The sequence below is a fragment of the Methylosinus sp. DMC45 genome, from assembly GCF_056313885.1.
The window spans coordinates 1-48,485 of sequence record NZ_JBQUZK010000008.1 but is presented as its reverse complement, the minus strand read 5'-3'; the positions used below and the strand labels follow the sequence as shown (position 1 = coordinate 48,485).

20 protein-coding genes and 2 pseudogenes are annotated in these 48,485 nt (G+C 65.4%); 6 read left to right on the top strand and 16 right to left on the bottom strand.

The features are described from left to right. Positions 1–137: 137 nt before the first annotated feature. Positions 138–509: a class I SAM-dependent DNA methyltransferase gene (locus tag ACT53T_RS03090; RefSeq protein ID WP_476160003.1), complete on the top strand. Its 372-nt coding sequence runs from the start codon at positions 138–140 to the stop codon at positions 507–509. A 426-nt stretch (positions 510–935) separates the two neighbouring features. Continuing rightward, positions 936–1,247, top strand: coding sequence for a winged helix-turn-helix transcriptional regulator (locus ACT53T_RS03085; RefSeq protein WP_476159999.1), 312 nt, complete (start codon positions 936–938; stop codon positions 1,245–1,247). Positions 1,248–1,381: 134 nt separating this feature from the next. On the opposite strand, the gene ACT53T_RS03080 is transcribed toward ACT53T_RS03085, so the two are convergent. The 12 genes and pseudogenes from ACT53T_RS03080 to ACT53T_RS03025 form a co-directional block, all read right to left on the bottom strand. Beyond that, the gene (locus tag ACT53T_RS03080; RefSeq protein WP_476159998.1) at positions 1,382–2,059 is read right to left on the bottom strand and encodes an FMN-dependent NADH-azoreductase; all 678 of its coding nucleotides are present in this window, start codon (positions 2,057–2,059) and stop codon (positions 1,382–1,384) included. Positions 2,060–2,116: 57 nt separating this feature from the next. Continuing rightward, positions 2,117–2,518 (bottom strand): hypothetical protein, encoded by a 402-nt coding sequence (locus ACT53T_RS03075; RefSeq protein ID WP_476159996.1) that lies wholly within the window; start codon positions 2,516–2,518, stop codon positions 2,117–2,119. 239 nt (positions 2,519–2,757) lie between these two features. Next, positions 2,758–3,189, bottom strand: a complete 432-nt coding sequence (locus tag ACT53T_RS03070; protein ID WP_476160002.1) for a DoxX family protein — start codon at positions 3,187–3,189, stop codon at positions 2,758–2,760. A gap of 398 nt (positions 3,190–3,587) precedes the next feature. Continuing rightward, a complete protein-coding gene (locus ACT53T_RS03065) occupies positions 3,588–3,794 on the bottom strand; it encodes a YgaP family membrane protein (RefSeq protein WP_476159994.1) in 207 nt (68 codons plus the stop codon). Positions 3,795–4,097: 303 nt separating this feature from the next. Further along, positions 4,098–4,241: pseudogene (locus ACT53T_RS03060) on the bottom strand (IS6 family transposase); the annotation flags it as partial. 82 nt (positions 4,242–4,323) lie between these two features. Next, entirely contained in the window at positions 4,324–5,742 is a 1,419-nt protein-coding gene (locus tag ACT53T_RS03055; RefSeq protein WP_476159993.1) for a TolC family outer membrane protein, read from the bottom strand. A gap of 31 nt (positions 5,743–5,773) precedes the next feature. Further along, positions 5,774–6,634, bottom strand: a complete 861-nt coding sequence (locus ACT53T_RS03050) for an efflux RND transporter periplasmic adaptor subunit (protein WP_476159992.1) — start codon at positions 6,632–6,634, stop codon at positions 5,774–5,776. Continuing rightward, on the bottom strand, positions 6,603–8,600 hold the full coding sequence (locus tag ACT53T_RS03045; protein ID WP_476159990.1) for a preprotein translocase subunit SecA: 1,998 nt from the start codon (positions 8,598–8,600) through the stop codon (positions 6,603–6,605). Before ACT53T_RS03045 ends, ACT53T_RS03050 begins: the two co-directional genes overlap by 32 nt. Then, positions 8,593–10,740, bottom strand: a complete 2,148-nt coding sequence (locus ACT53T_RS03040) for a PqqD family peptide modification chaperone (RefSeq protein ID WP_476159989.1) — start codon at positions 10,738–10,740, stop codon at positions 8,593–8,595. The genes ACT53T_RS03045 and ACT53T_RS03040 overlap by 8 nt, the downstream gene beginning before the upstream one ends. Positions 10,741–10,749: 9 nt before the next feature. Continuing rightward, positions 10,750–12,639, bottom strand: coding sequence for an efflux RND transporter periplasmic adaptor subunit (locus ACT53T_RS03035; RefSeq protein ID WP_476159988.1), 1,890 nt, complete (start codon positions 12,637–12,639; stop codon positions 10,750–10,752). Positions 12,640–12,676: 37 nt separating this feature from the next. Further along, positions 12,677–12,997, bottom strand: a complete 321-nt coding sequence (locus ACT53T_RS03030; protein WP_400770750.1) for a DUF3467 domain-containing protein — start codon at positions 12,995–12,997, stop codon at positions 12,677–12,679. Positions 12,998–13,113: 116 nt separating this feature from the next. After that, complete coding sequence (locus ACT53T_RS03025) at positions 13,114–39,672, bottom strand: LamG-like jellyroll fold domain-containing protein (protein ID WP_476159987.1); 26,559 nt, start codon at positions 39,670–39,672, stop codon at positions 13,114–13,116. A gap of 251 nt (positions 39,673–39,923) precedes the next feature. On the opposite strand from ACT53T_RS03025, the pseudogene ACT53T_RS03020 reads away from it, so the two are divergent. Beyond that, a pseudogene (locus ACT53T_RS03020) lies at positions 39,924–40,028 on the top strand (IS6 family transposase); the annotation flags it as partial. A 68-nt stretch (positions 40,029–40,096) separates the two neighbouring features. On the opposite strand, the gene ACT53T_RS03015 reads toward ACT53T_RS03020, so the two are convergent. From ACT53T_RS03015 to ACT53T_RS03005, 3 genes are all read right to left on the bottom strand, one after another. Then, positions 40,097–42,001 carry a bifunctional 2',3'-cyclic-nucleotide 2'-phosphodiesterase/3'-nucleotidase gene (locus ACT53T_RS03015; protein ID WP_476159986.1) on the bottom strand — a complete coding sequence of 635 codons (1,905 nt, stop codon included), beginning with the start codon at positions 41,999–42,001 and terminating at the stop codon, positions 40,097–40,099. A 29-nt stretch (positions 42,002–42,030) separates the two neighbouring features. After that, positions 42,031–42,609, bottom strand: coding sequence for a MotA/TolQ/ExbB proton channel family protein (locus tag ACT53T_RS03010; protein WP_476159984.1), 579 nt, complete (start codon positions 42,607–42,609; stop codon positions 42,031–42,033). Positions 42,610–42,885: 276 nt separating this feature from the next. Next, a complete protein-coding gene (locus ACT53T_RS03005; RefSeq protein WP_476159983.1) occupies positions 42,886–44,997 on the bottom strand; it encodes a phosphocholine-specific phospholipase C in 2,112 nt (703 codons plus the stop codon). 55 nt (positions 44,998–45,052) lie between these two features. Between ACT53T_RS03005 and ACT53T_RS03000 the strand changes: the two genes are divergently transcribed. Beyond that, complete coding sequence (locus tag ACT53T_RS03000; protein WP_476159981.1) at positions 45,053–45,301, top strand: hypothetical protein; 249 nt, start codon at positions 45,053–45,055, stop codon at positions 45,299–45,301. A 982-nt stretch (positions 45,302–46,283) separates the two neighbouring features. On the opposite strand, the gene ACT53T_RS02995 is transcribed toward ACT53T_RS03000, so the two are convergent. Next, positions 46,284–46,637 (bottom strand): arginase family protein, encoded by a 354-nt coding sequence (locus ACT53T_RS02995; RefSeq protein WP_476159980.1) that lies wholly within the window; start codon positions 46,635–46,637, stop codon positions 46,284–46,286. A gap of 599 nt (positions 46,638–47,236) precedes the next feature. Between ACT53T_RS02995 and fic the strand changes: the two genes are divergently transcribed. Together fic and ACT53T_RS02985 are read left to right on the top strand one after the other, a co-directional pair. Next, entirely contained in the window at positions 47,237–48,343 is a 1,107-nt protein-coding gene (fic, locus tag ACT53T_RS02990) for a protein adenylyltransferase Fic (protein ID WP_476159978.1), read from the top strand. Continuing rightward, the coding region (locus ACT53T_RS02985) for a recombinase family protein (protein ID WP_476160001.1) at positions 48,340–48,485 on the top strand (146 nt) is incomplete at its 3' end. The genes fic and ACT53T_RS02985, both read left to right, overlap by 4 nt.

The window sequence follows — 48,485 nt, the reverse complement described above, 5'->3', positions numbered from 1 at the left end:
GCTCACCCCACGCCCGCGGGCGTATCAACCGCCGGGACTCAACTCGCCGCTGGATGAAACTTCGGGGGCACGTCACGTGAAAGCCCGACGGAAAAACGCTTTGGCGGCGGCGACATTTCGCTTCGCGCGTAGAAAAAATCCACCGTTTTCCTGGCCTTGTCAACGACTTCGCCTATATCGCGAAGTGCCATGCGCGGCTCGCCGCGCTGAACGAGTCCTTTCGTTCGGCTCTCGATCTCGGCTGCGGCGCCGGCCTGTTTGGACCGCTTCTCGAGACATTGAGCGATCGAAGGGTCGGCGTGGACCTTTCCCCACGAATGCTCGACAAGGCCAAGGCGCGCGGCTCCTATCACGAGCTGTTCGAATGTGAGGCGATCGACTTCCTCGAGGCGAGCGACCGACAATTCGATTTGATCGTCGCCTTGGACGTGCTCGTCTATGTCGGTCCGGGCTTGCGTTTCCCGAAGATTGGGATCCCGCTGATACAGCCCGCCTTGTCGCTTCACTAATCTGGGGCTTGGCGGTTGAGATTCACTCCGGCGCGAGCACCCATGAAATCCAACGGATGATTTCCCACTTTCTCGGGATGTGGCCGGAAGATTGACCATCTGGGACGGGTTTCGAGCCCCAGCAACCGCTCGCGCCTGCTCATGGATCTTCGAAAATAGATGATCCGTCAGGAGCAGGTCTGCGTCGGAGCAGTGTCACGAGCGCGTTTCACGCTTGACCGAGCTGATACAGGCGTTGCCGCTTGCCTGCGCCCACACCTACTCGATCACCTTACGCGGGACGATCGCGCATGCCCGATTGACACTGATACTAGCCGCTAGTAATATACATGCTTATTGGTAACTATAAAGACGCACAGATAGATGACGCGCCAAAAATTGCCCCTAGCCGATCCGTGGAACTCTGCGTGCCCATCGCGTGAGGTATTGGCCATAATCGGCGACAAATGGGCGCTGCTTCTGTTGCCTGTCCTGGCCGAAGGGGCCAAACGTAACGGTGAGCTGATGCGACGTCTCGACGGTGTTTCGCAAAAGATGCTCACCCAGACGCTCCGCGGTCTCGAACGAAATGGGATCGTTGTGCGTCAGGACTTCCAGGAAGTGCCGCCTCGGGTGGAGTATCGCCTGACTCCACTCGGAGCGTCGCTCGGCCGAGTCGTCGGAGCGCTCGATCAATGGGTGATCGAGAATTTTCGCGCTGTCGAAAAGGCTCGCACGGCCTTCGATCGGGCAGTCTGAAAAAGGAGTAGGCCAAGCACGGCTCCTGGCTCATTCCGTTTCGAATACGGCCGCCCGATCTCGAGGCGTCGATCCCATTCGAGCCTGAGCCATTCGGCTCGTCAGAGTTCGGATCGCGGGCTCGGAAGCGAACATCATCGCGACGTCGTCGACAATGGGCGGACGGCGATGAATTCGGACACCTGACGCACCAGAGGCTGCACTGCAGCCAATGCGTCGGCTAGTGAGCGGGAATGGCGATCGTCGCCAAACTCCTGATACTCGATTCCGATATGAAAGGCTTTCGTCGCACCGAGATAGCGGCCAACGACGCGAAGGTGCGTATCGAGATGATTCATCTCTTCACGTTCACCGCCTGGGCCGAAGCCGAACTCGCCACTCGAGGTCAGAATGACCAACGCCTTGCCCGACAAGATCGGCTCGAGGGGCCAGTCTCCGCGCGCGAGATCGAAAGAAAAGGTGCGATCGACCCTCACCACCTGATCGACCCACGCCTTGAGTATCGCGGGCATGCCGTAGTTGAACATAGGCGTGCCGATCACGAGAATATCGGCGACCTCCAGTTCACTGATCAGTTCGTCTGAGGCCGCGAGCACGGCGTGCATCGCCGGCGTGCGCGCCTCGGGTTTGGTGAAGCAGGCTGCGATCCACGCCGCATCGACGAAGGGTGGCGCGTGTTCGGAAAGGTCCCGACGCAGCACTGAATCGGCGGGATGTTGCTCAGACCATACATCGATGAACGATCGGCTCAATTGACGAGATAGCGAGCGACCGCCTCGGACGCTGGCGTCGAGATGGAGAAGAGTAGCCATTGGAAAGCTCCGAACACTTGGATGCTAGGGCTCCGCCCCGCCAAGGCGCATTCTGGTTCAGGCGCCCTTCGGCGACGCCTCGCCGATCGAGCCCCAGAAGCGTAGCACGCCCTGACCTGTTGCCGGATCGACCGAACCCCATGACCGGAACTGGCCTGTCAGGCCTTCGAACGCGCCCGTCGTCTCGACGACATTGTGGGTGGTGGCGCCGAGCAGACGTGCTTCGCCCTCGACCGCAGTCAAAACGCTTTGGTCTCGGGTCTGGATGGTGGAGCCGTCCTTGCGAATGAAAGTGTGTTCCATGGCGAAATGGGTCTTATTCCCTTCGACGCGCGGTTCGCCGACAACGCGTGCAAACGCGCCGCCGTCGAAGTCGCCCGTCATCGCAACGACATAGCCGCCAATGAGTTCAATGAAGTCGAAGGTTGCGGTGCCACCCATTGTGAATTGTTTGGTCATGCTCACTCTCCCGGTTGCACACCGGAACTGTCCGGCGGCCCCGAAGTTTATGAGCGCCGTCAGAACGATTAGACAAGTACGCACCTTCAGGTAACATAAAAAATACGATGCTATTCGCACGCTGCTCGAGTTTCGGAGCAATGACGAGACTCTGTTGCAGCGCGCCGCCGGCTTCCTTACGCAATGGTTCGTGGACGGTCTGGTGACGAAGATTTCGTTGTCCGCCTGACGCGCCGGTCTCACGGGCGCGCGCAGCGGCGCGGCAGCAGGCGATCGATCGAAACGACGCCGGGTCCGCGCGCGACGATGAGCAGCAGGCAGGTCGCCCAGACGCCGTGCGTCGGCCATGCATCAGAATAGACGAAGATTTCGATCACCAGCGTCATGGCGACCAGCGCCGCTGCGGCGAGCCGGCTCGCGAGACCGAGCACGAGCAAAACCGGAAATACATGCTCCATGATCGTGGCGGCATGCGCCGCGACGACAGGATCGAGCAGCGGCAGCTTATAGTCTTCCTTGAAGAGATAAATGGCGTTTTCCGAGATGCGCCAACCCTCGAGCTTCGTCTGTCCAGATTGCCAGAAGACAGCGGCCGGGAAAATGCGGGCGCCGAGCGCGATGAAGGAATAGGGAATGCGCTCGAGCGCTCCGATCACGCGCTGCGTGAGGATGCAGAGCGAGGCTCCCGTGAACCGGGAAGGATTCGAGCGCGAAGGCCAATTCCATTCGCTGCTCGTCTATCGGACGAGCTGCGAGGCGTTCCGCGATCCTGTCCTCGTCCAATTCCTCGTGGGCGACCATCCGTCGCGACAATCGTCGACATTCGCGACGTACGACCGTGAACAGCCCGCCGGCGAAGGATGCCGCCGTTCTCAGCGTACTCACGCGCTGCACGACAATCAGAAGCGCCTCTTGCACGGCGTCATCGATCTCGCTCGTCATGCAATGGCGCGTGGCGTAGCGGCGCGCGTCGAACCGGCACTCGGCGAGAAGACAGTCCGGCGCTACAGCGTCGCCCCCTTGAGCGCGGACGACGAGATCGTGCGAGCAAGCCGCCATCGACTTCCCCTCAGTGACCGAGCCGACGACCACCCACCATGGCGCAAGCGGGGCAAAAGCCCAGCAGCCCGCTCATCGGCGCCACGAGGCCCATGGCGGCGACGCCCCAGCCGGCCGGCGTCGCGCCGAAATAGGCGACCGAAGCGGTCGCGAGCCCTAGCCCCACCGCCACTCTGGCGACGCGCTCCCAGCTCGGAACATTTTTCACATACAACATCGTTCGTTCTCCCGTCCTGGTCAGAGGATCGATCCTCCTCGCCCGATTAGGAGGGAGGGAAATCCGAAAAAAGATTCGCTGCCACGAAAAAAATGTTACAGCGCGCCGACGCGAAGATCCGGCAACAATGCTGCCCGCATGTACGTGGATCGCTTCTCGAACCAAAGAAGGGAGATGGATTGCGCTTTCGGCTCTCACGGCGATACGCCTTGTCCTGTAATCCAAAGACCCGGAGCAACATGGTCGACACGAGGGAAGCCGATCTGACGCACCCTATCATCTTTTCCAATATTGAACGAGGAACTGACGATCGAGTTCGGGCGCGTATTTGACGACCCAGCGATTGAGCGTGGAATGGTCGACTTCGACGCCGCGCTCTTCCATCATTTCCTCGAGTTGCCGATAGCTGATCGGGTAGGCGACATATCAGCGCACACCCCAAAGGATGACATCTCGTTCAAAAAGGCTGCCGAGAAGTCGCTCGGCGGAGGGCAGGAAACTTTTGCGAAATCGGAGTCGACACGACAGCTTAAGGGGTGTCCAGCCCGATCCAAAGCTCGCGTATCTGCTCCAGATTTTTTGCCGGATCATATCGCTCGACATCGAGATCCAAGCTCTCGGCGGACAAGCCGCCGACGCCCGCGAGAACGGCGCAGGCGGCGACGACGCGATCATGCTGCGCCGAGACCATCTTCACGCGCGCGTCGAACAGCGCCTGCTGCGCATTCAGCACATCGAGAAACGTTCTCTGGCCGAATTCCGCCTCGTTGCGAATTTGCCGGAGAGCCCGCTCCGAGGAGCGCACCACCGTTCCGCCATAATGCAGCGCCGCATTGGCGGTCGCCAGCCGGCTGTAGCTCGCGGCGAGCTTGGCGCGTACGACGCTGCGCTGCGCCGAGACATGCGCCTGCGCCTGACCGAGCTGCTGCTTGGCCTGACGCACCGCGGAATATTCGGCGCCGCCATCATATAATGGCACGTTGAGCGTTCCCGTCACCTGCGCGGAAAACTGCCGCGTGCCGGGATAGCCGAGATAAGAATCATATTGCTGGAAGACTTGGCCGCCCACGGAGAGCGACGGCATCAGCGCGCCCTCGGCGACCTTCACCGCCAATGACGCGACATCCACTTGATGAAGAGACGAGATCACCTGCGGATGCAAGGCGACGGCCTGCTCGAGAGCGCGCTCGGCCGTCGCCGGCAGATCGCGCTCGCAGCCCTTCGCCGGCTCGAGCCGGTCGGGCGCGCGGCCGATCACCTCCCTATATTCGGCGATGCTGGCGCGCAGCGATTCCCGCGCGGCCACATGATCGGATTCGGCTTGCGCCAGCGCCGCTTCCGCCTGCGCGACATCGGCGATCGTCGCCATTCCCATTTCGGCCCGATCGCGCGCCACGCGCAGCTGCTCCATCAGAACGGCCCGATTGTGCTTGCGCAGGCCGAGCGCGGCGGTGTCGCGCAGCACGTCCATATAGACGGTCGCCGCATGCAGCAGCACTTCCTGCTCCGCGGCCAGCAGAGTCGCGCGCGCGGCGAGCACGCCGGACTCCGCCTGACGCGTGGAATTATCGGAGCGCCAGCCATCGAACACGGTCAGCGACAGATTCAGCGCGCCGCTACGCGGATGCCCGAAATTCTCGTCATTCGTGTAGAGGCGATTGCGCAGCTGATCGCGGCCGCCCGGCTGACGCACGCTCGACTTTTGCGGACCGGCGCTGAAAGACGCATTGGCCTTCGGCCGATGTCCCGCCGCCGCCTTGGACACATCCTCGTCGCGAACCCGCACGACGGCTCGCTGCTCCTCGAGATCGGGATTATTGGCGTAGGCCGCGGCCAAGGCGCCCTTCAACGTCTCCGAGCGGCTGTCTTGCGCCGCGAGCGTCAAGACGCATGACACGAAGGCGCAAAGGACCCGCCCGCGGCGACGATCGGCGAGATCGTTCTTCATGGCGTCGCCATCCGATGCGCTCGCGCCGCGGTCATTTCGCATCCCTCTCACGCGCCGCCTCGTCGAAATCGAGCTTGCAGCGTTGGCCGCCCGGCAGGCGATTGTCCGGGTTCGGCAATAGAAGGCGCACGCCGAATGTCGCGCTCGCCGGATCGAAAACGCGATCGATCACCGAGACCGTCGCGGCGTGGCTCCCGCCGATAGGCTCGTCCGGCGCGACCATGATGGTCTCGCCGATCGCGATCTTCGGATACATGGCGACCGGGAGAAACGCCTCGACATGCAGCGGATCGAGATGCACGACGCTCATGATGAAAGTGTCCTGATGGACGAACTCCCCCGGCGACAGCTTGCGCTCGGCGATCACCCCCGCAATGGGGCTGCGAATGGTCCTTTGCTCGAGCACCGCGCGAGAGCGCTCCACCTCGAGCTCGGCGAGCCGCAATTCCACCTTCTCGCGCGCCAGATCTTCTTCCGCGACGCGCATATCCGCTCTCTGCTCGTCGAATTTGTCGCGCGTGACGCTGTTGCGCGCGAGCAGCTCTCGCGCGCGGCCCATGCGCGCCCGGCTGAGCGTCAGCCGCGCGGCCTGAGCCTCGACGCGCGCTGCGCTGGCGGCGCGGGCCTTGTTCAATTCGAGCGTCGCGGCCTCGACGCTCGATTCGAGCCGGGCCACCACTTGGCCGGCAGCAACGACGTCTCCGCGTTCGACGAGCACCTCGGAAACGAGCCCCGCCGTCGGGCTGCCGAGCTTGACGGTCATCGTCGGATCGATGACGCAATCGAACCGACGGCCGTCGGCGCGCGCCGCGCCGCATGCCGTGAGAGCCGCCGCGACGACGACTGCCGCGAGCGAGCGGCTATTCCGCTTTTCCGGTGAAGGCGAGCGCATGATCGAGAGTCTCGTCTCTGTCCAATAATTCGTGACGCATATGAGCATGAAGCCGCTCCGCGCGACGTTGCGCTGTGCGAAGAGCCAAACGCGCGGGCCATGACCAGCCGGCTCGAATCATTACGTACATTAGGTACCGTTCGAAGGGTAAAGCGTTGGTGTCCGTCAGAGCGTCCTCGAGCGACAAGATCGCTTGAAAGCAGCCGTGTTGTCCTTGTCGCGCGCAGCGTCCGGCCAGCTGGCGGTCGATTCTGCGCGCGTCGTGAAGCTCGGACATGATGACGTGCAGTCCGCCCAATTCGATCACATCGTCGTCGAGCTTTATGTCGGTCCCGCGGCCCGCCATGTTCGTCGCGACCGTGATGCGGCCGCGCCGCCCCGCGGCGGCCACGATCTCCGCCTCGGCCGCGTCCTGCGCGGCGTTGAGAACGACATGCGGCAAGCCGGCCGCGGCGAGCGCCTCGCTCGCTCTGCGCGATGTGGCGACCGATCTCGCGCCGAGCAGCACGGGCGCGCCCCGCCGATGATGCTCCGCGACCGTCTCCGCGACCGCGCGCCATTTCTCCGCCTCCGTGGCGAAGATACGATCGGCGAGCAGCTCGCGTCGCGAGGGCCGGTTGGTCGGCACGCGCGCGACGGCGAGGCGATAGACGCTCCACAGCTCGCCCGCGACCTCCGCGGCCGTGCCCGTCATGCCGGCGAGCCGCTGATAGCGTCGAAAGAAGCGCTGATAGGTCATTCGCGCGATCGTCGCCCGGACGCCCGAGATCGCGCCGCCTTCCTTGACCTCGATCATCTGATGGAGCCCGTCGCTCCAGAAGCGATCGGCCATGACGCGGCCGGTATGCTCGTCGACGATCTCCACCTTCCCGCCGCGCACGATGTAATGCTCGTCGCGATGGAAGAGGCGCATCGCCGTGATCGCCTGAACCGCCCATTCCTCGCGTTGCGCCGTCATGCGCCAGCGGCTTCCGAGCGGCTGCGCCAATTCGGCGAGCAGAGCGCGGCCGCTCGCGGTGAGCTCGACCCGACGCTCGTCGAGGCGGATCGCAAAATCGCGTCCTTCGCTCATCCGCTCGGCGAGCGCCAGCGCATGAGCGAATTCCTCGCGCTCGGAGGTCGATTGAAGCTCGCGCGAGAGAATGAGCGGCGTGCGCGCCTCGTCGATGAGTATGCTGTCCGCCTCGTCGACAATGGCGAAGTGAAGGCCGCGCAGCAGAAGATCGCGCTCCGGCGCCGCCGGCGCGGCGAGCCGCGCGAGCTTGTGCCGGAGATCGCCGCTCCGCCGCCCGAGCGCCAAGCGGTCCCGCAAATAATCGAAGGCGAGGGTCTTGTTCGTGCAATAGGCGATGTCGCAGGCGTAGGCCTCCGCTTTTTGCTCGGGCGCCATCTCCTGCGTGACGACGCCGACGCGCAATCCGAGAAATTCATAGAGCGGCCGCATCAGATCGGCGTCGCGACGCGCGAGATAGTCGTTTACCGTGACGACATGGGTCGGGATTCCGGCCAGCGCCGCGGTCGCCGCCGCCAATGTCGCCGTGAGCGTCTTGCCTTCGCCCGTGTCCATCTCGGCGATCATTCCGCAAAGGAGAATATCGCCTCCGATCAGCTGCACGTCGAAGTGACGCATTCCGAGCACGCGATCCGACGCCTCGCGGATCACCGCGAATGCTTCCGCGATCGCCTCGGGGTCGCGCGCGCGACAGCGATACAGCGTTTCACGCAGCGCTCGGCCGCGCAGGCGCAGCTCCACGTCGGAGAGCGCGCGCAGCTCCGCCTCATGCGCGGCGACGCGCTCCACGACGCCGGAGGCGCCGCGCCCGGCGAGCCAGCCGATCGCCGGCGCAAATCGCGCCGCCGCCGCTTCCGCCGCGCGTTCCAGCGCACCCGATCGCGGCCAGCGGCGCTCGGGATAGATCCGCGAACGCGGCAGGGGAACGCGCGCCGGCGCGGACGCCTCAGACACCGAACTGCCTCAGCAGCAATTGGCGCGCGGCGCGCCAGATGCGCCCAGCGACCGGCTCGGCGCCATGATCGAAGCGCACATAGACGCGCTCGCCTATGTTCATCCGCGCCTCTTGCGGCGGGACATGAAGATCGAGGTGAAACTGCGTTTCGAGCGCGCGCGGCGCATCGGTCTTGGTCGGATCGATCGCAATGTCGCCGCCGCCGCGCTTGCTGAGCGCGAGGCTCGGCAATTCGTCCAGAGCCGCCGGCGCCTCGCGCGCGACAATTGCGGGAATCACGCGATCGACGCGATCGACGAAGCGGACCTCCACCTTCATCGTGCGGCTGCGCACGAGATCGATATCCGATTGCGGAACCACGACGCGCACCACCGGGTCGCCTTCTGCGATGACATAGCCGAGCAGATCGCCCTTCTTCAAAAATTTTCCGGGAAGGTCCGCCGCGCGCGGCAGGATGAGGCGGCCGGAATTCTCGGCGACGATCTCGAGATCGGCCATGCGCCGCCGGTTCAGCGCCAAGGCGCCTTCGAGACGACGCAGCTCCTCGCGAAAAATATTGGCCTGCACGAGATCGGAGCTGGCGACAGCCTCGAGCCGCAGGCGATAGGCCTCCGTCTGCGCCTCCAGCACCGCGGTCTCGCCGGCGAGGATCGGGTCCGCCAATGTCGCGACGCGCGTTCCGGCTTCGACAGGGCGATCCTCGGCGACGAGCGCGTCGATCACTTCTCCGTCCGTGCGCACGCGAAGCGTGGACTTCTCCGGCGCGACGACGACGCCCTGCGCCATGGTCGCATAAGGAGCGGGAATCACCGCGGCGAAGATGACGAGCGCCGCTGTCGCGAGGCCGCAGGCGAGCAGCGCCCGTCCACGCACGCTTCGCAGCTGCGGATCGGCGAGGAGCCGGCCGAAGCCTTTCGCGAGCGGCAGCGCAACGCCGGTCACGAGCCCCCAGAGCGCGAGCAGAATGCCGAGAATGAAGAAGCGCGAGCCGATGAACAGAGCTATGCCGAAGGTCACGGTCATTCGGTAGACGAAGGACGCCGCCGCATAGGCGAGAAGCCAGCGCGCCTCGCCGGGCGCCGTCGCCGGCGAGGCGAGATGCGCGAGGCCGAAGATGTGGCGCTGCAGAAGATAGAGCGCATAGGCGTTGGCGCGCGCGCCGAGATTGGGAATCTCGATCAGATCGGCGAGAATATAATAGCCGTCGAAGCGGAGCAGCGGATTGCCGTTGACGAGCAATGTCGAGGCGCTGCCGATCAGCATGACGTCGAAGGCCGCGGCGCGCACGAAGCCTTTCTCGACGAGCGCCCAGACCATCATCGCCACTGCGGCGAGGAACATTTCGACCATGATCCCCGCCGCGCCGACGATGATGCGGCGCCGCTTCTCCTGAAAGGCGGCCGAGGCGGAGGCGTCGACATAAGGGACCGGCATCAGCACGAGCAGCATGACGCCGAGCTCATGGACCTCGCCGCCCCAGCGCGCCGTCGCCATGCCATGGCCGATCTCATGCAGCGCCTTGACCAGCGGATAGACCAGCAGCAGAAGAACAATGTTCTCCGCGGACAGAACGCGATCGGCGACATTATGGGTGAGCGCGGTCCATCGCATGCCGGCGAGCGCGAGCCCGATGGCGATCGTCGCGAGCCAGAAGCCGAAGCCCCACCAGCTGAACAAGAATCTGCCGAGCGGCGCCGTCGCGGCGAGGAAGCGCTCGGGATCGATCAGCGGAATGCGGATCGCCAGCGGATTGCGAATGTTCTGCACGAAGCTTCGACGACTGTGCCGATCGGCCCGATGCGCCAATTCGTCCATATCCGGCGGAACGTCGCCGATCAGAAGATCGGCCGCATGAACCTGGGCGAGAAGACGAATGGTCTCGTCCTGCGTCGGCTGATCGTCGCCATAGCGCTCGCCCATCATCTCCCAAATCTGGTCGATGGTGCGGCGACCGTCCATGAGGCAGACGATATGATGCGCCAAGGGCGAGAGGCGATGAAACTGACCATTCTGCCGATCCTGCAGAACATACCACAGCTGGCCCCGATGCCGCTGGCGATGGATGCGCGCATGCGCGCGCAATCTCGGCTTGAGATCGGCGACGCGATACCAGGAGGAGCTGCGCAGCGGCGCGACCATCGGGCGCTCCTAAGCCAGCCATCGCCAGGACCAGACCTTCAGCCAATCGACCAGCGATCGGGTCCAGATCCAGCCGATGCGTCTGCGGCCCGCATCCACTTTTCCGACGCCTTTCATGCCGGGCCGCAGCTTCGGCGAGCTCGCCCGCAGCGCGGCCTCGATGCGAAAAGTGTTCGCGCCTTCGTCGGCCTTCGCCACAGGCGTAATTTTTTCGACGGTGATCGGGAAGGTCTCGTTCGGGAGCGCGGCGATCAGCAATTCGCCGCCCGCTCCGTTCACGATCTCATTGACCTGCGATTCGTCGACATCCAGAACGACCCGCCAATCGTCGAGCGGCGCGATCTCGAACAGGAGCTGCCCGCGCTGGACGGCGGCGCCGATGGACTGGCTGAGATCGCCGGAGACGACGAGGCCGTCGAAAGGCGCCTGCAATTTCGTACGCGCGAGCTGCTCGTCCGCGAGCTTTATCTGCGCCTCGGACTCCTGCATCTCGGCGCCGAGCACGCGCGCGTCGGCGCGATTGCGCGCGCCGCCGGCGCGCTCGAACTCATATTGCTTCTTCTGTCTCTCCGTGACCCAGCGCAAGCGCTCGAGCGCGAAGTCACGATCGTCGAGAGTCGCCAGCAGGTCTCCGCTGCGCACCTCGTCGCCGGCGCGCACATGCGCGTCCTTGATGAATCCGTTGAATGGCGCGACGATCGCGCGCTGCACCCGGCCCTCGATCACGGCGTTGGCGCTCACGCGATAGACGTCGGTCACGAGAGAGAGCAGCAGGCTCAAGGCAACCAGCGCGAGCGCTGCGAGCTTGCGTCCGACATGGCCCGGCCCGACGAGATCATGCGCCTGCGCGCGAAGCGATTCCCACGCCTTGAGGATCAGCCAGCGATCATCGCGGCGGCGAATGTCGAGCACGGGACCGAGCGCGGAGGCGAGACATTCGAGAAAAGCGATCTCGTCCTGCTCGAACGGCCGGTCCTTGCCGCGCTCGAAGGTCAAGGCCCCGACGAACTGGTCCTTGGCGAACATGGGCGTCGTCAGAATGGCGGCGCAGCCATGCGCCTCGGCCAATTCGCCATGCGCGCGGACGATCGTCGAATCTTCCGGGCGCGACGGATAGAGGACGACGGCGTGCTGATCGACCGCCTCAGTCATCGCGCCATTCAAAAGCCGAACGAGGTTGAGGTCTTTTCCGAAATGCGCGCTATGGGAGATCGCGGCGACGCGCACGCCCGACTCTTGCGCGAAGCCGATGCTCACGCGCTCGCAGGCATGGAGCGACGCGAGCTCGGTGACGCAGGCGCGACAGGCCGGCGCGAAGCCCTCCTCCTCGAGCGCCAAGGCGAGCATGTCGAGAACGCTCGTCACGCGGCGCAGACGCTGCGTCGATTCGGCGGCGGCGTCCATGCGCAGACGCTCGCGGATCCGCGCGACGCCCCATTGCAGCTGCCGCGCCGCGAGCCGCGCTTGCGCCGAGCCATCGCCTTGAATCTCGATGGCCGCGGCGCCGAGAATTTTATCGTCGATGATGATCGGATAGGCGATTTGCGCGACCGGCGATGGCGCGCCGGAGTCGAGGGCGGGCTTGCTCACCACGCCGCGGCGTTGCATGACAGCGAGATCGATCGTCGAATGAAGGCGCGAAACGGCGTCGACGCCTTCCGGCCATGAGGCGATTTTTCGATTGCCGCCTTGGTCCCGCAGAGCGATCGCGCCGCAGATCGCAAAGGAGATCATTCCGCATTGCAGCGCCAGCCATGCGGCGAGGACAGCGTCGAGATCGGCGGCGTCGTCCAGACGCTTCCACAGCGCCTGCTCGAGGACGGAGACGCGCTCCTCGTCGAGCAGCCGCGCTCTTTCAGGGGGCCGCGGACCGCCGGCCCCCTCTGTGCTCGCGAGCATTGTCACGCGTCACCACCGCGCCAAAGGTGCGGCGCGCTCAGCGCCCGTCGATTTTCAGCGCGCCGTGGCGGCTCTCATATTCCTTGAGAACGCCCGCCAGCGCGACGCTGAGGCGCTTGGCCGCATGCGGGCTGAGAATGACGCGATCGGTCAATTCGACATGCACCTGCCGCTCATTGCCGATGTTCCAGGTCTTGTTGGTGCCGAAAAACAGATCCACCTGCTCGAGCGTGCTCTGAATATTCACGACATTGGCGAAATGCGTGACCATGCTGCGATCGTCCCACAGCACCGCCGACTGACGGGCGCCGTCTGCAATGTCGGCGGCGGGCTGCGCATTCGACTCGACCTGATCCATAACCACACTCCGTTTTGAAAACGAGCACGCTCTACTTCATGCTTCTAAAGCGCCGGTCACGATTCGCATCATTGTATGACGGTCATATTACAGCGCTGCGCGGCCCTCCCACGCCGCTACCAATCGAACCGCCAGCCATCGCCCGGCAGCGCATGGCCGCCGTGATCGGCGTGATCGCGCTTGTGCTCGGCTTCGAGCCACAGCCAATCGTCGAGGTCCGAGCAATGCGGAACTTGCGGCGGCGGAACAAACTGGACCGGAACATCCGTGCTCGCCACTCCAAAGGCGCCGGCGACGGCGGCCTGCTGGATTTGATTGGCGGTGAGCGTCTGCCCGAAGAAGGCGACCTCATCGATATGGCCATCGAAGGACTTGGTGATCTTCAGCTTGGAGAGATCGCTCGCCGCGCCGACAGTGGTTTCGTCGGAGCCGCCGATCACGATCGCGGATTGGTTCGCAGTCAGGCCGCCGGCATAGGCGTTGGAGCCGACGAGCGCGCCATCGAGATAGAGCTTCATGCCGCCGGCGCCGAAGGTGAAAGCGAGATTGCGCCACGAGCCGGCGGCCACCGTCGTGGACGAGCGGATCGAGTAGACGCCGGATGGCCCCTCCATCTGCACGACCAGATGATTGCCGTCGAGGCCGATCGTCAATCCGCCGCCGAGGCCGGCGCCGTCCTTGGCGAACAGTGTCTGCTGTCCGAAGGTCGAGCGCGCGTCGAACCAGAGCGTGATCGCGCCATTGGCGACGGCAAAGGCCGGATCATTGGCGACGGCCACATATTCGCGGCTCGAGTCATGGAAATCCGCCGACGTTCCCGCGCCGAAGGGCGCGATCGCCGTCGATGGGCCGGCGTCGTCGCGATCGGGCTGGCCATTGGCGTAGAACACGCCGTTCTGCGCAGCGCCGGCGCTGTCCGCGACAGTGGAGCCGGCGCCATCGAAGGTCCAATAAGCGATCGGCGTCAGCAATTGCTGATCGGCCGTCACCTGCACGCCGGACTGCACCAGCAGCTGCGCGCCATTGCTATGGTAGACGTCGTAGACGACATTGCCGATGGCGCGCTGGCCGATGTCGCCCCAGGCGCCAGAGAGATGCAGCGGCTGGGCGCCGTCGCCGAGCACGACGAGCCGCCCATTGCCGGCGAGCGCCTGAACATCCGCGGCGCTCAGCGTCGAGGGATTGGCGCCGCCGAGCACATAGGCCGATGTTCCGTCGCCAAAGACGAGACGCTCGACGCCTTCGAGCTGGTCCGTGCCGTCGATAGTGGGACCGGTCGCCCCTTCAGCGATCAGCTTTTGCGCGCCCTCCTTCATCAGCCGGCGCACGAAGGCCTGATCGACGGAGCCGCTGAAGATCGCCACCTCGTCGATGAGCCCGCCGAAGGCGTTGGTGACGCGCTGCTTGGAGAGGTCGCCCGAGGCGTCGGCATTGCTCGCATTGGAGCCGCCGATCACGATCGCCTCATGATTGCCGGCGATGCCGCCGGAATAGGAATCCTCGCCGACGAGCACGCCATTGAGATAGAGCTTCATCCCGCCTTGGCCGAAGGTGAAGGCGAGCTGGTTCCACGAGCCGGCCGACACGATATTGAGCGTGTCGACGACATGTCCGTCGAGCGACGCCTCGAGACGCTGCCCGACGAGGCTGATGGTGAGCCCGTCCTCGGCGCGCGCGCCGTCCTTCGAGAACAAGGTCTGCGTTCCCTGCGTCCCGCTCGCGTCGAACCAGAGCTGGATCGCGCCATTGTCGAGCGCGAAATCGTCGGAATTGGCGACGGCGATATAGCCGCGCGGGTCCTTGTGGAACGCCGCCGATGTCCCCGCGCCGAAGGGCGCCACGCTCGCGGAAGGCCCGGCGTTGCCGAGGTCCGAGGCGAGCTTCGTCACAAAAGTGGCGTTCTGGGCGACGCCGGCGCTATCCGCCAGCGTCGTCGCGCCGCGCGCCTCATCGAGCGACCAATAGGCGACGCCTTGCGGCAGCGCCGGACGCGTATCGGCGACTTGAAGCGCGCCGCCGACGAAGGACAGCTGATAATCCGATAGCGCGCCGCCGAGGCCTGCGCCGGCGCTCACCAGACGCGGGCCGGACACCGTGAGACGGCGGATCTGGTCGCCGTTCAGCGCCTGGCCGAACACCGCGACCTCGTCGATCGAGCCGCGGAACGCCTTGCTGATCGTCAGCTTGGAGAGATCGCCGCTCTGATTCTTGTTGGCTTCGTCCGAGGCGCCGATCACGATCGCCTGGCGATTATTGGCGAGGCCGCCGCTGTAGGAATTGGCGTCGACGAGCGCGCCATCGAGATAGAGCTTCATGCCGTCGGCGCCGAAGCTGAAGGCCAGCTGCCGCCAGCCGCAGCCGATATCGTCGCAGCTTGTCACCGTGTAGGACGTCGTTCCCGTCTCGAGCCGAGCATAGACGCGGCCATTGGCGATTCCGATGGTGAGATCGCCCGCATTATTGCCATAGCCGTCCTTCGCGAACAGCACTTGATCGCTTCTGCGTCCATCCTCGCCGGCGTCGAACAGGAAGGCGATCGTCCCATTCGCCGAATGGAGCGCCGCATCGTCAGCGACGGCCACATATCGGCGCGCGTCGCCATTGAAGCTCGCATTGGCGCCGGCTTCATAGGACACATTGTCCGCCGACGCGCCGCCGTCCTCCGATCCGTGCAGGGAGGCGCCATAGAAGGTTCCGTTCTGCGGCGTTCCGACCGCGTCGGCGACGACGCCATCGACCACATTGTCGAAGGACCAATAGGCGCTCGGCTGCACGATCGGCATGGAGACCGTGTCGATTCCGTCGCCGCCGTCGATGAGATCATTGCCGCCGCCGCCGACGATGTAATCGGCGCCGTCGCCACCGAGAATGACGTCGTTGGCGCGTCCGCCGATCAGCGTGTCGTCGCCGAGGCCGCCGAGCAGCACCGACGGCCCCGAGCCCGCCCGAACCGTGTCATTGCCGTCGCCGGCCTTCACCGTCAGCGGCGCGTCGACGCTCGCGTCGACAGTCACAATGTCGTTTCCGCCGCCCGTGGCGATGATGATGGACTTCACATCGGCGGCGTTGAACGTCTTGATGACATTCTGCCCGATGATCGGCAAGAAGCTCGCGTAGACCTCGATCGTCGCGCCATTGGGATCATTGGCGCCGCGCGCGCCCTTCTGCATCACATCCTGAACCTGCTGATCGCTCAGCTGGCGGCCATAGACGGAAACCTCGTCAATATGGCCGGAGAAGGAATCGCTGATCGTCAGCTTGGAGAGATTGCCGGACGTGCTGCGATTGTCGGCGTTGGACGCGCCGATGACGATCGCCTCGTGATTGCCCTGCAATCCGCCCGTATAGGCGTTCTCGCCGACGAGCGCGCCGTCGAGATAGAGCTTCATGCCGGCTTCGCCGAAGGTGAAGGCGACATTATGCCAATCGCCGCAGGAGACATTGTCGCCGCCTTCCACACGGAAGACGGTGAGCCGCCCGGTCGCATCGACGCCCTCGAGCTCGGCGAACAAGGTCCCCTGATCGACGGCGATGGTCAGCTGGCCGGCGCCCGTCCCGCTCTTGTTCTTGGAGAAGAGGACCTGCGTGTCGCACCAGCCGCGACCCGTGTCATTGGCGTCGAACCAGAGCTGCACCGCGCCGCTCGCGAGGTTGAAGACCGGATCGTCGGCGACGACGACATATTCCTTCTTGTCGTCGTGGAACTCGATCGAATTGGCCGCGCCGAAAGGCGCGAAAGCGGCGGACGGCCCCGGATCGGCGCGGTCCGGCGCGCGATTCGTATAGAGCGTTCCATTCTGCGGCGTTCCGGCGCTGTCGGCGACGGCGGTTCCGCTGGTCTCGTTGAAGTTCCAATAAGCGACCGGCTCGAGCGGCTTGCGCACGATCACCGTGTCGTCCTGCGGCGTGCCGGCGATGCGCAGCACGCCGTCGAGCAGAGCGACGCCGGTGAGCCGCGCTTCCGTCGTCGCCGTCGCGACGCCGAGATCGTCATCGGAAAGATGCGCCGAGATCGTCCAGAAGCCCGGATCGCGATAATTATGCGTCAGCTGGAAGTCGCGCGTTCCGGCCGCGTAAGCGATGGTCTCGGCCGCTGTCCCGTCGCCCCAATCGACGATGAGCGTATAGCTGTCCAGCGTTCCCGGATCGGTGAAGGCGGCGGTGAGCACAACCGGCTCGCCCGGCAGCACATTGCCGACCTCGGCCGCATTATTGGTGAAGGTGGCGAAGACCGGCGCGACATTGGCGACAGTGACCGCGGCGCTGATCGTCGCCGAGCCGCCGTCCTTGTCGAGGAGCGTCAGATCGATGCGATAATCATCGGCCGCGGTTCCCGTCGGATTGTCGTCGAGATAGCGATGCGTCGCGGCGAATGTATGGCTCGCCTCGTCTATGGTCAGCGCGGAGGCGCCGCCGTCGCCCCAGACCACGGCGCCCGAATGCGTGTCGAGGACGCCGGCGTCGGCGAAGCGACCCAGCAAGGTCACGGTCCCATTCTCGTCGATGGTGAGGCTGGAAGCGAGCGCGCCGCCGGTCGTCTGCTTCTTGGCGGCGACGCCGTTCAGCGTGAGATCGGCGATGATCGGCGCCGCATTCGTCACGATGACAGCGGCGGTCGAAACATTGCTCTTGGCCCCGGCGTCGTCGGTCACGATCGCGGAGATCGTGTAGTCGGCGCCCGCGGCCGGATTGTCGAGATAGACATGGGTCGCGGTAAAGGCGCGATTGACCGCATCGACGACAATCGTCGCGCCGGCGCCCGCGCTCGCGGAGCTCGAGCCATCGCCCCAATCGATCGCGATCGTATGGAGATCGAGTGGTCCCGCATCCGTGTAGACGCCGGAGACGGTGACGGAGGAGCCCTCTTGCGATGTGCTCGGAACGACGCTCAATGCGCCGGCGACGGGCGCGACATTATCGACCTTCAGGCTGAGAACCGTCGGGGCGCTGGCGCCCTGATCCTTGTCGACGATATTGGTCGTGATCGTGTAGACGCCGTCCTGAACATAGCGATGGGCGACGTCGAAATTGAGCGCGCCGGCGGAAAGATCGACGATCTCGCTCTGCCCATCGCCCCAGGCGACATTCAGCCGGAAGCTATCGAGCCTTCCCGGATCGACGATGCGGCCGCTGAGGCGCGCGAACGCGTTCTCGGCGATCTCGGCCGGTCCCGGTCCCGCGGCCGGCGTGACGGCGACAGTCTGCAGCGCCGGCGCCACATTTTGCACGGTGACGAGCTTGTCGGCGGCGACATAAGAGCCGTCATTGTCGGTCGCGCCGGTCTTGATCGTATAGGCGCCATTGTCCGCATAGGAATGCGTCGCGACGACATTGCCATTGGCGGCGGCGGCATCGATCAGAATGTGATCCTGCGCGCCATCGCCCCAATTCACATCCCACCATTTGATCTTGTCAGCGCCAGGATCGGTCGCGGACAGAGACAGGCTGTATATCGCGCCTTCGTCCGCCGTTGCGGCGCCCGCGACGGTCAGCGTCGGCGCGACCTCATTGATGGTGATCGTCGTGTAGGCGTCGGCGACGCCGCCGTCCTTGTCGACGATCTGGCCATGAACGAGCAGCGCGCCGCTCTGCCGCAAATATTGGCCGGGAACAGTGGCGGAGCCGGCGCCCTGCACGAGATCGAAGGTTCCATTATTGTCGAAATCGTAGCGATAGGTCAGCGACGCGGCGTCCACCGGCGACGGGTCGGTCACGCCGGAGAATGTCACTGTCGCGGAGGCGGCGCCTTCGCTCACCGGGCCGCTATTGACGAAGGAAACGAAGCTCGGCGGCGCATTGTCTACCGTCACGCCGACCGCCTTGGAGATCGTCGTCGGAGTCGCCGAGCCGATCGTCGCATAGCCGACGATCACATGCGGGTTGGAATAGACGCCGCTGTCATTGACGCCGAGCGCCGTCAGCTCGCTCCAGGAGAAGCTCGCCGTCGCGCCGCTCTTGTCGATCGTCCCATCATTGTTGATGTCCCAACCATAGGACAGCGGCGCGCCCGTCGCTTGCGCGGTCAGCGTGAGCGACTGGCCCTCCGCGATGCGATAGGGGCCGCCCGTATCGATATTGTTCGCCGTGAGACCGACCGTCACCGCATAGGCGGCGGAGGTCGCTCCGGTCGGAGTCGTATCCTTGTCCACCGCCGTGGCGCGGATCGCGACATTGCCGGGCGCGGCATAGACATGGCTCGCCTGTGTGGCGTCGGCGCCGAAAGTCTCGACAGCGGAACCATCGCCCCAATCGACGCGCCATTCGAGCACGCGATCGATCGGCGAAGGATCGGTCGCCGTGACGCCTATGGTGAAGGGCGTTCCGACCGTCGCCGAATGCGAGGCGCCGGAGACCACGACCGTCGGCGGCGTGTCGGCGATCTGGATTTTCGACACCGCCGTGGTGGAGAGACCGTCGGAATTGGTCGCGCGCACCGCGATCGTATAGAGGCCATTGTCGGCGAGGCCGAGATCGACGAGGCGATCCCAGGGAAGCGTCACGCGATAGACGCCGCCGCCGAGAGCCGTTCCGATCACTTCGCCGAATTGGCCGTCGCCGTCTATGTCGAAGACGACCGGACCGGACAGCGAATTGGTCGAGCCCAACGCCTGAACATTGGCGGTGAGAGTCACGCTCGAGCCTTCCGAGGTCGAATAGCTCGGCGCGGAGAAGGAGACGATCGGCGAGGACAGAACCGTCAGACCCTCGAAAGTGTCATAGGCGACCGCGCCCTTGCCGGCGAGGCTGATCGAGCCATTGGTCTGCGGGATCGGCAGGCCGGCGACGCCGCCGACGAGTATGGAGGCGTTCGGGTCCTGCGGATCGACGATCAGCGTGTCGCCGGGCGCGACGCCCGGCGCGTCGCCATGCAACGTGGTCACCGCATCGGAGGGCAGGTTGGGAAGCGAGACGCGCACAATATCCGCATCGGCGTCGCCGGAGACAATCGTATGCGCCGCGGCGCCCACCTTCTCGATGGTGATCGCATCGGAGCCGGCGTCGCCGTCGATCGTCGTCGTCGCGCCTGCGCCCGTGTTCTGCACATCGATCGTATCGGCGCCCACTCCGCCATGAATGGCGAGCGTGTCGGCCGCCGTCTTGGCGTTGACGACGCGCAGATCGAGGCTGTCGGCGCCGGCGCCGAGATCGACGCTGGTCGCGCCGCGATAATCGGCGACGACGACATGATCGGAGCCTTCGCCCGTGTTCACCTTGGTCGCCGTCACGATCGCCGGCGGCGCGGAGACGAGCGACATAATGTCGTCGCCGACGCCCGTCGTGACGCCGATCGACTCTATGTCCGTATGCTCCGTCGTGAAGGCGATCGGCGGCGCCTTGGGCGAGAGATCGACATTGAAGGTCGCGAGACCGCCCTGCTGCGTCGCCGAGCCGAGGCTGCCGACATAGGCGGTGAGCGAGGAGCCGTTCTGCGGCCCGAGGATCAGCGAGGTCGGCGTCAGCAGGCCGCGCACGCCGCCCACGGCGTCGCGCACGACTTGGACGAAGCCGAGCCCGCCCGTCTGCTGGTCGTGCCGGAACACGGCGATGTCATTGGCCCCGCGCGCCGTCACCAGCACATATTGGCCATCGGCGGTGACGGCGACATCTGTCGGCGCGTCGAGCCCACGCACGCCATTGGCGCCATTGCGCAGAGTCTCGACGAAGACGAGCGGCTGCGTCGTGGAGCTCGTGACCTCGAAGACGGAGAGCGTATTGCCGCTCTGGCTCGTCACATAGACGAAGCCGCCGTCCGGGCTCGCCGCCACATCGGAGGCGCCGACGAGGCCATTGGCGGCGCCGGAAAGCGTCTGCGCGGCGCCGGTCGTCGCATTCGACGCGGTGAGGCTGCCGGCCGAAGCGTTCACCGAATAGACGAAGCCATTCTGCGCGATCGTCTCCGTAGCGGCGCTGCTCGCGCCGGCCTCGGTCGAGATCAAAGTGAGCGCGCCGGTCGTCGTGTTCAGCGAATAGCTGCGCTGGCCGGCCGCGCCCGTCGTCGTCAGCACCTTTGTCGATGCGTCATAGCGCATCGAGTCGTAATAGGCGCCGCCATCCGATTGCGATTGCGCGAAGGAGAGATCGCCGGTCGCCGAAGCGAGCTTGAAAGTCGCGAGCCTGCCGGTCGTCGCGCTCTCCGTGACGACGAAACCGTCGGTTCCGGCAACGAGCACATTGGAGACGCTCGAAAGGCCGGAGACGCCGTTCTGCGCCTCCTTGAACAATTGACGCTGCGATCCATCGTCGGCATTCACGACGACGAGAGAGCTCGTCGCGGTGGAGACGCCGAAGATGTGGTTCGCGCCCGGATCGGCCGCAATGGCGTCGAAGCCGGTGAGCTGCGCGACGGTCGGCGCCGACGGCCGCGCGATCGAGAGATATTGGACATTGCCGCTGAGCGACAGCGTGTTGCCGGTGAGAGTGGTCGCGCCCGAGGCGTTCACGCCGATCGAGGCGGCAAAGATGTGATTATGCGCGCTGCCCTCGGGCACGAGCATCTCCCACACCTGCCCCGGAGCGAGGCTCGTCAGCGCCTGATCGGCGCCGACGCCATGCGTCTTCAACGCTTGCGCCGCCGCGCCATCGACGCTGAGCGTCGGATTGGCGATGTTGATCGTCGACACATTGGCGACGAGCAGCACGTCGAAGCCGGTGTAATCCTGGTTCAGCGCGCCGACGCCCTTGTCGAGCAGCATGACCGCGAGCAGCGCGTCCGAAGGCGCGTGATCGAGCTGCGGCGTCGTGGTGTCGAAGTCGATCGAGGCCGCATCGAGCTCGGAGACGACGCCATAAATATCCGCGCCGCCGGCGAGGCCGACGATGGTCGGAGTGAGCGGAGCGCCTGCGACATAGCTGTTCGCGAGGCGCGGGCCGCTGAAATGCTCGACGCTCGGATCGGTCGCGGCGAAAGCGGTCTGGCCGCCATTGCCGGAAACGGCGCCGCCGCTCGAGAAGGTGAGCGAGGTGTTGCTGCCCAGAATGAAGCGTCCCTCGCCGCCCTTGGGCGCGGTTCCGCCGCCGACGCCGCCGGAGGTCGTGACGGAGGTCTTCAGCGTCGCGCCGCCATTTGCGAGATCCGTCGCATAGAGCTTGATCGTGCCGCCGGCGCCGCCCGCGCCATCGCCGCCGTCGCCGCCCGGGCCGCCGGCGCCGCCGGCGCCGCCATTGCCGCCGTGATGGGCGTCGGACGCGTCGCCGCCGCCGCCGCCGCTCGAGGTCGGCCCGTAATTCGGATCGGGGTTCTGCCCGCCGCCGCCGGTCGAGCCCGCGCCGCCGACGGCGGTGAAGGCGTCGCTGTTGCCGACGCGAATTTGACCTTGCGCGACCAGCTGGAACGCTCCGGCGCCTGCGCCGCCCAGGCCGCCCGCGGCGCCATTGCCGCCGATTCCGCCGCCGCCGCCGCCATCGCCGCCGCCGCCGCCGATATAATTGTCGGTGAGGCCGAGGAAGCCGCTCGTCCAGTGACGGCCATTGCCGCCGCCGCCGCCGCCGCCGCCGCCGCCCGAGCCGCCGCCGCCGCCGCCACCACCGCCGCCGCCGCCCATGCCGCCGGATATAGCGAGGCCGGTCGCCGAATTGGCGCCGCCGACGCCGTCGCCGCCGGTTCCGCCCGTCCCGCCGGTTCCGCCACCCTGGCCGTCATAGCCGTCGCCGTCGCGCAGACGGTTGCCATTGACGATGTCATAGGCGCCATAAGCGCCCCCGCCGCCATAGCCGCCGTAGCCGGCATAGCCCGCATAGCCGCCCGCGCCCGCCGAACCATTGGATTGATTGCCGACGCCGAGTCCGCCGCCGCCGCCGCCGACGCCCGAGGCTCCGTAATAGCCCCAGCCGCCATCGCCGCCTATGCCGCCGCCGCGGCCGAAATCCTGGTAGGCGCCGCCGCCGCCGCCGCCACCGCCGCCGCCGCCGTAATAGCTCGGGGAGCCATAGCCGCCGCTGCCTCCGTGGTTGTCGCCGGTGCCATAGGGACCGCCGACGCCCTGTCCCGCGGCGGTCGTTCCCTGGAAGGTGAAGTCGGACGGAAGGCTGCCATTGGATCCGCCGCCGCCGCCATAGCCGCCGACCGCGCCCGAACCGGCGCCGCCGGAGCCGCCCGCCGCGCCGCCGCCGGCGCCCGCGGTCTGATTATGCGCGGAGAGATCGAAGGTGACGCTATCGGCGAGTTGGACGTTGTTGGCGACATTGAACGACAGAACATTCGCGCCGGCGGCCGACACTTTGCGATTCGCGGGCAGGCTGAGGTCGCCGGCGAAATTCAGCGACACCATGCCATTGTTGGAGCCTGCCGCGCCCTGATCGGCAGTGATGGAGAAGCCCGACTGGCTGTAGCCGAGATACCACCAGCCGCCATTGGTGAAATCGAGCGTGTCGTCGATCGCCGCTCCGCCATTGTTGTAATTGACGGCGATCTTGCCGGAATTGATCCAGACCCACTGGCCCGAATAGACCGTCGTGTCGATCGAGAAATCGCTCGAGAACGTATAGGTCGGCACGGTCGCCGGCGCGACGGTCGCGGCGGCGTTGGGCAGATCGTCCACCGCGACGATATTGTCGACGAGGATCGAGCCGAAGGGCGTCGAGGCGTCCTTCGCCTTCAAAGTCACTTTGTCGAGGCCATAGAAGCTCGCCAGCGAGGTGTCGAAACGCTGGAAGCCGGCGCCGGCGGCGAGGCTGAGCTCGGCGGTCACTGTCTGTCCGCCGATCGTATGGCCGCTCAACACGACGACCGCCGTTCCGCTCGCCGCCGTATTGGCGAGCTCGAGCGAATAGAGCGTGAAGCCGTCGCCATTCGGCGTTCCATCCGCCTTCGCCGCCGCCAGCGTGAGCACGTCGTCATTCGCGCGCGCCTGCGCCGCCGGGCTGATGGCGTCCGAACGTATGAAGCCGAGCGCATTGGAGGTCGACAGGCGGAAGCCGTTCGACGCATAGGCGATGTCGCCCTGGCTCAGCCCGTCGAAATTCAGCACCTTGTCGTAATTGCGATAGGTATCGAAATCATTCGCCGGATCGGGCTGCGTCACCACGACGAGACCCGATTGCAGCGTGATGCGATTATTGTCGATCGTGACATTCACATTGGCGGTGGTCGTGGACACGACATCGAGCGTGTCCGTTCCCGTCTTGCCGCCGAGAATGCGCGTCAGATCGGCGCCGGCGGTCGAGATCACCGAGACCGGCGAGCCGGAGGGAAGCGTCGCGGCCTGAAGATCCGTGTCGAGCAGCGTCCAGGCGATCGGCGTCGTCGCATTGGCCGAATTGTCGACGATGAGCTGCTCCACCGTCTTGTCGATGGAGGTGAACTGATTGGCGATCGGCTGCGCCGAAACCTCCACCTGCAGCCTGTCCTTGCCGGACTGACCGTCGACGATGGTGCGCGCCGCGCCGACGCTGCGCGCCTGGATGAGATCGTCGCCGCCCCCGCCGAACACGCCGAGCACGGTCGCCGGCAGAGTGGCGGCGTGGACGTCCAGCGTGAATGTGTCATTGCCGTCGCCGAGCTTGGCGTCGACCTCGGCCAGAGAGCGGAAGGTTACGTCGCCCGTGGTGAGGCCGGAGACGATTCCCTCGCCGACGGCGGCGCCGTCATGGATCACGCCCGTCGTCGTCGCAGCCGGCGTTCCCGAGAGATCGACGGTGAGCTTGTCGGCTGCGCCGGCGCCGGTGACGAGCAAGGGCGCGCTCGTTCCATAGACGATCGCCTCATCGAGGCCCGCGCCGAGATTGATCGTGTTCGCCCGGCCCGCGCCGTGAACGAAAATCTTGTCCACCGCGCCATTGGCGTCGACGACGATCGGCGTCGCCGAGCCGTTTATGACGACAGTATTGGTGGTCGCGCCGGAAAGAGCGACGGTGGTCGCATCGACGCCTTCAATGTCGACCGGCTGCGCCATTCCGACCGCGGTGATGCGGCTGCGCGTCGCCGAGACGGCGTCGAGCGTCAGATTGGAGTCGACCGTCGGGCTCACCGAGAAAGCGTCGCCCGCATCGCCGCCGCCGCGCGCGAGAACATGGCCGCGAATATTGGCGAGGTTCGGCCCCAGCGTGATGGCGTCCGCGCCGGCGCCCGCATCGACGATCGTATCCGTCGAGCTGGCCGCGATCGTTATCGCGTCGGCGCCGGAGCCGGCCTTCACCGTCACAGTGGCGAAATCGCCATAGGTGACGCCCTTGTTCGGATCGACCACGGTCTGGTCGGCCCCGCCCATGCCGAAGCCGAAGATCTGATTGCCATTGGCGCCGCCGATGACGCCGGCGTTGGCGACCGTATCGCCGCTATCGTCGACGAGCAGCGTGTCGACGCCGGCGCCGCCGTCGAGAATGAGCGCTCCAGCGACGCTGTTCACCGTCGCATCCGCGCCCGAGACGATGACGGAGTCGGCGCCGTCGCCGAGCAGCAGCGAGGTGATGGTCGCCGCCGCCGTCGAGCGCACGGTCGCCGTATCGGCCCCGGCGCCCAGATGCAGCGCGAGCGAGCGAAGATCGCTGTAGACGACCTTGCCCGTCATGCCGAAGCCGGCGATCTCGCTGTCGGAGACGGTTCCCGTCACGCCCTGCGCAAAGCCGGAATTATCGACATCGAGCGCGGCGAGACCATCGCTCGCGCCCGTCACGGTCAGCGTTCCGACGATCGTGGCGAGATTGCCGTCGACATTGCTCGTTCCCGTCAGCTCGCCGCTCGCATTGGTCGTCGCGCTGGCGCGGCTGCCGACGAGGATCACATCCTCGGCGCCGCCCGTCGCCACTGTCGTCGGCGCATTGGCGGCGACGCCGCGAATGACGATCGTGTCGCGATCCGCGCCGCCGACCACCGATACGGCCGCCGCGGCGATCGCGCCCTCGAGATCGATGAGCGCGCCGACGCCGGAATCGGCGTTGCCGGCGTCGCCCGTCAGCGTCGCGGTCTTGGCCGCGTTCAAGGTCGCCCCGACGGCCATGACGATATTGTCGCCAGCGGCGAGCGAGACCGCGCCCGTCGTCGCGCTCAGGAAAGACGTCGCGCCGAAGATGATGTCCTCGCCGACCGCATTGCTGTCATAGGTCGAGAGAAGGACATCGCCGCTCGTCGAAGCGACCGTCCCGACGCCGACGCCGCCCGCTATATCCGCCGCGACCACATCGCCCTTGGCGGAAGCGGTGAAGGAGCCGGCCGCGCGATCGGCGTCGATGCGCAGCGCATCCGCTTTCGCGCCGATCGAGCCGCCGCCCGCATTGAGAACGAGAGTGGGCGCGCTCACATTGACCGCGACGTTCGAGTCGGCGTCGAGGATCGAGCCGGTCGCAGAAAGGCTCACGGTCCCGCCCGTCGAGCGCGCCGAGCCGAGCTCGAGATCGCCCGTCTCGCTGATGAAGATTCCATCCCGCGCGAGCGCGTCGAGACGCGTCGAGGCCGTGCGGATCGGCGAAGCGGCGGAGCCGATCACGCCCTTCGTCGCCGTGAGCGACAGAGTGGTCGCCTCTATGCGCCCATTCGCATTGGCGATGATGTCGCCATTCGCCGTCGAGATCGACACCGGGCCGAGCGCGTCGAGAATGGCGTCGTTCAGCGTCACCTTCGTGCGCGCCGCGGTCGACGTGTTCGCGATGGTGACGGCGGTGTGATCCGGGTCGGCCGTCGTGACCGGCAGGAAGTCCTTCTTATAGGTTACGTCGACGACGACATTCCGCGCGAAATTCGGCGTCGCCGCCAACGGATTGATGAGGCCGATCTGCACGTCGTAATTCGAGGCGTTCTGAATGAGGACGTGATCGAAAGCGGTGAGGAAGGTGATCTTGGGGGGCCCCTTGATCGAATCCTCGCCCGGCGTCGTGCCATAGCCCGCGGGTGTCGGATCCTGCCCCCAGCTCGGAATGGAGAAGGTCGCCGTGCCGGCCGCCGTGGAGGTGTTGACGATATCGGGCACGATGAAGACGCCGTTCTGCAGCGTGACCGCGCCTATGCCCTGCTTCTTGACGATATTTCCCGCAGCGTCGATGACGAGCTCGGGCGCCGGCGGCCCGGACAGGAACACATCGGCGTTGAAATCGATGGTGCGTCGATAGGCGACGGTCTTCGACGGATGCTCGGCGCCGGTGTCGATGGCGGCGCCATGCGAGCTCGCGTCGACGAAGCCGGACACATTGGGCGAGCCATAGGCTTCGACCGTCAGCGCGCGCGTATGGACGGCGCTCCCGCTCTCCGCCACGACGCGCGTCGTCACATCGAAATCATTTTTCGCATAGCTGTTGGTGGAGGCGCCGAGCCCGTTCGTGGTGGCGTCGGCGCCGGCGAGGCTGGCGACAGATTCGTGGCGCGCCTTCACATTGACGGAACCGCCGCCATTCAGCGAAGCGCCGCTGCGCAGATCGACCAGCGCGTCCGAGGTGGGGCTGGAGGAGCCCGGCGCGGACTCTGGACGGCTCAATGTCGCATGCGCCTCGGAATTGGCGCCGAGCGCGCTCGATTCGGCGACCGCGTCGATTTTGAGATCGAGCGTCGTGACGCGCGCGAGAACGTCGAGCTTGCCGCCGGCGGTCAGCGTCGCCGCGCCGATATCGGTTTTTGTCGCACCGCCATAGGTGAGATTGCCGGTCACGCGCGTATCGGCGCCGAGACCGCCGGCCGAGGCGTGCGGCGCGGATTTGCCCGTGCTGGACGTGCGCGATTCGACCGAGAGATCGCCGCCCGCGGCGAGCTGCGCGTTCCCGCCGATCGTCGTCGTCGTCGCATCCGAGGCGTTGACGGTCGAGGTCGCGCCGATGACGGAGACGATCGCGCCCGCGCCGCCATCGCCGTCCGCCTTCGCATTATTGGTGGAATCGGCGAGCACGGCGAGACTCGTTCCCGCGGCGATATGCGCGCCGGTTCCGACGCTCACGCTATTGACGTTCTTCAAAGTGCTTGTCGCGCCGCCCTCTATGACGGCGACGCCGCCATAATTGCCGGCGTCGCCGGTCGCGAAGGAGGTCGTGCTCGTCACCGATTGCACAGAAGCCGATTGCGTCGCCGCTATATCGGCGCCGTCGTCGATGACGACGGTCGTCGTCGGATCGATCTCGAGCTCTATGTCGAGCCCCTGCCCGCTCGCTATGCCGCCGCCGGCCGCATAGCCGAGCAGCTTGACCGATGTTGTCTGCGTGGCTTTGACATCCGTCGCGCGGCTGCGGATGATTGCCCGCTTGCCGACGCCGACCGCCATGACCGGCGCGAATTTGGCTTGCGCGATCACCGCGCCGACCGCAATGCCGCCGATGGCGCCGCCGTCGATCTCGAGATTGTTCGCGGTGGTCGTGCTGGTTCCGTGAACATCGACCTCGCCGCCGGCGTAGACGGCCGCGTCATCCCCGATCCGCGCGGCGACCGCGCCATTCACGGTGATGAGCGTCGCGCCCGCCGCGGCGCCGACGAGGCCGCCGCCGATGGCGATGCCCATGGGCTGATTGGCGTCGAGCGGATTGACCGTGACCGTGCGCTGCGCGTCGATCTTCACATCGTCGGCGATCTGCGCCGCATTGGAGCCGATCTGCGTGAACTTGCCAACGATCGCCTGCGACGTTCCCGCGATGGTGAGCTTGCTCACCGCGGCGCCGAGGCCGGCGACGCCCGACACCGACCAGGCGCCGTCCGCGAGATAATGATTCACATTGGCGATGGATTTGACGCTGACGTCGTGGAAGCCGGTGACGATCGTCGCATCCACGAGCGAGGAGGCCTCGATCGTCGAAGAATCGTCATGCGAGGCGCCGGGCGTCGCTCCCAGCATGGCGCGCGCCGAGCTGTTGTCGTCGATGAGCGACACGGCGCCGCCCAGCGAGACGAATCCGCTGACCGCGCCGGCGAAGCCCAGCACATGCGCGTTGGAGTCGAGATTGGCGGAGACGGTGAGCTCGCCGGCGGCGGGATCGAGCCCCGTGATCGTCGTCTGCGGCGCGATGAAGGCGGTCGAATCCGCATCTATGCTCACGACGCCGAGACCGACGCCGAGCGCCGCGGCGCCGCCCGCCACGCCGCCCGCGCGCGCCGTGAGATCGAGCGCCTGGCGCGAGATCACGTCGAGATTGCCGGTCGCTATATCCGCATATTGCAATATGCCGGCGGTCGTGCCGCTGGTGACGCCGCTCGTCGCCTTGGTCGCCGAATTCACCCGGCCCGCCGGCGTGCTCGCCGCGGAGGCGCCGCGCGCCATATTGGCGATCTGCGCATTGCCGGCCGCGAGACTATGCGCCGAGCCGCTGGCGCCGGCCGCGTCTATGTCGATCGCGTGGCCCGCCTGCGCATCCTCATAAGAGGCCGCGAGCTTCACCAGCTGCGGATGCGCGCTGTCGATGATGACGAAATAGACCTCGCCGTCCTTCAGCCCCTTTATCGCAGCGCCGCCGCCCGCGTCATAGACGACGGCGTCGCCGGTCTTCAGCCCGCGATCGGCGCCGAGATCGATCGTGTCGGCGGCGCCGTTCACCTTTTGCGCCGGATCGAAGGTCGTCGATGACGCGTCGCTGGTCTGCATGCGGCCGGACAATGTGCCGACAGTGCTCTCGACGAATGAGAGCACTGTCGAATTATCGCCGCTGAGCGCAGAGGAAGAGCCGCCCGAGGTCGAGTAGCTGTCGGTGAAATTGCCGCCGACGGTATAGACGACAATGCCGCCGCCGAGGCCGACGAGGCCGGCGCCGGCGCTGATGGCGTTGGCGTTGACGGTCCAGCGCGAGAGCGCGAACACATCCGTGTCGCTCTTGGCGCGCACGCTCGCGGCGCCGATCAGCGCCTGCGTGTCATTGCGCAGCACGCCGACGTCCACAGAGGCGCCGACGCCGGCGCCGAGGCTCGCGCCGAGCCCGCCCGCGAAGGTGAGCAGATCGAGCTTGTTGGTCGCAGCGACGATGACGCTCTGCGAATTGGCGGCCGTAGCCGCGGTGTTCTGATTGATCTGCGCGCCGTCGCTGATCGTCGCCAGCGTGTCGGAGTCGACGAGCTCGACCGTCACCGCGCCCGCTATGCCGGCATAGGCGCCGGCGCCGAGGCTCGCGCCGACCGACACGATTTTTTCCGATGTCGCCGCGAGAACGGCGACGCCGCGCGCGGTCTTCTGCGAGAAGCCGCCATTGCTCGAATAGGCGCCGTCCGGCGCGTCCGAGATGAAGGAGGCGCTATTGGCGTAGGCGTCGACGATCGCATGATCGCCGATGGTCGCCAGCGTCGTCTTCTTGATCGAGGTGACGTCCACGGCGCCCGCACCGCCGCCCGAGCCTATGCCGACGCCCACGGCCCCGCCGATCGCATAGGTCGTCGTGTCGTCCTTGGCGGCGACCAGAACATCGCCTGTCGCCGACACGCGCACGCGGCCGGAAATGGAGGCGATCGTCGATGTGTCGATGACGATCGCCGCGGCCGAGCCGGCCAAGGCGACCTCTCCCGAAGCGGCGATTCCGGCGGCGATGCTGAGCACATCCGTCACCGCATGAGAGACGACGGCGACATCGCCAGCGGCATTGACGATCGTGTCATAAGCATTGCCGGCGGTCGCGCCCTGCACGAAGGCTTCCGTCGCGCCCTTCAGCACCGGCGCGGCGAAGGCCGGCGCCACCGAGACGCCTCCCGAGCCCGCGAGGCCGCCGCCGATCGCGAGGCCGTTATAAGCGCGGCCGGCAGCGACCAGCACATTCTGCCCGGCGCCGGCGCCTGCATCCTCGTCCGCATTTATGCGCGCGCCCTGGTCGATATGCGCGAGCGTGTCGATCTGATGCACGCTCACCGAGCCTGCGAGCGCGCCCGATCCTTCGCCAGCGATGGCGACGCCGACGCCGGCGCTGGTCAGATCATTGACGCTGACCGCGACGATGATGACGCCCGATTGCGTGGCGACGAGCGGCTTGCGATCGCGATTATTCGCGAGCGTCGGATCGTTGAAATCCTTATTGCTGATCGACGGAACGCCGGTGCTGTTCAGCGTCTGCACGACATGGCGCGCCGTGGCGGCCACGCCCGTGTCGACGAGATCGATTCGATGGCCGTTCAGCGCGTCGGCCTTATTGGCGGCGAGCGCGAAATGATTGTCGTCGATGCGAATGACGTAATAATGCCCGCCCGTCTGCAGCCCGCCGAGCGCCAGCGATTGCCCGGTGTAGACGACTTCCTGACCTGTGCTGAAGCCATGCCCGGCGACAGTCATCGCATCGGCGCCGTAATCGACGGCCGAGGTGGCGAAATCCTTGGAGACGCCCTGCTGCTGCGCATTGGCGGTCGCCGGCGGCGCGCCGAACTCGCCCGTATCGGCGACGATTCCGCTCTTGCCGGATTTCGCCAGCGCCGTCACCGAAGCGCCGGCGGCGATATAGGCCTCGGTCGTCTTCTTCACATAGCCGACGCCCACGGCGATTCCGCCGGCGCCTGTCCCCGCGGCGGCGACATTGCCGGAGACTTGATCGAGCGTCGTGTCGTCCTCGGCGGAGACCAGAACATTGCCATCCGAGCGCACGACGGCGCCGGCGTCGATATGCCCCTTGGCGGTGAGATCGAGAACGGAGACGCCGGTGGTCAGCCCGCCCGCGCCCTCGCCGGCGCCGGCGACAGCCGCCGAAACCGAGGTGAGAGTCATATCGCCTTGGGCGATGACGATCACATTGTCGCCGGCCTTGGCCGTCGCGCCCGCGCCGACATAGGCCTCGAGACGACGCTTCACATAGCCGGCGTCCGCGCCCGCGCCAATGCCCACCTCGCTGCCGGCGATGGCGCCGGCGACGCCGACCAGCGACAAATGTCCGTGCGAGACGATATCGACGTCGTGATCGGAATGCAGTCCGGCGCCTGCCGCCGGCGTCGCGCTGGGCGCATCCTCGTAAGCGAGCGCGCTCACATCGATATAGGTGAGGGTCAGCGCGCCGGCGCCGGCGCCGTCACCCGCGAAGGCGCCGCCGACGCCGATGATGACGACGGATTCTCCGGCGTTCGCTTCGATGGAAAGGCCGCGTCGCGATTGGCCGTTCACATCGGTGAAACCCGCGCCGGCGCCGCCGGCCGAGAGAGTCGCAGCGCCATCGACATAGGATTTGGTCGTGTCGAGAATGGTGACATTGGTCGCCGCCAACCCGACGCCGGCGTCGCCGCCCGCGGCGAGCCCGCCGGCGATGGCGACGATATTGGCCGTGTCATCGGCGATCACGCGAAGATTATTGCGCGCGGAGAGATTGGAGGTCGCGCCGATGACGGCGGCCGTCACCGTATCGTCGACGACGTTGATCGACAGCGAGCCGGCGAAGGAGACATTGTCGCCGCCGGCGCCGCCGAGCGTGAGCGAATGGATCGCCGCTGTCTCCTCCGCCTCGATGAGGACGTCGCCATTCGAGTCTATGGTCGAGCCGTCGACCTTCGCCGTCACCTGATTGGCGATGTAATTGGCGCTGATCGCAGCGCCGACGGCGCTTCCCGAGCTGGAGATGGCGACGCCGCCGGTCAGCGCGTTGATCGTCGACTCGTCGCTCGCGCGCAGGCTCACCGAGCCGCCCGAGCCCGCCGTCGTGCGCAGCGTGGAGCCACTGGAGACGACCGTCTCTATGGTGTTGTAGACGCCATTGACCGACAGGCTCGCGCCGACCGTGGCGCCATTGCCTTTGGCGCCGCCCAATGCGGCGGCCGCGATCTTGCCGGCGACGGAGATCGGCCCATCCTGCGTCGAATGCGCCGTCAGGCTGATCCCGCCGGCGCCCGCGGCTATGCTGGAATTGTCGACCGTGGCGCGCACTTGCAGCGCGACCTGATTCCAGCCGAGGCCGACGCCATAGGCCTGGCCCTGCGCTCCGACGCCGAGCGCGCCGGCGACCGCATAGATGACCGAATTGTCCTTGGCTTCGAGCGAGACGCCCGAGGCGATCACATCGGCGTTCTGGATCGTCGCGAGAATCGGCGCGGAATTGTCGCGCGTGAAGATCTTCTGATCGGTCGAGACGACATTTATGCCGAGCGTGAAAGCCACGGCCTTGCTGTCGACGCCGCCGCCGGTCGCAATGCCGAGCGATACGGCGAAAGCCCATAGCTTTTCATCATCGACAGCGAGAATCGAGAGATCGTCGCCGAGCGTCAGCGCGCTGCGGCGCTTCTCGCCGAGAACGCCGGCGACAGTGCTGGCGCTGAGCTGATTGAAGCCGAGCGAGGCGCCGACGCCCTTGGCGCCCGCAGTGTAGCTGGCGCCGCCGCCGATGGCGATGAGCTGCGCCTCGTCCCGCGCGGTGAGCGCCGCATCGCCATTGGCGCTGACCTTGGCGCCGTCGATCGTCGCCTTTGTGGTGTCGACGATGCGATTGATCGAGACCGAGCCGGCGAAAGCGTCGCCCTGCTCATTGGTGTTGGCGGAGACGGCGGCGGAGAAGCTCGCCAGCGTGCCGCCACGCGTCGCCTTCAGCGAAATTTCGTCACGCGTCGCGAGCGCCGCGGCATGGCTGGCGATGACGAGCCCATTGGCGTCCGGCGAGCCGGAAGCCGCAAGCCGATCGGCGATGAAGGCTTCCGTATCCGCCGTGATCTGATTGAGCGCGAAAGCGCCGCCGATCGTCGTTCCGCCGCCGAGGCCCGTGCCGGCGTTGACGGAGACCGCGACGCCGCCGACGATGGCGACGATCGTCTGCGTGTCGTCCGCGGTGAGCGACAATGTTCCCACCGACAGCGCTCCGCGCGCATCGATATAGGCGAGGTCCGTGTCGCGAATGACATTGATCCCGGCGCTGCCGGCGACGCCATAGCCGCTCTTGGGCTTGGGCGCCTCCTCGAACAGCGCGGGAAGCGAGATGCCGTCGAGCGGATCGCTCGCCGAGGAGCCGAGATTTTGCGGCGCGCCTTGCGGGCCGGTGAGCACGGTCGCCGTGCCGACGACGCCGACGACGACGCCCGTCGTCGTCGCCGACAGAGACATGTCGCCGACATTCATCGACACGGCGCCGGCCGGCGTCGCATTCGGATCGCCACCCTTGCTGGGATCGGCGCCGATGAAAGCATAGACCTTGCGCTCGACGTCATTGACGAGAACCGAAGCGCCGAGACCATTGGAGCCCTTGCCGGCGACGACGATCGTTCCCGCGATCTCGACCTCGGTTCCGCCGGTCGTCGCCGAAATATCGACGCCGCCGCCGCCCGTGACCGTCGGCCCGAAGCTCGCCGTCGCGACGAGCCCGGCCTCGATGTCGCTGCGCTGGCGCAGAGCGAGCCCGCTGCCGGCGAAGGCGAATTGGCCGCCGTCATCCGTCTTGCCGCCCGACTGCGCGATGGCGAGACGGAAAATATCCTCGGTCGCGTGAATGGTCAGCGCGCCGCTCGCGCCGGTTCCGACCTTGGCGTCGCCTTCGATGCGCGCATAGACGGTGTTTTCTATATCGTCGACGAGGATGGAGCCGCCGATCGCCTTGGAGCCGGAGCGACCGAAGACATCCACCACATCGCCGCCGCGCAGCAGCTCGCCGGCTTTCTTATTCTCATATTTCGCCTTGCCGAAGGGGCTTTCGCTCAGCGACCATTTGCCGATGCCCGCCATCTCGGCGAATTGCATCATCACATCGGCCATGACAGTGACCGATTGCGCCGCCGAGGTATTATAGCCGGCCGAAGGCGGCGATTGATTGATGCGGGCGCCGGACTGAACGACCGCCGTGCTGTGATCGATATAGGCGTTGACGGCGATGGAGCCGGAGACGGAGGTCGCCTGCGTGTCCTGGGCCTTGGCGCGCGCCATCACCCAAGTGTTCATGAATTTGGAGCTGACGCCGAACGTGCCGTCCAGCAGATCGGTCAATCCGCTGACGCCGCGCGTCACAATGTCCTGCGGCACGCCGAGAACGAGATCGAGCGGATTGATGAGGAAGGGATAGGAGAGCGAGGAGGCGACCTTCACCGTCTCGCCCGCGTCGATGATCGTGTTTCCGGCGATCGTCGCATTGGCGTCGTTGAGATAGACGCCGACCGCGAGCGAGATGTCGACCGCCTTGGCGGTCGCGGATTTCGTCTTCGATTTGGAGACGTCCGATTGCGAGATCAGCTGCGTGCGCTGGGTGCTCGTCGCCAGCGCCTCGACATTGTGATCCGTCTGCAGCGTCGTGGGCTTGGCGGCGGTGGCGTTCTTGCCGATGGTCGCCTCGACGTCGTTCTTCACCACATTGACCGCGACGGCGCCGCCGGCGCTCAGCCCGTCGTTGGTGATGTCCTTGGTGACGGGCTTGCCCTTGTCGTCCATCACCTGCGCGCCATTGGCGTCCAGAACATTCTGCTTGCCGCTGGCCGCCGACGCCTGACCGAAGATGGTCGCGAGCGCTATGTCCGGCTTGGTGAAGATGTCCTTGTATTTCGTCGGGTTGAACTTGCTGCCGACTTCCGGCTTGGCTTTGCCGCGCGTCTGCGAGTCGAGGATCGCCTGAACGCCTATGCCGTCCGTGCTCGTGCTCGCCGCGAGAGTGTGATTGGCGCCCTTGCCATCGCTGGTGAGATCGATCGCCTTGACCGCGGAGACCTCGCTCGCATCCTCGACGAGACGAATGTGATTGTCGTCGACCTTGACGACATAATATTGCTCGCCCGCGGTGAGGCCGCGAATCTCGCGGTCGCCGGCCGTGAGATCATGCACATTGCCGCGCGAGGCTTGATAGACCCGGTCCTCGGCGATGACATGCACGGAGGCGGCGCCGGGATCGGTCAGCGTGACCAGCGCGCCGGTCGTCGCGTCGTGCAGCTCGAAGGAATTGGCGTCGACGACGACGAGCTTATACTGATGATCGCTCTGCAATCCGCCGATGGCGGAGGCGCCGAGCGCCTCGAGCGAAGCATAGTCGACGAGCAGCGGATTTGCCGCAGTCGCGGTGAATCCATGATTCTGCAGATAGATTCGATTGGTCGTCGCATCGATGCGCGCCAGCGTGACGCTCGCCGTCGTCTGCGTCGCGGCGTTGGAGAAGCTATGCGTTCCGAGCGTCGCACCCTGCGCCACGGAAACGAGGACGCCGTTCGAATCCTTCAGCTGGAACAGATCATCGCTGATCTTCTGAACCGTGTAGACGGCGCCGCTGGCGAGGCCTGCGATCGGCGTGTTGCCGCCAGCGTCATAGGTCACCTGGTCGCCGGTCGAGAAGCCATGTCCTGCAATATGGATCGTCTTGGCCGTCGGATCGATCGCATCGAGCTCGAAGGCGCGCGACAGCGTCGTCGATTTGGTGGGATCGACGGCGTAGATGACGGCGTCGCCGTCCTTCAAGCCATGATTGGCGATGGCGATGGTGTCGAGCGAGCCGTCGACCGTCGTGCTGGGCGCGAAGCTCTTGACCGCGCCGATATAGTCGAGCGCATGCGTGGCCGCGGAGCCGGGATCAGTGAGCGTGATGCGCGCATTGGTCTGCTCATCACGCAGCTCGAACGTGTCGGCGTCGGTTGCGACCAGCTTATATTGATGCGCCGCCTGCACGCCGCCGAGGGTCACATCATTCTCGGAGAGCGTGTCGTACGTCACATCGATCGGCGTCCCGATCGCGAAACCATGGCTTTTGACGTGAATGCGGCCATTGGCGTCCACGCTGGCGAGATCGAGCGCGGCCTTCTTATTGTCCGATGCGCGCGTGAAGCTCTGCGTCCCGAGCGCCGCGCCCTGCGCGATCGGAACGACATTGCCGGCGCTGTCCTTCAGGCGGAAAGTGGCGTCGTCGACCCTGTCGACCGTATAGACCGCCTTGTCGGCGAGGCCCGCGATCACCGTATTGCCGCCGGCGTCATAAGTGACCTGATCGCCGGTCTCGAATCCATGCGCGGCGATTTGAATCGCATGCGCGCTCGCGTCGATCGCGTCTATATCGAACAGCTTGGATTTGACGACATTCAGAGTTTGCGTGGAGGTCGGATCGACGCCCGCGGGATCGAGGTCGATCGGCGGCTCCTTGGCGAGCTGAATATGATTCTGATCGACGACGATGACATAATAGGTCTTGCCCTTGTCGAGCCCGCCGACAGAATCGCTCTGCTGGCCCGGCACGGCGAGCACGGTCGAGCCGGCGACGGAGGTATTGACGAGATAGGGCGTGTAGACGACGGCCTGCCCATTGGTGAAGCCGTGATTGGGCAGGGTGATCGTGTCTGTGGTGGGATCGACGCCGCCGATCGGATCGAATGTCTTGGTGTCCGTGCTGTCGCCGGCGACCGTGCCGGCGGCTTTGATGGTTCCGTCGAGCGAGGCTTTGACCGTGCCGAACTCGAAGGCGAGCGCCACGCCGACGCCGGCTCGTCCGTCGACCGGGCTGATGGTGCTGGCGTCTGGCGTCGTCTTGGTCGCGCCATTGGCGATGACATTGACATTGCCGCCGCGCGAGGTGATCTCGGCGTCGAGGCCGACGGTCGCCAGAGCGGTGAGATCCGTATGCGCAATGGCGATCGCGATGGACGAGGCCGTCGGATTGACCGTGCTGTCGAGATTCGACGAGGCGCGAGCGACCGTCTTCGTCGAGGTCGAGCCCTTGGCCGAGATTGTGACGCTGCCGCCGGCGTCGATGACGGTCGAGCCGCCGATATTCGCCTCGACATCGCTCTGCGCGAGACCATAGCCGCCGGCGAATTCGAGGCCCGTATATTTCGCGAGGCCGCCGCTGCCGAGCGCGGAGGCGATGGCGAACACCTGCGTGTCGACCTTGGTTTCCGCCTTTATGTCGACGGTTCCCTCGGCCTCGATCGTCGCGTCGTCGACATTGATCTTGGCGTCGGCGCCGCGCAGGATGACAGAGAGATCGATTCCGGTCGCGGCGCTCAGCACGACGCCGGGAATTTGCCCCAGCAGGCTCGTCAGCGTGCCAGTGAAGCCGGCGACGGAGGCCGGCGCGTCGCTGTTGAGGTTGATGTCCTTGGCGGTGGCGTTCACCTTGATCGAGCCGCCGCGAATGATCGCGCCTTGAATGTCGATGGCGGCGTTCTTCGCCGTGAAATCGCCGGGCCAGCTGACGAGACGCGTCGCGACATCGGAGGTGGCGAGCGAAATCTTGCCGGCCTTGTGGCCGGCGGCCGTATCGGCCTCGGCGAGCAATTGCGCATTGGGGCCGAGCGCGATCTGCTCGCCGCCGGCGAGGCTCGTCGTGCCGTCGGCGTTGGTCTTTTGATGACCGAGCAGGATTTCGCCGGCGTTGCCGCCGGCGAGCGCGGTGGAGACGATCGCGGAGCTCGCGACGTTGCGCAGCGTCATCGTCACGGAGCCGCCGCCGCTGGACGTAAAGGTCAGCACGTCGCCGACGCTATATCCCGTTCCCGCGGCGCTGAGCCGCGCGGTCGCCACGCCGTCCGCATCGACGGCGATGGTGGCCTCGGCGCCCGTTCCAGCGCCGCCGGCGGCCGCCACATGCGTGTAGGTCTCGCCGGCGGTCCAGGAGCCGCTGGCGCCGGTCTGATCGGCGACCTCGCCGACATAGATCGTGTCCGCCTGCAGCGTGAGCGCGCCGCCGTGAAGCGCAATGTCGCCGGAGACGCTGACGACGCTCTTATGCGTCAGATGATTGTCGCCGGGCAGGAGGCCGCCATCGTCGAAGGGATCGTAGCCGGAAAGCAGCGTGTTCACCGACAGCGCCGCATGGAACGTGCTGTCGAGCGAGGCGATGTCGACGCTGTCCGAGCCCGAGCCGCCGATCACGGTGAGCGAATGCGTCGGCGCGTTGAAGGTCTGGCTCTCGAATTTGCCATTGAGGCTCTCGAGCGTTATGACGCCGTCGGTCGTCGTCCCCGTGTCCTTCAGCCGCGCCTGCACGCCGCTAGAGCCGCCCGCCAGCGATCCGAGATCGAAAGAGAGATCCGTCACCGAGCCGCTGATGGTGACCGGCTCGAGGCCACGATAGGCGACGATGCGGCCGTCATAGGCGATCGCGCCGCTGTCCGGGCCCGTGGCCGTCGAAACGAGGCTCTGCGCCACGCCGACGTCGAGCGCCAGAGTGTCGAACCCGCCTGCTCCGCCGTCCACCGCGCCGGCGAGACTGCCGCTGGCGGAGAAGGCGAACGTGTCATTATTGTCTGCGGCGCCCGCGAGATTGGCGAATCCGCTGAACACGAATCCGCCGACCGAGCCCGAGCCCGCGCCATCGATCCGCCAATTCGTGTCGGTCACGGCGCCGATCAGCGTGTCCGCGCCGCCGCCGATGAGATTTTGGACGCCATCGAAGCTCGCCTTCACCGAGCCGGCGACGGCGCCCGAACCATCGTCGTGGAGCGTCCAGCTCGCCGGGTCGCCGGAGATCAGCGCCAGCGTGCCGGCGCCTTCGCCGCCCGAGAAGGTGAAATGCGGCGCATCGTGGCCGGCGAAGGACTGGGCGTCGATCGTCACACTGTCCGCGCCGGCGCCGCCGATGATCGTAACCTGATCGAGGCCGAGAAGATCGGCGCGGGCGAGGATAACGGAATTGCTGCGATCCACGACCTCGACTTGCGGGCCGGCCGGCGTCGCCGGGGGCGATGACGATTGCGACGCGCCCGTCTGCAGAGCGCTCGCAGGATCGACGAGCTGCACGACCACGTCATGGGTCTGTTGCTGCGGGGCCGCCGCCGCCAGATTCACGGCCAGAACGTCGGCGTTCAGCAGAACGCGCGGCTCGAGCGTGTCGAAGACGATCTTCGCGCGCCGGCCGGGCGGCGGAGGGACGAGCGCGGTCGAGTTCTCGAGCTGCGATTTGCGACTGGCGGGAGCTTGCGGCCGTAGCAGCCGAAGGAACATACGCCGCCCACGATCTTGAAATGACTCCGCCATAGACATCAGCCGACCCCGCATGAAAACGGGAATAGCTTAGCTTTGCTTTGCGTCAGTCATATTGCAGATATTTAACAGTGGACACCGCCTTTCGCCGAACGGCCGGTCGGTGCGGGCAAGGCCGTATTCGGTAACCGATGGCGGCGCTCTGTCGCGAATTTTTCTCGCGGCTCGGCTGGGCCTATAATCGCCGGGCGTGGGGCAGGCGTAATAGAGCAATGATTGATTTCAAAGGCAGCCATTTCGAGCGCGACGTGATCCTGTGGGGCGTCCGCTGGTATGTGGCGTATCCGATGAGCTATCGTCAACTCGAGGAAATGATGATTTGCGACAAAACCGCCCTGGGCGCATTCGGATGGGCCGCAGTGGAGTCGCCGAGGAATCTCGCGGCTCAAGCGAGATCATATTCGTAGCGCGAATAGCCCGCTTCCTCGCGCTTCGTGGCGCGCAGTCCCGGCGCCGCGGCGAGCAGGCGGGCGGCCGCGGGCGCGGAGTCGAAGGCGATCGTGACGCGCCGGCCGAGCGGCGCGAATGACCAGGGCCTCGCATCGGGGATCGATCCGCCGCGGCGCAGGAAGCGCTCGACGGCGTCGCGGTTGGAATCGGGCGCGCGCAGCACGATGTTTCGTCCATCGAGGCCGGGGAAGCGGCCGCCGCCGTCGGCGCGGTAGCTGTTCGTGACGACGATGAATTCCTGCTCTGGATCGATCGCGCGGCCGTCATAGCGCAAATCGACGATGCGCGCGGCGTCGCGGCGCAGATTGCCGCTCGCGTCGTAGCGCGCCGGCGCCGAGACGTCGATGCGATAGTCGACGCCTGCGATCACATCGAAATTATAGGAGGGCGTGCGCCGATCGACGAGAAGCTGCGGCTCCGACGCGTCGCGATCGATGCGCCGGAACACGCGCGCCGCGCATTCGAGCCATTCGCGCAGCTGCGCGCCGGTCACGCGCACGGCGACCAGCGTGTTGGGATAGGGGTAGATGTCCGCGACATGGCGCAGCGCCACGGGGCCGGGGTCGAGATCGATATAGGAATCGGGCGTGTAGCCCACGCGAAACGGCGCGACGGCGGAGAGCAGAGGAAGCCGCTCGTGAGGCGTTCCCTCGAGCAGCGGCCGCGCATAGGCGATCTGCGCCGCATTGACGAGCGCGCCGACGGGATCGATCCCGATCCAGACGAAATAGGAGACGAGCGGCGTCGCGATCTCGCCGATCGGCTCGTCGACCCAGAGTCGCGTCGCCTCGTGCTCGGGCGCGACGATCGTGGCGATCGCGGGATCGGCCTCCGTGAGCGCCACGGCTTTTCCAGCCTCGCGCACGAAGATCGGCCGCGCTTCCGTCCGAAATCGTTCGACGGCCCAGCGGTCGCCATCATGCGCGAGCGTCAGATCGATGACGCCGAGATGGCTGCCCCAAAAGCCCGGCATCACCGCCGGAACTCCGGCGAGCGTTCCGCGCTCGGCGTCGACGCCCGCGACGCCGGCGTAATCGGGTCCGGGAAAGACGCGATGCGCATGGCCCATCATGATCGCGTCGACGCCGGGGATGGCGGCGATCTGCAGGCAGGCGTTCTCGGCGTCCACCGCGGCGCGGGCGTCGATCCCGGAATGGCAGAGCGCGACCAGAATGTCGCATTGCGCGCGAAGAATGGGCACAATGCGACGCGCGGCGGAGACCATGTCGCCGCAACGCAGGCGGCCTTCGAGATGGCCTCTGTCCCAGATCATGATCTGCGGCGGCGCGAAGCCGATGACCCCGATCCGCAGCTCCTGCGCGACGCCGCCGTCATCCGTGAGCCGCCGCGTGAGAATTCGGAACGGCGGCAGAAAGGCCCCGCCATCGGCGCGTTCGATATTGGCGCTCACATAGGGGAAGCCGGCGCCGGCGAGCGCCCGCTCGAGGAAGTCCAATCCGAAGTTGAATTCGTGATTGCCCGGCGTCGCCGCGTCATAGCGCATGTGATTCATCGCGCGGAAGACGGGATGCGCGCCGGAGGCTCCCTCGCGCCGCGCAACGAAATCGCCGAGGGGGCTGCCCTGGAGAAGGTCGCCATTGTCGAAAAGCAGCGCATTTTGCGCTTGCGCGCGCGCCTCTGTCACGAGGCGCGCGATCTTGCTCAGGCCGACGGTCGGGTCCGGCCGCGCATGATAATAATCCCAGTCCAGCACGAACATGTGCAGGTCCGAGGTCTCGAGCAGACGCAGCTCCACGCGCGGCGCGGCGCGGCCGATAGCAGGAAAGCCCACGGCGAGCGCCGCGCTCCCGGCGAGAAGCTCACGTCGCGTGATCGGCATGGACGTTTCCCTCTTCGGCTCGCGCCTTCCTATTCGGCCGCCGCCGGCAGCCTGTCGCGCGTCGCCGCGAGCAGCGCGCTCTTGAAGCCGTCGATGATGACGTCGGCTTGGCGATGCAGCAGATTATGCGCGATCAGCCCGACGAGCGCAGTGCCGATGCCGACCGCCGTGGCGACGAGCGCGGCCGCGATGCCGCGGCTCACCGCCGCGGGATCGGAGACGCCGCCCGACGAGAGAGCGTTGAACGTGTCCATGATGCCGAGAATGGTGCCGAGCAGGCCGAGCAGCGGCGCCGCGGTGACGATGGTGTCGAGAATCCACAGGCGCGCGCTGACCTTGGAGTCGACGCGGGCGCGCGTGCAGCCAGGCTCGTTCTGCACGGCGACATATTCGGCGAAGCTGCGGCTGAGCTCATCGGCGCCGAAGGGCTTCGGCGTCGATGAGGTTCCGAGCGCATGGGCCTTTATCGCGGCGCCGATCTCACGCGCGCGCAGGGCCAGCAGCGCGTAATAGACGAGCCGCTCGATGAGCACGAAGGCGAGCAGCACGAGACATCCGTAGAGAATGTCGATGCAGACCTCATGGAAGAAGGCGTGATCGATCTGCATGGTCAAAAGCCCATCGAGAAGGTCGCCGTCGCCGAGAAGCCCTGGCCGACATAATAGGTCGGCGCGCTGGCGGAGACCACATTGCCATAGACGCCGACAGTCGGCGAAGCGTTGTTCTTCACGCTGTTGGCGCCGGTCAGCGAATGCGTGTTGGTGATGTTGTAGAGATTGACGCGCGCCTCGCCGCGCCGAACATGGAAAAGCCGGCGCGGACGCCGGCTTCGATCGGAAGAAGGGAGAGAAGGAGCGGTTGTCCGCCGCTCGACGCGCTCTCGTTCAATCGTCCTGGCCGTGGCCGTGATCGGGCCATGCCGAGGCGACCTGCGCGCCGTTCCCGCCGAAGGCCGGATCGCTGACGCTCTCGTGGCCGTTTTCGATATGTCCGGCAAGACGACGCTCGAAGCTCGTGTTCTCCGCGATCGTGATCAGCAGGTCGTACCAGCCGAAGCTGGCGTGCAGAGGCCAGAATTTCTCGATGTGCGCGCCCGGCGCAAGGTGGCGCCGCACCGCCTCACGCGTATAGGCGTCGACGACAGTGACGGTCGCGGCGCCGCGACCGCGATTGACGATGAACAGCTCGAGCCCGTGTTCCTCGGCCCTGACATGGCTGCGGATTTCGAGCTCCTCCGCGCCATATGCCGCGCCGCCTTTGAACGTGCGCAGGAAGCCATTCGGGCCGTAGACCGAGAAATCGTATCGACCGCCGGCGGGGACGCTCAGGCTCGCAGAGAGTGATTTGCCGGCTTCGACCGTATAACCCCACGGACCGGACACGCCGTCGCCCGAGCGCACGTGGAACCAGGCGCCGGCGTCGCCTTGGTTGGCGAAGCGGAGCTGGAGCGTTGTCTTTGCCGCGTCGAGCTCGCCCTCCATTTGGAGGGCGTAAGGCAGAACGCGGGCAAAGCGCAGTCCCGGCTCCTGGTTCGGCATGGCTTGCGCCGTCGGCGGCGTCGGGACATAGCTCGCGTGCCGCACCCGATCCGGCGGCGCATAGGCGGCCGTGCTGGGCAGGGAGACGAAACGAGCGCGCGGCCGCGTGAAGTCGAAAACCGATGTCAAATCGCCGCAGACGGCGCGGCGCCACGCCGAGATTTGCGGCTCGACCACGCCGAAGCGCTGCTCGATGAAACGGATGACGGAGGTGTGGTCGAACACTTCCGAGCAGACGAAGCCGCCCTTGCTCCACGGCGAGACGGCGATCAGCGGCACGCGCGCGCCGAGGCCGTAGGGGCCCGCGGCGTAGTGCGATCCGCCTGGATAGAGCTCGTTCGTCGTGTCGACGGTGGAGAGGCCCTGCGACGCCGATTGCGGCGCGGACGGCGGCACGACGTGATCGAAGAAGCCGTCGTTCTCATCGTAATTGAGGAGCAGGACTGTCTTGCTCCAGACTTCTGGATTGGCGGTCAACGCATCTAGAATTTGCGTGATGTACCATGCGCCGTAATTGGGCGGGAAGTTGGGATGCTCCGAATAGGCCTCGGGCGCGGCGATCCAGGAGACTTGGGGCAGAGCGTTGCGGAGCACGTCGTCGCGGAAGACGTCGAACAGCGTCCCGCCGGTCGAGATGTTGGTGCCGGTCTTCGCCTTGTCGGCGAGCGGCGCGCCCGGCTGGGCCTTCTGATACTGATGGAAATAAAGCAGAGAATTGTCGCCGTAATTGCCGATATAGGGATCGTCGGTCCAGCCCCACGAGCCGTCGGCGGTCAGCCCTGTTCCGACATCCTGATAGACCTTCCAAGACACGCCCGCCTTTTCCAGCCGCTCGGGATAGGTGCGCCAGTCGTAGCCGGCTTCGGAATTGTCGAGGACCGGTCCGCCATTGGCGCCGTCATTGCCGACCCAGCCGCTCCACATGTAATAACGGTTGGGATCGGTCGCTCCCATCACCGAGCAATGATAAGCGTCGCAGATGGTAAAGGCGTCGGCCAGGGCGTAATGGAAAGGAATGTCCTCTCGCGTCATATACGCCATTGTCACCGGACCCTTGGCCGGAACCCACTGGTCGTATTTGCCGTTGTTCCAGGCCTTGTGCGCGTCCGGCCAGTTGTGCGGCGTGCCAGCCAGGAATTGGGAGCCGACCGGATGCGCGTCGGGACGATAGGGCAGAAGCTCGCCGGTCGCATAGGGCTGACGCCACACCGGCTTGCCGGACGGAAGCAAGACCGAACGCGGATCGCCGAAGCCGCGCACGCCGCGCAAGCTGCCGAAATAATGATCGAAGGAGCGGTTCTCCTGCGTCAGGACGACAATGTGCTCTATGTCCTGAATCGTGCCGGTGCGATGATTGCCAGGCAACGCAATAGCGCGTTCGATGCTCTGTGAAAAGCTCGTGGCGAGCGTCGCGCCTCCCAGAAGGCGCAGAAAATCACGGCGATCACTATTGGTCATGTTATCGATATCCAGACTTGGTTAAACTAGGATTCGGCTACGCCTTCGGGGCGACATGCGAGTGAAGATTTTGTGGACTTTCGATGAAGCGCGTCAGGCGATTCTTTTATGGATCGGCCTGATCGCGGCGAAGAACTATTGCAGTTCGAAAGGAACAGAGAGGACACTCACGCTCACCGCTAACGCCGAGTTCATGGAGATCGAGTTCGAACAACCCGCCACTCGCAGCAAAGGCGATACGAAGTTCGAGGTTGTGGATCGCGTGTGGGCATCCGGCGCTCGCGGTCGGCGCCTGTTCGTTTGATTTTTCCGCGGCCTGCACCAGTATTGGTTATTCGCACCATCGGCGCTCGACCATGACCTGCGGAAGTTTGAGCTTCGACGTCTATGGCGGAGAGCTTTTGAGTTAGCGAGGCTTCGGGACGATTATGACTTCTGGCAACGTGCTCGGCTCGCTCACTGCGAGTATGCGACCGTCACCTTTGATGATGATCATCTTGCTTTGCGAAGCGGCTTTGACCGCCTTGGCTGCAACTTTCGCTACGTCTGCATATTTTCGGCGTGACACGCCGATACCCAGCCCGAGCGTTGCCTGGAAGGCGCCGACATTCGCTTCTGTTGCTCCGACGCGCGATTATGGCGGCGTCGATCTGCACACTTTGTCTCGACCGATATTTTCCCGTACCAGACGCCCTCAGAGCGCGGCAAGTCCCCACGCGCCAGGCCCCGCCGCTCCGTCGCCTCCCGCCAGAGTCTCTCTGAAGGCGATCGTCAAGTATAGAAGCTTAGCGAAGGCATTTCTGACGTCTGCGAACATCCCTCGAGGCGAGTGGAAAATTGTCGGCGACAAGCTCGAATCTTGGACCATCCACCAAATTGAACAGGATGGTCTGGCCATAAGAAACGGAACGCTATTGCTCCATTACAGCCTCTATCCAGAAATCGAGACGCCTCGAGCCGATTTGGATTTGACGCGGATGCGTAGACGGGAGTTGAAGTAGGAGGCAGGATCGCCACGACTTGTCGACAAGAACGGTTGAATTGCATCGATGAGGCATTTCAATTGGGACGACCAAAGGCGTTTCAGGGCAAGCGCCGTTTCGATCCCACCGATTTATATACCTCAAATGCAGGACACTCGGTTGCGACGTCGACGGCGCCGCTCAGCTCCGCGAGCGCGCCAACACACGGCGAATGTGTCAGCGCCAGATAAGTCGTCGAGATGAAGCGCATAACGGCAGATCCTCCGCGACGCGCGTCGAAGCGCACGATTTCCAGACCGAAAATCAATCATTCGATGTCGCCCGGTACGAGCGCTCGATGGAGAAATCCGACGATCTGTCGTCTGCCTCCTTATCGGGATTGTAGCAAGCGGTCGAGACGCCGATCAGTGAGCCGGCGGATAGGAAGGGATGAACGAACGTCGTGAGCTCGTTCCAGGAAAGTCCTCCCGGCGTCGAATAGTCGACCGCCGGGAAGACGGCCTCGTCGAGAAGATCGAAGTCGATATGAAGCCTATTGCCCCGCGCCGGCTTCCTGGCGCAGACGCACGTCCGACGCCGTCTCCTGCGGCCTGCCTCAGCGGCCCGCACGAGCTCATGCGGCGGCGTACGCACGTCCGTTCCCGCGCCATGGAGCATGAGTTCCTCGAGTTGTAGGAATTCGCCCACGCGCCACAAGGCGGCGCAGGCGTCGTGGAAATGCGCGCGAAGAACGAAGGCTTCGGCGACGAGACTGGAGCGAAGCCGCTCGTCGAAACGCGCGAGGGCGTCCGCCGCGCTCTCGAAGGGCGTTTGCAGGCGCTCGAATGAAAGAGAGCTGGGGGGATCTAATCACATTCTAATTCCATGCGAACCAAGATATTTTTCAAGTTATTTCGAATTTAGCTTGAATGATAGAATATGCCTTTTTCTCTTTCGCCGACCGGATCGAAAAGCGTCGCCGCGGCAGCCGAAAGCAAGCCTCGAAACGTCTCTGGAGGCGGCTTTCGGCCCGCAGATCGACGAAAAAGGCCGCTTTTCGGGTCTTTCTCCTGCTCGCCCCTATGTGGCGGCGGCGAACTTCAGCCTTCGGATGCGTTTTCAAACGACCGATTTGTAGTCACATACAATTATGTATTTGCCTATTGCGCTGGAGCTTGTATGTCGATAGAAACTCGAATCATCGACATGTTTCCGGTATTTGTCGATCTCATCGACATATCGGGAGCAATCTGTCGATCGACAGAGGCTTCTTCGACATGTCGTTCGACCCTGCCCGTCCCTACAATGACCTTCCGGCCCTGCCGCCGCGCCATGACATCGAGACCAAGGCCGTTCTCAAGGCCTGCGTCGCCGCCCGCTCCGCGTTGGCTGAGCTCAAGATCTCTGGCCGGCTGATCCCCAATCCGTCGGTTCTGATCAATTCGATTCCGCTCCTCGAAGCGCAAGCAAGCTCCGAGATCGAAAACATCGTCACGACCGCCGACCGCCTATTCCGCTTCGCCAATCGGCCGGAAGCCGGCGTCGACCCCGCGACCAAGGAGGCGCTCCGCTATCGCACGGCGCTTTATCAGGGCTTCGAGAGTCTAAAGGAATTTCCGCTTTCGACGCGGAGCGCCATCGAGATATGTCGGACCATCAAAGGAGTGGACCTCGATATCCGCGCAACCCCGGGCACGGCGTTGCTGAACGAGGCGACGGGCCGAGTGGTTTACACACCGCCTGAGGGAGCCGAATTGCTGCGCGAAAAACTCGCCGATTGGGAACGCTACATCCACGCGGACGACAGCGTCGATCCGCTGATCCGGCTCGCCATCTTGCATTATCAGTTCGAAGCGATCCATCCGTTCACAGACGGCAATGGTCGCACGGGCCGAGTTCTCAATCTGCTGTTCCTCGTCGAACAAGGACTGCTCGACATTCCCGTCCTGTATTTGAGCCGCTATATCATTGATAATAAAAAGTCCTACTACGATAGCCTGCTCGCGGTCACGACGGATGACGCATGGGAGCCATGGATATTGTTCATGCTCGCCGCCATACGCGAAACCGCGACATGGTCGACCGCGAAAATCTGGGCGATACGTAACCTGCTCGATGCGACGGCCGAACAAATCCGGCGCGGCTTGCCGAAAATCTATTCTCGCGAATTGGCCGAGATCATATTCGTCAATCCCTATTGCCGAATCGCCGACCTGGTCGGCGCGGGCATCGCCAAGCGCCAATCTGCCTCGGTTTATCTGAAAGCACTCGTGACCCTCGGGCTTCTCCGGGAAATTGAAGCAGGTCGGGAGAAAATTTACACGAACCCGTCCCTGCTGACGCTTCTCTCCGACCGCGGCGGATCGGACGTCGTCTCTCGATGACGGAATCGAACGTTAAGGGACGGCTGATCGGCTACGCCCGCGTCTCGACCGAGGAGCAGGTCACGGACGCCCAGACCGATGTGCTGAAGGCGGCCGGCTGCGTCGAGATTTTTCGTGAGCATATGTCGGGGGCGAAAGCCTC

Bases quoted from the DNA above. Each gene is read 5' to 3' on its own strand.
- ACT53T_RS03080 (WP_476159998.1), bottom strand. From the start codon at position 2,059: ATGGCTACTCTTCTCCATCTCGACGCCAGCGTCCGAGGCGGTCGCTCG.
- ACT53T_RS03075 (WP_476159996.1), bottom strand. From the start codon at position 2,518: ATGACCAAACAATTCACAATGGGTGGCACCGCAACCTTCGACTTCATT.
- ACT53T_RS03065 (WP_476159994.1), bottom strand. From the start codon at position 3,794: ATGTTGTATGTGAAAAATGTTCCGAGCTGGGAGCGCGTCGCCAGAGTG.
- ACT53T_RS03055 (WP_476159993.1), bottom strand. From the start codon at position 5,742: ATGAAGAACGATCTCGCCGATCGTCGCCGCGGGCGGGTCCTTTGCGCC.
- ACT53T_RS03050 (WP_476159992.1), bottom strand. From the start codon at position 6,634: ATGCGCTCGCCTTCACCGGAAAAGCGGAATAGCCGCTCGCTCGCGGCA.
- ACT53T_RS03040 (WP_476159989.1), bottom strand. From the start codon at position 10,740: ATGGTCGCGCCGCTGCGCAGCTCCTCCTGGTATCGCGTCGCCGATCTC.
- ACT53T_RS03035 (WP_476159988.1), bottom strand. From the start codon at position 12,639: ATGCTCGCGAGCACAGAGGGGGCCGGCGGTCCGCGGCCCCCTGAAAGA.
- ACT53T_RS03030 (WP_400770750.1), bottom strand. From the start codon at position 12,997: ATGGATCAGGTCGAGTCGAATGCGCAGCCCGCCGCCGACATTGCAGAC.
- ACT53T_RS03025 (WP_476159987.1), bottom strand. From the start codon at position 39,672: ATGTTCCTTCGGCTGCTACGGCCGCAAGCTCCCGCCAGTCGCAAATCG.
- ACT53T_RS03015 (WP_476159986.1), bottom strand. From the start codon at position 42,001: ATGCCGATCACGCGACGTGAGCTTCTCGCCGGGAGCGCGGCGCTCGCC.
- ACT53T_RS03010 (WP_476159984.1), bottom strand. From the start codon at position 42,609: ATGCAGATCGATCACGCCTTCTTCCATGAGGTCTGCATCGACATTCTC.
- ACT53T_RS03005 (WP_476159983.1), bottom strand. From the start codon at position 44,997: ATGACCAATAGTGATCGCCGTGATTTTCTGCGCCTTCTGGGAGGCGCG.
- ACT53T_RS03000 (WP_476159981.1), top strand. From the start codon at position 45,053: ATGCGAGTGAAGATTTTGTGGACTTTCGATGAAGCGCGTCAGGCGATT.
- ACT53T_RS02995 (WP_476159980.1), bottom strand. From the start codon at position 46,637: ATGCTCCATGGCGCGGGAACGGACGTGCGTACGCCGCCGCATGAGCTC.
- fic (WP_476159978.1), top strand. From the start codon at position 47,237: ATGTCGTTCGACCCTGCCCGTCCCTACAATGACCTTCCGGCCCTGCCG.